The sequence below is a fragment of the Aeromonas sp. TECH754 genome (genome assembly GCF_056279295.1).
In genome coordinates this window covers 1209397-1264791 of the sequence record NZ_JBWBRA010000001.1, presented here as the reverse complement: position 1 = coordinate 1264791, position 55395 = coordinate 1209397, and the positions used below count along the sequence as shown (strand labels likewise).

Below are 55395 nucleotides of genomic sequence, written 5' to 3'. Positions count from 1 at the left end.
ACATCGACAAGTCCCGCCGCCTGCTGTGGCCGATCAAGCAAAAATACGGCAGCCAGATCTCCTGGGCCGACTTGCTGATCCTCGCCGGCAACGTCGCACTGGAATCCATGGGGTTTCGCACCTTCGGCTTCGGCGGCGGCCGTGCCGATGTCTGGGAGCCGGATCAGGACGTGAATTGGGGGGATGAGATCGCCTGGCTCGGGGTCGACCCCGATCGCGTCAAGGGAGACCGCGAGCTTACGGCACCCTTTGGGGCCACCCACATGGGCCTGATCTACGTCAACCCGGAAGGCCCCAACGCCAGCGGCGACTACATGGAGGCGGCCAAGGACATCCGCTCCACCTTCGGTCGCATGGCCATGAACGACGAAGAGACCGTCGCCCTCATTGCCGGTGGCCACACCTTCGGCAAGGCCCACGGCGCCGCGCCGGAATCCCACAAGGGACCCGAGCCGGAAGCCGCGCCGCTGGAGGCCCAGGGCCTCGGCTGGATCAGCGACTACGGCAGCGGCCACGGCAAGGACACCGTCTCCAGCGGCATCGAGGTCACCTGGACCAAGACCCCGGCGCTGTGGAGCAACAACTTCTTCGAGAACCTGTTCAAGTTCGAATGGGAGCTGACCCAGTCGCCGGCCGGTGCCAAGCAGTGGATCGCCAAGGATGCCCCCGAGATCATCCCGGATGCCCATATCCCCGGCAAGTTCCACAAGCCGACCATGCTGACCACCGACCTGACCCTGCGCTTTGACCCCGAGTTCGGCAAGATCTCCCGCCACTTCTACGAAGATCCGCAAGCCTTCGCCGATGCCTTCGCCCGCGCCTGGTTCAAGCTGACCCACCGCGACATGGGCCCGGTGGCCCGCTATCTCGGCCCGGAAGTGCCAAAAGAGGAGCTGATCTGGCAAGACCCCATCCCCGCCGTCAATCACGAGCTGGTGGGTGACAAAGAGGTAGCGGTGCTCAAGGAGCAGATCCTCGGGGCTTCCCTGTCCGTTGCCGAACTGGTCTCCACCGCCTGGGCATCGGCCGCCAGCTTCCGTGGCTCCGACAAACGCGGCGGCGCCAACGGTGCCCGCATTCGCCTCGCCCCGCAAAAGGATTGGGCAGTCAACCAGCCGGACCAGCTGGCCAAGGTGCTCAAGACGCTGGCAGGCATCCAGCAGGCATTCAACGCCTCGGCCACCGGTGGCAAGCGGGTGTCGCTCGCCGATCTGATCGTGCTGGCCGGTGGGGTTGGTGTCGAGCAGGCCGCCAAGAAGGCGGGCGTCAATGTGACAGTGCCCTTCGCACCGGGCCGCATGGACGCCTCCCAGGCGCAGACCGATGTCGAGGCCTTCGCCGTGCTCGAGCCTCTCGCCGATGGTTTCCGCAACTATCTGAAAGGGGATTATGCCGAGCTGTCGGAGGCCATGCTGATCGACAAGGCGCAGTTGCTGACCCTGAGCGCCCCCGAGCTGACGGTGCTGGTCGGCGGCATGCGCATGCTGGGCACCAACACGGGGGCGACCGCCCACGGGGTGCTCACCACCAAGCCCGGCGCACTCTCCAACGACTTCTTCGTCAATCTGCTCGACATGAGCACCGAGTGGAAGCCGGTGGCGGGCGTCAAGGGGCTGTACGAAGGGGTGGATCGCAAGAGCGGCAAGACCAAATGGACCGGTACCCGCGTCGATCTGGTGTTCGGTTCGAACTCCCAGCTGCGGGCACTGGCCGAGGTCTACGCGAGTACGGATGCAAAAGAGAAGTTCGTGAAGGACTTCGTGGCGAGCTGGACCAAGGTGATGAACCTGGATCGCTTCGATCTGGCCTGATCCTGAAGCTGTGTTGACCGGCGCCCCGGTCCTGGCGGCTGGCCCCTTGGGCCAACCCCAGGATCGGGGCGCTTCTTCATGTATCCGATCTGCTGCACTTGTTGACGACAGCTCTTCTCATGCATTCCCTCTTGAGACGCCACCTCCCCACCACCCGCAAAGTCGACCCACATCACCAGGCGGCTTCCCACCAGCCCTTTCCCATTGCAAAGCCCCTCCTTCTTTTACACTGCCTTGGCCATAAAAACCGTCATCATCCCATGCAGGAACAATGGAAGTCGGTATGGACAGGATGTTTTATGTCACCTCACCACATATTTGGCTGCCAGATCAGAGCATCTCACCATTGCTGGCGATGACCTGGCGATACCAGTCGACGCTGCGCGTCCTGGTGCACTCGAAGCTGCCGTCATCGTTTTTATCCACGTGGATAAAGCCGTAGCGCTTGCTGTATTCACCTGTGGTGAAGGAGACGCAGTCCAGACATCCCCAGGGGGTATAGCCCATGACGTCCACCCCGTCTTCAACGATGGCGAGCTTCATCTGCTCGATATGGGCGCGCAAGTAGGCGATGCGGTAGTCATCGTCTATCTCCCCTCTCTCGTCTTTCTGATCCCGCGCGCCGAAGCCGTTCTCGACGATGAACAGCGGCTTCTCGTAGCGGCCATGGAGCAGGTTCAGGGTATAACGCAGCCCGACCGGGTCGATTTGCCAACCCCGCTCGGACGCCTGCACATGGGGGTGCGGCAGGCAGCCCTCAAAGCCGGACAGGGCGGTACCCGTGCCGGCGCCATGGGCACACACCGCGTTGCTCATGTAGTAGCTGAGCCCGATATCATCGGCGCAGCCCGCCCGCAGGATGTCTTCGTCCCCCGCGTCCATGACGATGTGATAGCCCTTGCGCTGCCACTCCTTGCGGATATAGGCGGGGTAATGGCCGCGCATGTGCACGTCCCCGAACAGGAAGCGCTCCATCAGGCCGCTTGGGGGGGATCTTGGGCTGGTATTGTAAGCGCATCATCAGAGGAGAGCAGTTGCTGACGCAAGCGAGTCAGCTCCGGCGCGATCAAGTCGCGAAAGCAGGTTTTTGACGGATGGGTATCGACATTCAGGATAGGGGCAGGATAAGTGGCAAGCCTGCTCATCAGCAGCCTGATACCGTGGGCTGCGACCAGATTGCGTAGCGTGGCTTCACTGCGATCTTTGGTGAGCAGGGAGACTCTGATTTCTTGGGGGCAGCCCAACAGGCGGAGGGATTGGGGGAACGGCATGATAGTGACACCTTGTAGTGACACTGGCATTTTCGCTTCTCCTGAAACGAAAAAACCCCATGAAATTCATGGGGTTTTTTCACAACCAATTTGGCGGTGAGGGAGGGATTCGAACCCTCGATACGTTGCCGTATACACACTTTCCAGGCGTGCTCCTTCAGCCACTCGGACACCTCACCAAATTTTCGACTGCGGTTTAACGTGTTCAATCGCCACGGGGCTCGCTGCGCTATCGCGCCGGAACGGGGCGTAATTTAGGGGAAAGCCCCGCCTGCGTCAACGGCTTTTTTGGCTGCTGCGCACCGTTCGCACAGATAACGCACAGTTCGAATGCGAGATCAGTGCACAGACTCCGGCGCGACCTGAATTTCCGGCAGATTGAGGAAGCCCAGCCGCTCGCATTCGCTCACCACTTCGTGGGTCGCCGCCGTGGTGCTCTCGACGAACAGCAAGAACTGCTCCACGGTGAGCCCCGCCTTGGTGAAGACGGTGTGACCGACGATGAGGCGCGGCAGGTTGTCGTCGATGATGTCGAGGAACACCTTGAGAGACGGATATTGCATATTGAGGCGACCCAGCTCGGCCATCAGCGGCAGCAGCGATGAGGGCCGCACCTCCAGCTCGGATGAAAACAGCAGCCCTTCTTCTTCGACAAAGATCCGGCTCTCCTGAATGCTGTCGACCGACTGCAGGGAGACCATGTGGATGCCGTGGCACTGGTCGCACACATAGTGCTCGATCCGGGCCTGTTGCAACCAACGCATTATCATTTCAGAGCTGGGGATATTCATCATTTTCACGACACGATAAGGATCAAGGGGCGCAGTCTAAACCAATTTGCCGGCAACCAAAAGTGCGCAGGCGGGATCCGCCTTCGTCTCGCTTCTTTTTGGCAAGCGCTGTGCATATACTCAGCCATTCTCGCTCTCAAGCCGCCTCCACAGAAGGCCCGATGACCATCCAAGAAAAATACCGCCTGCACCTGAAATCCCTCTCGGATGAGCTGCTGACCCTGCAAAAACCCATCCGCATCCTGGATGCCATCAAGTGGCCGCGCCACCTGCAAGCCGAATTTCTGGCCAAGGGCGGGCGCGAGCTGCCCGCCATCGGCGCCGACTTCTACCAGTCCCTCCCCCTGGGGTTCGATCCACGCAACAAATACCTGGAGCTCAAGGAGCTGCGGGACAGGATCCGGCGCCGGCTCGGCCCCCAGGACGATCTGGGCCGGATCCTGCAAGAGACGGTGGATCAATACATGGTGGTGATCGAGATGTTGCGTCAGCGCGGGCAGCCGGACTTCCAGCGCTACAGCCAGCTGCTGTACGGCTCGGCCAGCGATCACCTGCGCGGGGATCGCAAGACGTTAAAGGAGCTGGGCGCCCGCTTGTGCGACATCTTCTCCCTGCCCGGCGCCCGCCATCTGGTGCGCCCCTACCCCAAGGAGTTTGAAGGGGCGGCGGCGGTCGCCAAGCTGCAGGGCAAGCTGTCGAGCTACTTCAGCGACGGCACGGTGCAGGTCAAGCTGAGCGATGGTATCGTCTCTGACGCCGCCGCCGGTGGGGATTACATCAAGCTCAGCTCCCACGCCCGCTTCTCGGAGCTGGACTTGCAGGTGCTGGAGGTGCATGAGGGCTGGGTCCACGTGGGCACCACCCTGAACGGTCGCCAGCAATCCTACGCCACCTGGCTCGGGGCCGGCTCGCCGCGCATCACCGCCTGCCAGGAGGGGCTGGCGGTGCTCATCGAGACGCTGACCTTCAGCTCCTTCCCGGATCGGGCCAAGCGTATCTCGGATCGGGTGATGGCCATCGACATGGCGGAGCGCGGCGCCGATTTTATCGAGGTGTTCCGCCACTTCGCCCAGCAAGGTGCCAGCGAGCACGACGCCTACAAGATCACCCAGCGGGTATTTCGCGGCGGCATGGTGCAGGGGGGCGCCTGCTTCACCAAGGATCTCTCCTACGTGAAGGGCTATGTGGAGACGGTCAACTTCATCCGCAGCGCCGTGCTGGAGGGCGTACCGGAGATCCTGCCCATGCTGTTCGTCGGCAAGGTGACCCTTGACGACATCCCGGTGCTCTATCAGCACTATCTGGAGGGGCTGATCGACGCGCCGCGCTACCTGCCCCCCATGTTCCGGGATCTGACCGGCCTCTACGTCTGGTTCGGCTTCGCCTCCGGCATGTCGCTGGTGGACATAGGCCGGGTACAGCAGCATTTTCGCCAGCTGTTCCAGCGCCTGCCGGTGGCCGACCCCATCATAGCGCCGGTGGACATCGAGATAGACTGAGCCGCTCGCGGCCAGGTGAGCCAAAAAAAGGGCGCCATCACGGCGCCCTTGTTGATCTTGTTTCGTCGGTTACTTGAAGGCCCGGCCGTCCAGGTAGTGTTTGCGGCAGAGGGACACATAGCGATCGTTGCCGCCGATCTCCACCTGCTCGCCATCGCGCATCACCTGCCCTGCCTCGTTGACCCGGGAGTTCATGTGTGCCTTGTTGCCGCACCAGCAGATGCTTTTGAGCTCTTCGAACTTGTCGGCCAGGCAGAGCAGATGGTAGGAGCCGGGAAACAGCTCGCCGCGAAAATCGGTCTTGAGGCCATAGGCGATGACCGGGATCTTGAGTTCATCGACGATGCGGGCCAACTGGTAGACCTGCTCGCGGGTCAGAAACTGCGCCTCGTCGACGATGAACACGTCGATATGCTTCTCGCCGTGGCGCGCCTTGACCATCTCGAACAGATCGCAGCCGTCACTGAACACCTCCACCTTCAGCTCCAGACCGACTCTGGCACTGATCACCCCGGTCCCGAAACGATCGTCGATGACGGGCGTCATGGCCAGCGGGTACATGCCACGCTCCAGATAGTTGAAGTGTGCCTGAATGAGCTGGGTCGACTTGCCCGAGTTCATGGTGGCAAATTTGTAGTGCAGTGAAGCCATGATGCTGTTCCGATACTGAATTTATGGGGCGCATGCTAACCAAAGCCCTCGCCAAAACCAAGGGGCCCGTGGGCCCCTTGTGTTATTTATGCGGGCGCCAGCGCGCGATGCTGTCTGGACTTGCGCAGATGATAGCCGGAGAAGATCACGAACCAGAGTCCGCTGACCGTGAAGCCCGCCAGCACAGAGTGCATCAGCCCCATCACCAGATAACCGAGGGCTGCCCCGAAGGCGATGGCCAGCGCATAGGGCAGCTGGGTCATCACGTGATCGATGTGGTGGCAACCGGCACCGGTGGCCGACAGGATACTGGTGCTGGAGATGGGCGAGCTGTGGTCACCGAACACCGAGCCCGCCAGTACGGCGGCCAGCATCGGCAGCATCAGGCTGATGTCGCTGGCGGCGGCCATGTCGCCGGCCAGTGGCAGCATGATGCCGAAGGTACCCCAGCTGGTGCCGGTGGCGAACGCCATGGCGCAGGAGAGGATGAACACCACCGCCGGCAGCACCTCGATGGGCAGGTTGCCGTTGGCCATGGAGGCCAGATACTTGCCGGTCTCCACGTCACGTACCACGGCACCTATGGTCCAGGCGAACAGCAATATGTTGATGGCGGGCAGCATGGCCATGATCCCTTGCGGGGCGGCCTTCATCCAGTTCTTCGCACCCAGCTTGAGGCGCATGGCCAGACCGATGGAGACCACCAGGCTGCACAGGGCGCCGTAGACCAGGGAGGAGCCGACGTTGGTGTTCTCGAATGACCCGAGCACGCTGAATGGCAGGCCTTTGCCTTCCAGCACGGCGGCGCCGGAGTCAATCATGAAGTAGACGGTCGCCAGGGTCAGGGTCAGGATCGGCAGCACCATGTCGATCATGCCACCGTTGCTCTCCTCCGGGGATTCCATGTCCAGCCCGATGGGGCGGCCCTTGGACTCATCCCACAGTTTGCCTTCCAGCGCCCACTGCTCGTGCTGGCGCATGGAGCCGATATCGAGCTGGAACGCGATCACCACCAGCACCATGATCAGGGTGAACACGGCGTAGAGGTTCATCGGGATCATCTCGACGAAGGCGGAGATGGGGCTCTGATCGGTCAGGCCGTGGGCCGCCATGATGCCCCCCACCAGGGCGATGATATAGGCACCCCAGGAGGAGATGGGCATCAGCACGCAGACCGGCGCGGCGGTGGAGTCCAGCAGATAGGCCAGCTTGGCGCGGGAGATCTGGAAGCGATCGGTCACCGGACGACAGATGGCGCCGACCGACAGGCTGTGGAAGAAGTCATCGATGAAGAAGGCAAACACCATCATGCCGGTGAGGGCCTTGGCGCCCTTGCGGGTCTTGGCGCGGCGCTCGGCCCACTCGGCAAAGGCACGAGTGGCACCGGAGACGCTCATCAGGCTGATGAGGCCGCCCAGCAGCAACATGAACAGGATCATGTTGACGTTGTCGCGATTGAACGCGCCATCGACCCAGACGATCTTGAGCACGGTATTGAGCATGTAATGCAGGGAGTCGAGCGGCGAAAACTGGTTGAGCAGCAGGCTGCCGGCAACGATGCCCACCCCGAGCGACACCAGGACGCGACGGGTGATGATCGCCAGGGCGACGGCCAACAAGGGGGGAATGACTGACCAACCGGAGTCGGCGTAGTGAACGATGTCCATGATCTCTTTGCACCTAAAGACAACAGGTGGAGATCTACCGAGAGGATAAAGAAACAAAACCCATGGGGAGGTAATACTCCTCAGCCCCTTCAGGTAGCGCTCCATAGTGGATGACTATGGCAGTCCTGCACCTGTTCGATGCAGAACCAGCAACCCGGTATGATGGCCTGGTCACTTCGGCGCCGACTCCTTTCCCCGAACATCGCAGGCATCACCCTCCGCTCGGATACTCATAGGCAGCGCGCCTCTACTTAAAGGTATTCGGGGCACATTTTATCGGGACACGGTGTGATAGCAAGTTTTTTGATTAAATTTCAATACTTGTATGGCAGCTGAACGGGAAATGGTAGTCAATTGGTGCAATAAAATTGATATGGACGATATTTTCATCTAGCCAGAACTCATTCGGAAATGAAGGTTGTCAAATAGTCGATATATATCGCCCCACTCCATATTCGCCAAGCTTAATTTATCTATCGAATTAATTAATTCGCGATACTTGACTTGATGGCAAGCCACCCTATAAATTATCCAAAAGCCATTCCATCTTCTTAATATTTTGCTCGCGTGGTAGCCAATATGAACGAATTTTTGAAAGTCCTGCTGAATATCCGCAGCCTGCGTGCTGCCTGTCGTGAGTTGACCCTGGAGCAACTGGAAGAGGGTCTGGAAAAATTCACCGCCATCGTCACCGAACGCCAGCAGGATGAATCTGCCGATCGTCAGGCCCGTGAAGAACACCAGAAGAAAATTGCCGAATATGCCGAAATGCTGAAGGCCGCCGGTATTGACCCGGCCGAATTGGTGGGCACCGTTGCCACCGACTCTCCCAAGGCCAGCAAAGGCAAGCGTGCTCCCCGTCCCGCCAAATATCGTTATCTGGATGATGGCGTGGAAAAGACCTGGACCGGCCAGGGTCGCATGCCCTCCACCATTGCCAAGGCCGTGGCCGAAGGTAAATCCGTGGAAGAGTTTGCCATCTGATCCAGCAGGATGAATGAATAAGGCATTGCTCAATAAAAAACCTCGCCAGGCGAGGTTTTTTATTATTGCTGACAATGCTCTTCAGCCCCGATCGGCGGCCTTGACCCAGAGCACTTCGGGGGTGTTGGTGCACACCAGCAGGTATCTCGCCACCGTGAAGAACCAGTCACTCAGCCGGTTCAGATAGGGCAAGATAGCAGGATTGACCTGCTCGACGCGGCTGAGGCCCAACAGCTGCCGTTCGCAGCGACGGGTCAGAGTGCGCACCACATGAGCCTGCGCCGCCGCCCTGGAACCACTGGGCAAGATGAAATTACGCAGCACCGGCAAGCGGGCGCTATAGGCATCAATTTGCTGTTCGAGTCGCAGCGTCCAGCCTTCATTGACTTGCCACAAGGCCGTATTTTGTGCCTCGCTGGAAAAGGCGAGCTCGCCTCCCAAGTCAAACAACTCCTGCTGCAGCAATATCAGCTCGGCCAATAGCATCGTCTCCTGCGCCGGTATTTCGGCAATAAGCAGACCTATCTGGGAATTTAACTCGTCGATGGCACCATAGGTCTTGACTCGCCTGTCATCCTTGGCAAGCTGACTGCCATCGGCCAGTCGGGTGAGCCCCTTGTCGCCCTGCCGGGTATATATTCTCATACTGACATCCTGTTAATAATGGGAATAATCATGGACTCGAGTCCGTTGAGTTTTATCTCGTACGCCAGTGCCAATGTTTGACCCAGTGTACCGGCGGGAAAACCGCTGCGCGCCATCCACACCAGATAGGGCTCGGGAATATCGATGATGCGTCGTCCCCGATATTTTCCGTAAGGCATCTTGCCCGCCAGGCTGAGCAATACCCGCTCGTCCGATAGAGAGTCCATCTTAATCGATATTCAGATATTTGTGGGTCTGGATGGAGAGCCGCCAATTACGGGCGATACAGGTCGCCATGGCGAGCTCGGTGGCTCTGGGCTTCTGGCTGATGGGCTGCAGCGCGATGATCACGTCTTCACGCAAGGTGGCGGTTGCCAACAGGGCGTCAAGCTCCTCGATATGGCGCTCGGTGGCCACCGGATGCTTGATCTCGTTGGCGCGCGCGAGGGCAGATACCAGCACCGGCAGACCTCCCTTCATCCCGATCTTGGGGGAGACGGTGACCCAGGTGCTGTCGTGAGTCTTGATCTCGCTGGTACCACTGGTCTCGATCTGCACCTGATAGCCCGCCGCCAACAGGGCAGATGACAGCTCCTGCAGATCGTAGAGGCAGGGCTCGCCACCGGTTAACACCACGTGGCGCGCCTGGTAACCCAGGGTCTCGAAGCTGGCCAGGATATCGCGGGTGCTCATCTTGCTCCAGCCATCGGACTCGTTGGATCGATCGAGCACCTCCTGGCTGCCTACCTCACGGGACGGATCCACCACCCAGGTATGGCGGGTGTCGCACCAGGGACAGCCCACCGGGCAGCCTTGCAGGCGAACGAAGATGGCGGGCACGCCGGTGAAGACGCCCTCCCCCTGGATGGTCTGGAAGATCTCGTTGATTGGGTAGTGCATGCTGGTCACGACTGGTTGCAAAAGGCGCGGATTATACCCCAAACAGGGGCAAGACGCAGGCTCAGCGTCCGTTTTTCTCGCCCAACCCGGTTTTCCCGTGCAGCCGGGCCATGACGCCAACCCTGTCGGCCAGATACTGGTTCAACCCGCGACTGCGCAGCTCGCAGGCGGGACAGGTGCCACAACCATCTCCCTGAATGCCGTTGTAACAGGTGAGCGTCTGCTGGCGCACGGTATCGAGCTGGCCATGGTGATCCGCCAGCGCCCAGGTTTCGGCCTTGTCGAGCCACATCAGCGGCGTCTCGAAACGCAGGCCGCGATCCAACCCCAGCGACACCGCCTGGTTGAGCGCCTTGACGAACTCGTCGCGGCAATCCGGGTAACCGGAGAAGTCGGTCTCGCACACCCCGGTGATCACCGCCTCGGCACCGACCTGATAGGCATAGATGGCAGCCAGGGTCAGGAACAGGATGTTGCGACCGGGCACGAAAGTATTGGGCAGGCCGTTGTCTTGCAGTTCACCGCTGACCGGGATCTCGTCGCGGGTCAGGGCCGAGATGGCCAGCTCACCCAGCATGGTCACGTCCATCACCTTGTGAGCCTTGAGGCCAAACTGGCTGGCCAGACGGCAAGCGGTGTCGATCTCCTCCCGGTGACGCTGGCCGTAGTCGAAGGTGATGGCGTGCACTTCGTCATACTGCGCCAGTGCCTGTACCAGACAGGTGGTGCTGTCCTGACCTCCACTGAATACCACGACGGCTTTTTTCACGTTGTTCACTCCTCTCTCGATTCTAAATACAGGGTTCTGAAAATGCACGTTTAAGTACGGCGACCCTGGGCAAAGTCATGCCACTGCTGGTTCAAATGGGTAAACAGGCTCATCAGCGGGGCGAAGCGTTCGGGCTCTCCCTCCCACTGGGATAACAGATGGTAGCCCGCCTCCAGGGTCGACAGCGCCTCGGGAAACGGCTTCTTGCGAATGGAGTATTGCCCCGGGATGGCGCCAAGCTTGATCCGTGGCAGCCGCAGCAGGGCCGGGTTGCTGTGCAACATGCGATACGCCTTGCGCCAGGTGCCATCGAGCAGGATAAAGTGCAGGTTGCGGGCAGCGTCGACTTGTTGAGTGCACCTGCGGACCTCATCAAGCGTCAGGGCATGATCGTCCGGCCACAGCAGATAGCAGGCGACTCCGGGATCAACCAACAGGGCATTGAGCCCTGCATCTTTGGCAAAATCCTCCCCCACATGGATGCGGGCATCGGTGAGAGAGGCGGCCAGCAGGGCAGCCGTCCCCTTGGGGTGGCCCACCTCGCTCGGATGCTGCAGGATATGGAGCGGCGCGAGGTGCGGCACCCGCTCGATATAATCACACAGACAGGCTTTGAGGGCACGGGTGCAGCGTGTACAGTAGCGGCTCTCTTTGTCGCTGGGCTGTTTCATGTTGTCAGAAAAATCGGGTCTGATCTGGGTCATCACACTGTCGCTCATCACTGCCTTGCTCTTCTTCACCGTACCGAACCACCTGCTCTCCTTCGAACGCACCCTGATCGCCCAGGGCGAAGGGTGGCGCATCATAACAGGCAATCTGGCCCACACCAATCTATGGCACCTGCTGCTCAATCTGAGTGGTCTGGCGGTGCTCTACAGCCTGTTTCGTGAATATCTCACCGGTTGGCGCCTGCCCGTGCTGCTGCTCCTGCTGAGCACGGCGGTCGGTCTCGGCATCTGGTGGTGGTGTCCGCAGACCCAGTGGTACATGGGGCTGTCCGGTGCCTTGCATGGCCTGTTCGTGTGGGGCGCGGTGCAGGATATCCGCCATCGCCGCCACTCCGGCTGGCTGATGCTGCTGGGCATCGTCATCAAGCTCGGGCTGGATTTTTACAGCGCGGGAGAGAGCCCGGTGGCCGCACTGATCGGCGCCAGGGTGCACATCGAATCACACTTCATCGGCTCGGTGGCTGGCCTGTTGCTCGGCCTCTTGCCCCTCAGCCTGGGGACTCAGCCCCTCAAGTCTTGAGGTCGATAAGGAAGTAAAATGAAACAGGCCGGATCTGGATCCGGCCTGTTGCATGTGGGCGACACGAACTAGCCATTGAGCTCGGCATTGATGCTGCTCAGCATGGCCGCCGGATCGGCGGCCTGGGTGATGGGACGGCCGATCACCAGGTAGTCGGCCCCCGCCTCCACCGCCGCCCGCGGCGTCATCACCCGGCGCTGATCCCCTGCCGCCGCACCGGTCGGACGAATGCCCGGCGTGACCAGCTTGAAATCGGCCCCAAGCAGGGTCTTGAGCTCATGGGCCTCCTCGGCGGAGCAGACCACTCCATCCAGCCCCGCGTCCTTGGTCAGCTTGGCCAACCGGATCACCTGTTCGGCCGGGCCGACGCTGAGCCCGAGCGGCGCCATGTCGGACTGCTCCATGCTGGTCAGCACGGTCACGGCGATCAGCAGGGGGGCCTTGTCACCATAGGGCGCAAGCGCCTCTTTGGCAGCCTGCATCATGCGCACTCCACCGCTGGCGTGCACGTTGACCATCCAGACCCCGAGCTCGGCGCTGGCTGCCACCGCCTTGGCAACGGTATTGGGAATGTCGTGAAACTTCAGATCTAGGAAGACGTCGAATCCCCTGGCCACCAGCTGGCGCACGAATTGGGGGCCAAACAGGGTGAACATCTCCTTGCCCACCTTGAGGCGACACTGGGCCGGAGAAATCTGCTCGATGAAGGCGAAGGCATCGGCCTCGTGCTGATAATCGAGCGCAACCAGTACTTTGGGATCTTGCATGTCACTTCCTATGGGTTGGTATTGTGCGGCCTGCCCAGCTTCGCCTGCTGGCACCCGGTCGAGCCCGCGAGATCGGGCATCCCGGCTCATGGGTGGCTATTCGCCGTCCAGGCCACGAATGGGTTTGATGGTGCCCCACTGCCGGCAGGAGGGACACTGCCAGAACAGCGAGTGGGTGGCAAAGCCACACTGACGACACTTGTGAGTCGATTTGATCTTGATCTGCTCGCCCACCAGCTGCTGCAACAGCTCCAGGCTCTCCTTGGCGGGGCCCTCCTCGGCACTGGCAAGCTGGAAACCGACCAGCTGGTAGAAGCCCTTCATCGAGGGATGGCGCCGCAGCTGACGCAGCACCAGGGCGCGCGCCTGACTCAGGCCATCGCGCTCCTCCACCAGATTGGCCAGCGCCAGGGTCACGCTGACACCGGCATGATCCTCCACCGCCTTCTCCAGCAGCGGGATCAGTTCCTGGCTACGTCCCATCTGCTGATAGCAGACCAGCAGTTTTGGCATGGCTTCGGAAGCAAAATCCATGTCCTGTTCGAACACCCTCAGCAAGTCCTTGCTGGCCTCCTCGAACTTGCCCTCCTCCATGGTGAGTTCGGCCAGTCGCAGGCTGGCGCGAGCACAGGCAGGATTGACGCTGAGCGCCCGCTTCAGACGGGTACGCCCTGCGGCCAGATCCCCGTCACGCAGGGCACTCTCGGCTTGTTCGCAATAGAAATGGGAGATGGGATCGGCCAGCTTCTTGCCTTGGAACTTCTGTAGCCGCACGGCAACCTCGATGGCCTTGTCCCAGTCACGCAACTGCTGATGGATGATCAGCAGCTGGGTCAACGCCGTCTCCTCGAAGTCACTGTCGTCGCACAGTTCATTCCAGATGGCCTCCGCCCGGTCCAGCAACCCGGCGGCGAGGAAATCGCGGGCCAACTCCTGCAGCGCAAGTTGGCGCTGTTCCCGGGTCAGCTGGCGACTGACCAGGTTCTGGTGGATCTTGATGGCGCGATCGACTTCGCCACGCTGGCGAAACAGGTTGCCGAGGGAGAGGTGCGTTTCGATGGTGTCGCTGTCGACTTCCAGCAGTTGGATGAAGAGATCCACCGCCTTGTCCGATTCATCAGACAGCAAATAGTTGAGGCCCGCCACGTACTGGCGGGAAAACTGGTTACTCTGTTGCTGGGTGTCCTGGCGAACACTCCTGCGTCCCATGTACCAACCATAACCAGCGGCAATTGGCAACAGCAGGAAAAGCAGTTCAAGCATCGAGGGACATTATTCCTTGGCAGCCGACCGGGCCAGCTCCAACTCGCGGGATTGACGACGCATGGTGCGACTGAGGGTGCGATTTTGCAGCTTGAGGCGCAGGAAGAGCAGACCGAAAACCAACCATCCCAGCAAGAATCCGCCGGCGAAGAAGAATCCCAGCAGCATGGAGAGCGAGAACTCACCTTGCGCTATCAGGTAATTGAACTGCACCTGCTGGCCGTTTTGTGAGCCGATGGCGAGGGTCAGCACAAACACCAGCACCAATGGGATAAGGGCCAAGATACGCTTCATAAGAGCTCCCTGTCTGTAGCTAATGAGAGACCGATTATCCTTAAAATCACCGGCAGACTCTAGAGCGAATGGGAAAAGACTTTGATAAACCCGACAATTGGCGTAACCAATGTCGCAAAAATAAAAAAGGCATACCCAAGTATGCCATTTTCTGCATTATTCGATAATGTTCACGCGCTCGCGTAACTCTTTACCCGGCTTGAAGTGAGGGACATATTTCCCGGTCAGTTCAACCTTGTCCCCGGTCTTGGGGTTGCGACCCACACGGGGGGCACGATAGTGCAGTGAAAAACTTCCAAATCCTCGGATTTCAATCCTGTCGCCGTTTTGCAAGGTCGATGCCATCTGCTCAAGGATCTCCTTGATGGCGGCTTCGACATCTTTGGCCGGCATATGCATGCGGTTGGCAGCCAATTTTTCGATGAGATCTGATTTGGTCATAAAGTTAAATCTCCTTCCCCGATCACATGCAATATTCATTTTGCCAAGATAAAAAAGGGCGGCGTAAAGCCGCCCTTTTCTTGCATCAAGGATTACTCACCCTTGGCGGCTTTGAACGCTTCCATCATGGCATTGCTGAACACAACTTCTTCTTGTTGGTTCAGGCTATCGATAGCAACACGCTCGTCAGCTTCGTCCTTAGCACGGACAGACAGGCTTACGGTGCGGTTCTTACGATCAACGCCCATGAATTTAGCTTCAACTTCGTCACCAACAGACAGCACCAGAGTGGCGTCTTCTACGCGGTCACGAGCAGCGTCGGAGGCACGCAGGTAGCCTTCCACGCCATCAGCCAGTTCGATCACGGCACCCTTGGCATCAACCTCGGTAACCTTACCCTTCACGATAGCACCTTTCTTGTTATCAGACAGGTACTTATTGAACGGGTCTTCTTCGATCTGCTTGACACCCAGGGAGATGCGCTCGCGCTCCGGGTCCACTTGCAGAACAACGGCTTCGATCTCGTCGCCCTTCTTGAATTCACGCACGGCTTCTTCGCCCTGGTTGTTCCAGGAGATGTCAGACAGGTGAACCAGGCCGTCGATGCCGCCATCCAGACCGATGAAGATACCGAAGTCAGTGATGGACTTGATCTTGCCGGAAACACGGTCGCCCTTGGCGTGAGTTTCGGCAAACAGCTGCCACGGGTTGGATTTGCACTGCTTCAGACCCAGGGAGATACGACGACGTTCTTCGTCGATGTCCAGAACCATCACGTCAACCACGTCGCCAACGTTAACAACCTTGGACGGGTGGATGTTCTTGTTGGTCCAATCCATCTCGGATACGTGTACCAGGCCTTCCACACCTTCTTCGATTTCAACGAAGCAGCCGTAGTCGGTCAGGTTGGTCACGCGGCCAGACAGACGGGTGGTCTCCGGGTAACGCTTGGCGATAGCAACCCAGGGATCTTCGCCCAGCTGCTTCAGACCCAGGGATACACGGGTACGCTCGCGGTCGAACTTCAGAACCTTGACAGCAATCTCGTCGCCAACGTTGACGATTTCGGAAGGGTGCTTAACACGCTTCCACGCCATGTCGGTGATGTGCAGCAGGCCGTCAACACCGCCCAGATCTACGAATGCACCGTAGTCGGTCAGGTTCTTGACGATACCCTTAACTTCTTGACCTTCTTGCAGGTTGGCCAGCAGGCTTTCGCGCTCGGAGGTGTTCTCGGTTTCGATCACGGCACGACGGGAAACAACAACGTTGTTGCGCTTCTGGTCCAGCTTGATGACTTTGAACTCGAGTTCTTTGTTTTCCAGGTGAGCGGTGTCACGGATCGGACGCACGTCAACCAGGGAACCCGGCAGGAAGGCACGGATGCCGTTCAGTTCAACGGTGAAACCACCCTTGACCTTGCCGTTGATGATACCGATAACGGTAGCTTGCTCTTCGTATGCCTTCTCAAGCTGCAGCCAGGCTTCGTGGCGCTTGGCTTTTTCGCGGGACAGCTTGGTTTCGCCGAAACCATCTTCGATAGAGTCCAGAGCCACGTCAACGGTGTCGCCTACGTTGATTTCCAGCTCGCCCAGGGCGTTCTTGAACTCTTCAGCAGGGATGGCAGACTCGGATTTCAGACCGGCGTCAACCAGTACAAAACCGTTCTCGATAGCAACGACGGTACCCTTGACGATGGAACCTTGACGGGTTTCAACGGCGTTCAGGGACTCTTCAAAGAGTTGAGCAAAAGATTCGATCATTGTTTGTGTCACAAATGAAACATCCACTCGCAATCCGGCACAAGCGGGGTTGTTTTAAATTATCTGCGCCATCCATGGTGCAGACGACTGACATCAGCTTGCGCTGACATCACCAAGTTGTTGCTCTGCATAAGCGAGTACCGTCACCAGCACTTCGTCTATGGTCATCGACGTTGAGTCTACGACGAGCGCATCTTCCGCGGGTTTCAGGGGAGCAACGGCGCGATTTCTGTCGCGATCGTCACGTTCCCGAATCTCGGTTAAAAGACGCTCAAAGTTAACATCAAAGCCCTTATCTTGCAACTGCTTATAGCGGCGCTGCGCCCGCTCCTCCGCACTGGCGTCGAGGAAAATCTTCACCTCGGCCTCGGGGAAAACCACGGTACCCATGTCGCGGCCATCGGCGATGAGACCCGGTTGCTGGCGAAAAGCGCGCTGGCGACGCAGCAGGGCTTCGCGCACCCGGGGGAAGACCGCAATCTTGCTGGCGGCGTCACTCACTTCCTGGGAGCGGATGGTACGGGAGACATCCTCCCCTTCCAGCACCACCTTGACCTGATCGCCCTCGACCTGGAATTGCACATCGAGATTGGCGGCCAGGGGGACCAGCGCCGCCTCGGCGTCCAGCTCGACATCGTGGTGCAGGGCGGCCAGCGCCAATACCCGGTAGATGGCGCCGGAGTCGAGCAGGTGCCAACCCAGCTTCTGTGCCAACAGTTGGCACAAGGTGCCTTTGCCGGCACCGCTTGGGCCATCAATTGTCATCACGGGGGCCATCTGGGGCATAATTTTTCTCCTGCACACGCTGCATGTTGAGGGGTTGCACACATCCCTGCCGGGATGGGGTAATGGGCGCCGATTATACCCGAATGCACGGGGCCTGGCAGTTGTCCTGCCACAGATTTGCGCGGAAGTCGTCGCGATTGCGCCTATTATGACCAATCAGGCAAAGCATTCCTCACTGCAAGGTTTTGTTCTTATGGTTGTTATGGATGAGGCGCGCTAAACTAGCCGCCTTTTTTAAGCAGTTAGTAGTCAGGAGCAACCTATGAGCAGCATTAGCCTGGTGGCTAAATCCAAGTTGCCGACCCCCTGGGGCACCTTCACGCTGGTTGGCTTTCAGGAAACCGGTACAGGCAAGGATCACGCCGCACTGGTGATGGGCGATATCGCCGACGGAGAGCCCGTGCTGGGACGCATTCACTCCGAGTGTCTGACCGGAGACGCCCTGTTCAGCCTGCGTTGCGACTGCGGTTTCCAATTGCAGGCCGCCATGCAGAACATCGCCAAGGCCGGTCGCGGCGTCTTGCTGTATGTCCGTCAGGAAGGACGTGGCATCGGCCTGCTCAACAAGATCCGGGCCTATCACCTGCAGGATCAGGGGGCCGATACCGTCGAGGCCAACGTGGCGCTGGGCTTTGCCGCCGACATGCGCGATTACACCATCTGTGCCGATATGCTGAAGGCGCTGGAGGTCAAGAGCCTGCGCCTGATGACCAACAACCCGCGCAAGCTCAAGGCGATGGAGAGCTTCGGCATCCCGGTGGCCGAGCGCGTTCCCCTGCAGGAGGGGCGCAACCCCCACAATGAGTTCTACCTCTCCACCAAGGCGAACAAGCTGGATCACCTGCTCAAGAAGTAGGACGGCTATCCCGCATCGGTAAAAACGCCTCCCGCTGGAGGCGTTTTTATTGGAAAAGCGACATGCCAGCCAGCTAACCAGCAGAACTCGCTTACGAATCGGCCTGCGCCAGCAGGAAGTCCCGCAGCGCTCGATTGGCCATGGAGAGAGGGTCCCCGCGCCGCCAGGCCACGCAGAGATCGAGGAAGATCGGCGGCTCGAAAGGCACGCCGGTGAGGGCCGTCTCCTCGTCCAGCGCCATCCGCAGGAAGGTGGTCACCGCAAACCCCTGCCGCACCACCGCCTTGAGCAGCGGAATGAGGTTGCTCTCGAACGCGATGTTCGGCTCACAGCCGAGCCCCTGCGCCAGCACCTCCATGTGTTCGCGGTGATAGAAGCCGCGCCTGAACATGGCGAGCTCCTGGCCGAAGAACTGCGGCAGCGAAACGCTGGCGGCCTGGCGCAGCGGATGCTCCTCCCCCACCACCATCAGCATCTCTTCGCGCAGCAACTGGGCCCCCTCCAGCCCGGGGGGCAGATCGCTGGTGATGAGGATCGCCAAGTCCAGGCTACCATCCACCATGCGGCTGAGCAGCTCGCGGGTACCCGCCTCCTCCACCCGGATCTTGAGGCCGGGATAACGGTGCTTGAAGGCCATCAGGATCGGGGGGAAGTAGTAAGAACCCATCATGTAGGGAATGCCGATGCGCACCTCCCCTCGCTCCAGCCCCTTGAGCTCCGCCATCTCCGCCTCGGCCTGGTGCATCTGCAAGAGCAGCCGCTCGGCGTGGCGACAGAGCACCTCCCCCTCCGGGGTGAGCCGCACACTGCGGTCCTGTCGGTCGAACAGGCGCAGCTCGAGTTGTTGCTCCAGCTTGGCGATGGCCATGCTGACGGCCGGCTGTGCCACGTGCAGCGCATTGGCGGCCCTGGTGAAGGAGCCGGCGTCGCGCACCGCCAGCAAATAGGTCAGCTGCTTCAGGTCCATATCAATTTTATTTATGAGGTGGATAATATAAATATATTATATTTATATTCGGTGCCGCACTACTCTGCCAAAAAGTCGGCAGGACAACTCCATATGATCGAAGTAGGCAGTCGCGAGTGGATACGCGCCACCCTGGCCCTCAGCCTGGGTTCCTTCCTGGTGTTTCTCAATCTCTATCAGACCCACCCCCTGCTGCCCCTGCTGACAGAGGTGTTCTCCGTCAGCTCCCTGTCGGCCGGCTGGACCCTGGCGGGCTGCACCGCCGGACTCGCAGGTTCGCTGCTGATCTGCGCCAGGCTGGCGGATCGTTTCGGGCGCCGCCGGATCATGCTGTGGAGCCTGACCGGTGCCATCCTGCTCTCTCTGTGCATTCCGCTGATCAACCAGTTCGATCAGCTGGTGATGCTGCGCATCCTGCAAGGCGCCTTGCTGGCAGGTCTGCCCGCCACCGCCATCGCCTACATGGGGGAGGAGTTCAGCAAACGCGCCCTGCTCTCCGCCGTCGGGGTCTACATCGCGGCGAACTCCCTTGGCGGGGTCGCCGGCCGGGTGGTCGGTGGTCTGCTGGCGGGCTGGTTCGGGGACTGGCAGCACACCTTCCTCGGCATCGGCCTCATCAGCCTGGCCCTGCTGCCGCTGGTCATCTGGCTGCTGCCAGCGCAGACCCGCTTCGTGGCCGTGGTGGCGGCGCCTGGCCAACTGCGCCGCGCCATCGCCAGCCACCTCGGTAATCCGCTGCTGGTGGGGGCCTACCTCATCGGCGGCCTCAACTTCATGGTCTTCCTGAACCAATACAGCTATCTCACCTTCCTGCTGGCCAAGGCGCCGTTCTCCCTGCCGACCCAGTGGCTCGGCATGCTGTTTCTGACCTACCTCACCGGCACCGTCGCCTCCTCGTTAAGCGGCCGCTGCGCCAATCGCTGGGGTGCCCAGCGTCTGCTGCTGGCCGGGATCGCCCTGATGGCACTTGGCAGTCTGATCCTGCTGCAAGGCACCCTGACTGCCATCATCGGTGGCTTGCTTGTCTCAAGCTTCGGTTTCTTCCTCGCCCACGCCTGTGCCAGCGCCTGGGTGGGCCAGCATGTGGAACACAACCGGGCGCTGGCCTCGTCGCTCTATCTGGTGGGGTACTATCTGGGGGCCAGCCTGGGGGGGCTCTATCTGCATCCCTTCTGGGAGCGGGGTGGCCTCTGGGGATTGGTGCTCGGCATCGAGCTGGTGTTGGGCGTCACCGCCGCCTTGAGCCTCTGGCTCGGTCAACTAAAGGGACGCGCAGCGCGTCCCCTCTCCTGCCGCTCATCCTGATGATGCCTAAGCGCTACTGATGCCATCACGCGCAGGGGGAGACGAACATCGTCTCCCCCTGCTGTATGTCTTCACCGCCGTTTACTGCCCATCGTAGTAATTGACGGGGACCGGCACCACGGCACCGGTTCGCAGCTCCTCGTCGATCACCTCGTCCAGGGTGCGCAGGTGGAATTTCACCTGGCCCGATGGCAGCATCAGTCCCACATCCGGATTGCGGCCATCATCGATGTTGCCGGTCTTGAACGGCAGCTCGGAATGCGCGGCCACCAGGGCATGCAGGGACGGCACCACCAGCTCGATATGTTCAAGCCCCGCCTGATGGGCGCGACCCGGTTTGGGGGCGGCCAGCTCGATGCAGGGCACGCATCCCCCTTGCCAGCAGACCGGCTGGTGCAGCCGATAGGTGGCGATGGGACGACCACCGATCATCCCCTCCACCAGCAAGACCCCGTGGCGCGCGAGCACCTCTCTCAATGCGAGGTACTCGGGCAGGCTGGCGGCGCGATAACAGAGGTGATCCACCTGCGGGGCGGCGTGCTCCTCCATCAGGGCATTCAATTCGGCCAGCAGTTGGCAAACAAAGGGGGCCATGGGCCCCAGCGTGGTATCCAGTGGATGAGACATGATCACCATTTCTTCTTGGGTTGGAACAGGACATCCAGCTCGTCCGTTTCTTTGTCCTTGAGGTGTTGCAGCTCTTTCTCGCTGTGTTGCTGCAGGTGCTCTTCCAGCTGGCGCATCCCCTGGCGCATGTCTTCTTCCCGCGCCAGCAGGTAGGGATCCTTGTCGGAGACGCTGGCCAGGGCACCCAGCCCCTTGGTAAAGAGCTGACGGCAGGTGCCGTATTGCCCCTGGATCTGGGCATCCATGGCCCGCTTGACCAGGTTGGCGATGTTGATCTTGAGCTGCATCAGCTCGAGGCGGCGATCCTCCTGGGCGAAGCCATGGGGATCTATCTTGCCCTTGTTGTGTTCGACCCGCAGCACGGCGCGCATCTTCTTGGCCAGCTGCAGCATCTGGATCGCCTGGCGATCGGACTCCGGGGTCTTGAAGTGCCCCTCATCCTGGCTGCTGTAGTTCTCCTGCACGTTCTTGATCTGGGTCTGGACGTCGGCGATACGCTGCTTGATCTGATGGCCGGGCATCACCAGCGCGATGGCGCGATAGGCATCCAGGATCCTGTGCTGCAACAGCAGCACCATGTTCTTGGAAAAAGGCACCAGGTTGACGTTCAGCAGCACCTCTTCGGTCTCGTCCGCCACGGCCTTGTGGCGTGCGATGGCCTGACGCTTGTCGGCTTCGGCCTTCTGCTTATATTGCTGCACCACGTTATAGGCGATGACCAGAAACAGGAGTGCGCCAATCGACAGCAATATCAAGGTTAAAATCATAGGGTGTACAAACTCCTGTCCCAATCCAATTGCGTGATCCTACAACAGCTTACCCGCATAAGGTAGCGCGCAGTTTGGCCTTGCCTCACAACAATGCCAGCGGGTCTCGCGGCGGGTAGCGGCGTGCCCCCGTCCCTGATCCATATCGCCCTCGCCCCCCATTACTTGAGGCAAAACCCCTTGGAATGCAGGAATCCCAGCATGAAGGGGCGCGCTTCCTTGCCGAGAATGGCCTTGATCTGCCCGCTCCAGGTCTGCTGCTTGTTGTTGCCGCTGCGCGCCAGGTAGTAGTCCTGGATCTGCTGGTCGTATTGTGCCAACAGGTCGCGATCCAGGGTGTCCGGATAGCGATTCTCGTGCACCACCAGAGCGCGAGGCAGGCGCGGCTTCTGCTCGGGCTGCTGGGCGGGATGACCCAGACAGAGACCGAACAGCGGTATCACCAGATGGGGCAGCCCGACAGCCTCGCTCACCGCCGCCACATTGTTGCGAATGCCGCCGATGTAGACCCCGCCCAGCCCCAGGGATTGCGCCGCCAGCAAGGCATTCTGGGCCATCAGGGCGCCGTCGATGGCACCGATCAGCAACTGCTCCGCGTAGCCGGTCTGGGCGTCTTCCACTATCTGGCTGTGGCGCTGGTAGTCGGCACAAAACAGCAGGAACTCCGCCGCCTCGGCCACGTAGGCCTGATGGCCGGCGAGCTCGGCCAGGGTGACACGCAGTGTCTTGTCCGTCACCCGGATGATGCTGTTGGCCTGCAGGAAGCTGGAACTCGAGGCGCACTGGGCGGCGCTCAGGATCTGATCGAGCTGCAACGCCGTGAGGGGCTCGGGGGTGAATTGACGAATGGAGCGATGGGAAAGGATGAGATCGATGGTCGGGTTCATGGGGCCTCCGGGAAGAAGGCCACACTGTACCCAAAAAAAGCGAGGGGCCCAAGGCCCCTCGTCACCCTCAGGGGGCAGGATACACATACGGCGCCTGCAACCCGAGGGGGAAGCCCAGCGCCCAGTACAGCAGCAGGAAGCAGGTCCAACTCACCAGGAAGGCCAGGGAGTAAGGCAGCATCATGGAGACCAGGGTGCCGATCCCGGTGCTCTTCACATACTGCTGGCAATAGACCACCACCAGCGGGAAGAACACCATCAGCGGGGTGATGATGTTGGAGGAGGAATCCCCCACCCGGTAGGCCGCCTGGGTCAGCTCGGGGGAGATCCCCACCGCCATCAGCATGGGCACCAGGATGGGGCTGATCAGCGCCCATTTGGCGGAGGCCGAACCCACCACCAGGTTGACGGTGGCGGTGAGCAGGATCATGCCGACTATGGTCACCTCCCCCGGCAGCGCCAGGGCATGCAACACCTCGGCGCCGGACAGCGCCAGCAGGGTGCCCAGGTTGGAGTCACCGAAGGCCTTGATGAAGAGCGCGCAGAAGAAGGCCATCACCATGTAGGAACCCATCTTGTTCATGGTGGCCGACATGGCGTCGATCACGTCCTTGCCGCTCTTGAAGTTGCCCGCCACGAAGCCATAGACGATGCCGGGCAGGATGAACAGCAGGAAGATGAGCGGCACGATGGACTTCATCACCGGGGCGGCGAAGGTGGTGAGCGAGCCATCCGCGGCCCGCATCGGCGAGTCAGCCGGTGACAGGGCCAGCCCCAGCAGCACGATGGCCGCCAGCATGGCGAATCCGGCCCAGTTGAAGGCCCGGCTCTCGCGAGCGCTGTAGCGCCCCATCTCGTCGGCACTTTCCAGCTCCTCATTGAGGGGGATGTGCTTGAGGCGCGGCTCCACCACCTTCTCGGTGACGAACCAGCCCACGCAGATGATCAGCAGGGAGGAGGCACCGGTGAAGAAGATGTTGCACAGGGTGTTGACCATGTAGTCGGGGTCGAGCAGCTGGGCCGCCGACTGGGTAAAACCCTGCAGCAGGGCGTCCCCGCCCGAGGGCAGGAAGTTGGCGGCGAAACCACCGGACACCCCGGCGAAGGCGGCGGCGATCCCCGCCAGCGGATGACGTCCGGCGGCATGGAAGATGATGCCACCGATGGGGATGACCAGCACGTAACCCGCATCCGCCGCGGTGTGGCTGACGATGGCCACCAGGATCAGCATGGGGGTCAGGAAACGGGCGGGAGTGACCTTCAGCAGCTTCTTCAGACCGGTGTTGATGAAGCCGGACTGCTCGGCGACACCGACCCCGAGCATGGCCACCAGCACGATGCCGAGGGGGGCGAAGCTGGTGAAGGTGGTGACCATGCTGGCGAGGAACTCGGCAAGGCCGGCCCCGGTCAGCAGGTTGTTGACCACCACCGCCTCCCCGGTGCGGGGGTTGACCAGGTCAAAGGAGAACTGGGAGAGGATCCAGGAGCCGACCCAGACGATCAGCAGGGCGTAGAGGAATAACATGGCGGGATCCGGCAGCTTGTTGCCCGCCTTCTCTACCCCGTTTAAAAAGCGATTCAACCAGCCCTTGGCGGGGGTGGCGGGACGCTCGTTGGTAGTAGCCTGACTCATTATGGTAATACTCCATAACCAAGGAATGAGCGCGCATACTAGCTATAACATCTAATGAATCCCATAACCTGAGACAATAATTCGATTAATTACGTTTAATTTGGCATGTCACGCTTCAAAAACGCGACATGCCGCACATTATCTGCGGCAGGGTCAGCCGCTCACCAGCGGATAATGCCCCACCTTGCAGTGGATCCCGAAACCCGTTTCCGCCACTTCGGCCGGGGTCATGGGAGTGCTGAACAGGAACCCCTGGAAGACGTGACAACCCTGGGCGCGCAGGGCCGCCAGCTCATGTTCATCCTCCACCCCTTCCGCCAGGATCCCGAGCCCGAGGCTGGTGGCCATGGCGACGGTGGCCCGGATCACCGGCAGGTTCAGGCCGACCACGAAGGAGCGATCCAGCTTGATGGTGTCGATGGGCAGCCGGTTGAGGTAGGCCAGGGAAGAGTAGCCGGTACCAAAGTCATCGATGGCTATTTTGATCCCCTGCTCGCTCAGGGCGTCGAGGATCTCGATGCAGCCCTTCATGTCCAGCATCAGCACGGTTTCCGTCAGCTCCAGGGTCAGCAGGCTGGCCTCGACCCCAAACTCCTTGAGCTGCTGCGCCACCAGCTCCGGCAGGGCTGAGGAGAGCTGGAAGCCGGACAGGTTGACCGACACCGGCACCCGCACCTGCCACTGGCGCTGCCAGGCCCCCATCTGGGACAGCGCGGTGGAGAGCACCCAGCTCCCCACCTCGCGAATGAGCCCCATCTCCTCGGCCAGCGGGATGAATTCCGCCGGCGAGACGTGACCCAGCACCGGGTTGTACCAGCGCAACAGGGCCTCGAAGCCGATCAGTTTGCCCTGCGCCACGTCCACCTGGGGCTGATAACGCAGGCTCAGCTCGCCCCGACCGATGGCCTTGGCGAGAAACTGTTTCAGGGTCAGCTTGCGGTGCAGGGTCTGTTGCATGCTGGGGGTGAAGCGCTGCCAGCGCAGGCGGCCCATCTGCTTGGCCTGGTACATGGCCATGTCGGCACGGGTAATGAGGTTGTCGCCATCGTCCGCATCGTCCGGGTAGATGGCGATGCCGATGCTGCCGCCGATGGTGACCTCGGGCACGCCGCTCAACTGCAGCGGCTTGGTCATCTGGGAGAGCATGAGATCCGCCACCTCCTGCGCTCGGTCGCTGGAGCTGCTAAGCGGTACCAGGGCGGTGAACTCGTCCCCGCCGAGGCGCGCCAGCTCGACGTCTCGCGGGCAGATCTGCTTGAGCCGCCCGGCCACCCGCTCCAGCAGGCGATCTCCCGCCTTGTGGCCGTAGTTGTCGTTGACCAGCTTGAAGTTGTCGAGATCCATGAACACCAGGGCGAAGCGCCCCCCCAGACCGCAATAAGCCTCGAGGGATTTCATCAGGCCGTAGCGGTTGAGCAGACCGGTGAGGGAGTCGTGCCAGGCCAGGTGGCGGTGCTCGAGCTCCTCGAGCTTGCGATCCGTGATGTCACGCATGGTGAGCAGGATCCGCGCCCCTTGCTGAATGTGGCGAAACTGGTATTGGAACCAGCGCATTCCCTTTAGAGTCCGGCACTCCCCCTCGGCGACCACCTCGTCGAGGCGGGACAGGCGCCGGTAGAAGGCCTCGTCACCGCCCGAGAAGATCTGGGTCAGCTGGGTGGTGCCCTCCCCGAAGCACATGTCGAAGTGGTAGTTGCCGCTCTCGAGCCGCCCCTCGTTGTCGAACAGGCAGGCCAGGGTGTCACCGGTGGCGAGGGAGGACTCCTGATAGAGGGTGTCGGCATCGATCACCGCCTCCGTCATCATCATCAGCCGTCCGTCGATCTGGATCCCGGAGAGTCGCAGGTAGACCTGCTTTTTCACCCCTTTCGGGGAGAGGGTCCACCACTCGTTGTAGCTGCGCCCCTGCTGGAAGTCGCCGAGATAGCGCTGCAGCAGCAGGTCGATGGCGGCGGCCATGTCGGCCGAGAAGTCGCGGGATTGCAGTTCGGCCAGGGAGCTCGACTCCCACAACCCGAGGGCGGGGCCATTGGCCCAGTAGATGTGATGACGCTGGATGTCATAGACCCAGATGGGCGTATGGAGGACATCCATCCCATGGAGCAGGCGTTCGTCTAGCGTATTCATGTAAGGTGATGATTCATGCTGAGAGCTCATAGCAAAAACCAGCCACGGCAGGTTCCCGAACGATCCCCCATGCTGGTACAAAATCTGATCCGACCCATAATCTGGAAACATGCACACGAAAAGGGGCAGACATCATATGAAAACGCTACATGTGATCCCCATGGTCAGAAGAAATGGACTCACACTGATATTGTTGGGCATGGTTATAACCATTGCTATGATTTTTATACTTTTTTTCGTCCCCGAACAACTATTAATCCCCGCCATATCCACCCTCTTGGTCGGCCTGCTGACAGTTCTTGTCGGGGGGCTGAAGCTGGGTGAGCCTCATTTTAGCCTCTCTCTGTGTCAGGATTGCCTGCAATATCACCACAAGTACGGTGGCTGGATCCTGAAATGGAGAAATATTCAACGTATTGACCAACCGCGTATTCATTTGGGATGGGATTTGGTGGCCTTGCCCTACGTCGGATTGAAGATAAAAGATTACGACGATTTTTTGACGCTGATCACACCCAGACTGGCCGTGCGCCTGCTGACCGAGCAGCGCGCCGTGCTGCTGCAGGCGATGGAAAGTGAAGGCCCCGCTTGTCCCGCCGGTGGCTGCGGCTCGGGGCTCCTGGGGGAAGGTCTGCTGGAGGAGAGCCGCTTTCGCTCTGCGTCCGGTCAGCGCTACGAGGGAGTGATCGCCATGCTGGGCAACCGCATGGTCAGGCTGCGGGAACTGCTGGGGTATGATCTGCTGGTACCGGACAACAGCCTTGATCGGCCCCCTGCCGATTTCGTCCATTTGCTGAACCAATACCAGCGCGAGTCGAATCTAATCCAGATCAATTAAACGCCGGATTGCGCTTGCCAAGCCCGGCGACTCTTCATAAGGTCTCCGGCTTGTTACAAACACCCCCTAAGCCGCTCATGAAGTACATCGAAGAGTTCTATCTGTTCGTCAAGGTGGTGCAAGAGGGCGGTTTCTCCCACGCCGCAGCCGCGCTGGGCATGCCGACCGGCACCATCAGTCGACGCATCTCCCAACTGGAGGAGCAGCTCGGCTGTAGCCTGCTGCACAGATCCACCCGCAAGCTCCGCCTCACCGATGAAGGACTGCGCTATTACGAGCGTCTCTGTACCCCGCTCGCCGAGATAGAGCAGGCCACCGGCGAGATCCAGGGCCAGGAACGCGACATCAGCGGTCTGATCCGCCTCGCCGCCCCCATCGCCCTCTCCAATACCATCCTTGTCGACATGCTGGCCGACTTCGGTCTGCGCTATCCCCAGGTGCAATTTGACATCAGCCAGACCAACGATCACGCCCCCCTCAGTGATCAGGACAGGGACCTGGTGTTCTTCAACGGCGAGCTGCCCCAGTCGCTGCCCAACGCCCTCTGTCTTGGCCACATCCAGTACGGTCTGTTTGCCTCCCCCCTCTATCTGGAGAAGATGGGCACACCCGCTCACCCGGCTCAGCTGGAAGAGCACGATCTCATCCATTGCTGGCCACACCAGCACTGGCAGTTGACAGGGCGGGACGATCCGGGGGAACAGACGGTGCAGATCAAGCGGGTGCCCCGTCTCAACGTCAACCAGACCCAGGCCGCCGTGCGCGCCGCCAGGCGTCACCTCGGTATCGTCAACGCCCCGCTGCACTATGTGCACCCCTTCTTGCAAGACGAGCAACTGGTGGCTGTCCTGCCGGACTGGCAGTCGGGCCGGCGCCCTTTCTACATGTTGCTCTGCCAGCCCCAGTTCACCCCGCTGCGTGTTAAGATGTTCGCCGAATTCGTCGAAAAATATTCCGCGCGCTACCGCAGTCATCAACGGGACGATCAATTTTTACCGGCGATGCCCCTGCCCATTGCATCTGACGATTGATGACGCACACTTAGCGCAATGCTCGTTGCACAGGCCGCTAACACTATGAATGTATTGATATGTGATGACTCGGGGTTCGCTCGCAAACAACTGGCCCGCGCCCTGCCTGCCGACTGGCATGTCACCCTGCATCAGGCCGCCGACGGTCTGGAAGGGGTAGAGCAGATCCTGATGGGGCACGGGGATCTGATCTTTCTGGACTTGACCATGCCAGAAATGGATGGCTATGGCGTGCTGGAGACCCTGCAGCGGGAGGGATTGCGCAACAAGGTGATCGTGGTCTCCGGCGACATCCAGCCAGAAGCCTACCAGCGCGTGATGGCGCTGGGGGCGCTGGACTTCATCAAGAAACCCGCCGCCCCCGAGACCCTGCGCGCCCTCCTTCGCCAGCACGGCCTGTGGCAGACCGCCACCCCGGCGATGGTCGCGGCGGCTCCGGCGCTCAGCCCGCAGCCGGTGCAGAACGCCATCTCGTTCACCCCGGAGCTGCGGGATGTCTACCAGGAGCTCGCCAACGTCGCCATGGGCCAGGCCGCCGATCTGCTTGCCCGCCTGCTCGACGCCTTCGTGCTGCTGCCCATCCCCAACGTCAATGTGCTGGAGGTTTCCGAGCTGCACATGGCGCTCTCGGCCGCCGCCGAGTCAGATACCCTCTCCGCCGTCTGCCAGGGCTTCATCGGCGCCGGTATCGCCGGCGAGGCCCTGCTGTTGTTCCACGACGCCAGCTTTCAGGATCTGGCCCGACTGATGAACCACCAGGGCGAGCTGGATCACAACGCCGAGCTGGAGCTGCTGATGGATACCGCCAACGTGCTGATCGGTGCCTTCCTGCGCGGCTACGCCACCCAGCTCGACACCCCCTTCAGCCAGGGGCATCCGGTGGTGCTCGGCCAGCACAGATCCATTCAGGATCTGATCCACACCAATCAGAGCCGCTGGCGCCGCACCCTGGCCATCGAGATCAACTACCGGATCCAGGGTCATGCGGTGCAGTGCGATCTGTTGCTGCTGTTCACCGAAGATTCCATCGCCACCATGAACAACAAAATCATGCACATGCTCTAGCGGTGCATTGACGATGAGATCGCTAATATCCATAACAACATCATGCGCATACCCCGGGAGTGACCATGGAAATCCGTGAATTTCATTGGCTGATGAACATAGTCCAGAATCTGGACGTGGGGCTGGTGGTGCTCGACAAGGGCTACAGGGTGCAGGTGTGGAACGGCTTCATGGAGAGCCACAGCGGCCGGCTGGCCGGTGCGGTGCGGGATCAGGTGCTGTTTGACCTCTTCCCCGACGTGGACAGAGCCTGGCTCGAGCGCAAGGCCAACATGGTGTTCAAGCTCAACAACCGAGCCTTCAGCACCTGGGAGCAGCGCCCCTACCTGTTGCGTTTCTCCAACTATCGCCCCATCACGGGCTCGGCACCGCACATGTACCAGAACCTGACCCTGGTGCCGCTGGCCGACTTCGGCGGCGAGGTCACCCATCTGGCCATCATGATCTACGATGCCACCGACGAGGCCATGCTGATCATGGATCAGCGTCAGGGCTGATCCATGATCAGCAGGAATAGAGAACCAAGAAGGGCGCCATCGGCGCCCTTCTTGTCATTGCATTGATCGGTCTGGTTGATCTGCGACACCGCCATCAGGCGCTCAGGTACTCGGTGAAGGCATCGATCACCTCGTCGATGTCGTCATCGGTGATCTGCAGGTGGGTCACCAGCCGCAGCTCGCCATAGCCGGAGAAGAGGATGCCGCGCTCCTTCATGAAGGCCAGCAGCGGGGCCGACTCTTCCTTGCTCAAACGCAGGAACACCATGTTGGTCTGCACCTCGGCCAGATCCAGCTCGATGCCGGGCAAGGCGGCCAACCCCTCGGCCAATCGTCTGGCACGGCGGTGATCGTCTGCCAGCCTGGCCACGTGCTGATCCAGGGCGAACAGCGCGGCCTGGGCCAGGCTCCCCGCCTGGCGCATGCCACCGCCCAGCATCTTGCGCAGTCGCCTGGCGCGGGCGATGAAGTCACGGGCGCCCACCAGCAGGGAGCCTACCGGCGCGCCCAATCCCTTGGAGAGGCAGATGGAGACGCTGTCGAAGGGGGCGGCGATGGTCTGCACCGTCTCGCCGCTCGCCACCACCGCATTGAACAGCCGGGCACCGTCCAGATGCAGTTGCAGACCCCGGCTGTCGACGAAGATCCGCATCTCGCGCAGATAGCTCAGGGGCAGCACCTTGCCGTTGTGGGTATTCTCGAGGCAGACCAGTCGGGTCTGGGCGAAGTGGGCATCATCGGGGGCCAGGCTGGCCTGCACGTCCGTCAGCGCCAGGGAACCATCGGCCTGTATGGGAACCGGTTGCAGGGCCACCGAGCCCAGCACGGCGCTGCCTTGCGCCTCGTAGCGATAGATGTGGGAGGCGACGCCGAGCACGGCCCCTTCGCCGCGCTGGCAGTGGCTCATCATCGCCAGCAGGTTGGACATGGTGCCCGATGGCACGAACAGGGCGGCCTCCTTGCCCAGCAACTCGGCACCGCGCCGCTCCAGCGCGTTGATGCTGGGATCCTCCCCATAGACATCGTCGCCGACCTCGGCGTGCAGCATGCTCTGGCGCATGGCTTCCGTGGGCTGGGTCACGGTATCACTTCGTAAATCGATGTAGCGCATGGTCATCCTCCTGAATGCAGGGGGATGACAGTAACCAGCCAGCAGGGAGCTGGCAAGGGATGGGACGCGGTAATGTGAGCCCGATGCTCACCAGGGCAGCGGCCGGCCCTGCAAGTCCAGGAAGCTGCCGGACTGGGCCGGTGTCAGGCGCGCGATGAGGTCAAGCAGCTGCGGGGCCACCAGAGCCGGATCCTGCAACTGCGCCGGATCCAGCTCGTGCAGGAAGGGTTGCTGCATGGGGGTATTCATCAGCCCGGGGTGCACTGTGATGACCCCGGCCCCGGGGAAGCGTCCGGCCCACTCCAGAGCCAGGATCCGGGCCCCCATGTTGAGGGCGGCCTTGCTCATCCGATAGCTGTAGCGGCTGGCCGCCCCCTGGCCGCCTGTCTCTGAAGCACCCAGGCTGCCCGCCAGATCGGAGAGGGTGCAGAGCCACAGGCGGGACGTCGTATCCATGAGCCGGCTCAGGCTGGAGCCAAGGGCCAGGTGGGGCCAGGCATTGACCTGCAGGCTCTCGCAGAGCCACTGGGGATCGACCTCCTCCACCCGCCGCTCCGGCATGTGGTTGAGATCAGACAGCAGGCCTATGGTGTTGATCACCACGCTCGGCAGGCTGACGCCATCATAGAGGGTGAACAGCGCCTCGAAGGAGAGCGGGTCCACCTCCTGCAGCGGAAAGTAGCAGGCCGGATCCAGCCCCTTTGGCGACTGCCTGCCCGCCAGCAACCACTCCTCGCCACGGGCGGCCAGCTCATGCGCCAGCGCCGTGCCCAACCCGCCACTGCCCAGGATCAGATAGCCCATCTCCATGTCCTTGGATTTGCCCTTTGCTTAAGCTTAAGAGGGTATCAGAAGAATGCGCGGCCGTGTCCGCCCCGTCCCGAGGACTCAGGCTTCTGCCAGATGGCGACCAAACTCCCTCGCCCGCGCCAGATCCAGAAAACCGTCCGCCTGCTTGTGACTGCGCAAGAACTGGTAGTAAGCGAGCAGGATCACCAGTTGCGGCTCGCCCGGCAATGCCTGCTCGGGCAGACGTTCCTGCAGCAGCACGCCCGCCGCGGCCAGCGCCTCCCTGTCCACTACTTCGGCCTGCCGATAGAGATAGCCGCAACCGGTGGCGAGCCACTCCAGGGAACAGTTGGCTCCCATGGCGATCTGGTTCGCCTTGCCAAGGCCGGGCTCCGCCCCTTTCAGGTACTTGCGGAGCAGCGCCTCACTCAGCCCGACCTTGCGGGCAAAGGCACTGACGCTGCCCTCCCCGATCAGGCTCTGCAGCCTGCCGGCAAATCCGTCCATAACACTCTCTCCATATTTTATCTGGCCTTGGCACTCTGTTCAGAACCAAAGTTCGAATTCACGAGGGGCGCATTATTGCCTTGTCCGCCGGAAGAGACCAAGATGCTGGCAGCATTTATTCTGCCTTTATTCGCTATCCGCCAAGGAGTCACCATGTCTGTATCCCGCTTAGCCTTGCATCCCGAGGGCCCGACCTTCTCCCGCCTCATCATGGGTTACTGGCGCCTGATGGAATGGCAGCTCTCCCCCACCGCCCTGCTGGACCTGATGAAGTACCACCTGGATCTGGGGGTGACCACCATCGATCACGCCGACATCTATGGCGGCTATCAGTGCGAGGAGGCATTCGGCCAGGCCCTGCGCCTCGAGCCTTCCTTGCGTGAACGCATGGAGATCGTCAGCAAGTGCGGCATCGCCCTCACCGCCAAGCCCGAGCATGCCCTCAACCACTACAACACCGGCAAGGCCCACATCGTCGCCAGTGCCGAGGCCTCCTTGCAAAAGCTCGGCACCGATCATCTGGATCTGCTGCTGATCCACCGTCCGGATCCGTTGATGGACGCCGACGAGGTGGCCGATGCTTTCATCAGCCTCAAACAGGCGGGCAAGATCAAACACGCAGGGGTCTCCAACTTCAGCGCCCACCAATTCGAGCTGCTGCAGTCCCGCTTGCCCTTCCCGCTGGTCACCAACCAGCTGGAGATCTCGCCGCTGAACCAAGGCGCGACGCTGGATGGCACGCTCGACCAGTGTCAGCAACTGCGCATCAAGCCCATGGCCTGGTCCTGCCTCGGCGGCGGCCGCTTGTTCAACGATCCCGCCTATGGCTCACTGCGCGCCGAGCTCGAACAGATCCGCCAGGAAGTGGGTGCCGAGCAGATCGAGCAGGTGGTCTACGCCTGGGTGATGATGCTGCCGAGCCAGCCGCTGCCACTCATTGGCTCCGGCAAGCGGGAGCGGATCGCCGCCGCCGTGGCCGCCGAATCCATCCAGCTCAATCGCCAGCAGTGGTTCCGCATCCGCAAGGCCGCGCTCGGTTACGACGTGCCCTGATCCCGCCCATATCGGACCCGATAAAAACAAAAACGGCATGGAGTGATCCATGCCGTTTTCCGTTATCGAGACGATTCAACGGTGGCGCTGGGGGCGACCACGAGGTGCATCTGTCTTCGGTTTGGCCTGATTGACTGTGATGGTGCGGCCACCTATTTCGGTGCCATGTAGCCCGGCGATGGCCTTCTCGGCATCCCCATTGACCGGCATTTCAATGAAGCCAAATCCCTTGGACTGACCGGTATCGCGATCGATGATGATATCGACCTTCTCTACCTCTCCAAATTGGCTGAACACGGTTGTCAGTTCGTCGGCCGTCATCCGGTACGACAGATTACCTACGTAAATCTTCATGCCATCCACTCTCGATTCAAGGTGCCTTGTCTATGCATCCACCAGCATAGAAGTAAGGGCACAACCCCCATGCCGGACCTGCCACGACAGCATGCCGTGGCACTCCCCACCCCGTAGCCCAAGCTGTTGATCTCTTGGACGATCGGAGCAGAAAAGATCATTTCGAATCAGAGGCAGTATCTGAGCTTTGTGGCAAATTGTCGAGAAAATAGTCAGTCTGGGGCGGTTGCAACGTGCTCAGGATCCCGGCAAGGGCACGCCGACCGTGCCAGGCCCGCTTAAAGCCGAAGCGGTAGATACCGGGCGCCACCTCGTGGGTCGCCTCCAGGGTCAGACCCAGCAAGGCGGTGGCATCGGAGAGGGCCTGGGGATCGAGCCGCAGATCCAGGCTGAACGCGAGCCACTGACCGTCGTGACCTATCTGGCGCGTCCGCTCGATGCCGACCAGCGCCACTCTGGAGAGGGCCAGCGCCTTGTCGCTGCCGCCGTTGAGCAGATAGAGGTGACTGTCATCCCAGGCGAGTTCGGCCAGCCGCCAGCGCTGCCAGTTGCGCGGCAGGAGCATCATCAGCAGTACTATGCCGCCAAATACCAGCCCGACCCAAGGCAGCAGTCCCATCTCGGGATACCCCAGCCCAATCGCGGCCACGACAGTCCCCAGGCTCGCCAGCAACAGGCTGATCATGACCCCGTAGAAGCGCACCACCGGCGGCATCAACCAGCGGATCCCCGCCTGCGACGCCAGTTCACTGACTCTCATCTCAACCTCCTCAACATGGACTCGGGCAGCCGGGCTGCGGCTGCGGCTGCGGCTGCGATGCCGCGCATTGTGCGCGAGCCCGCCCCCTCCTGGCAACCCGCGCGGCAGGACGGATGACGGGCGCTCGGGCTTGTTGATATGATGGGAATCATCCAAGCCACTCTTAAGTCCACTTGACGTGGCACCATTGCCGGAAACCCTATGCTTGCCACCAGCCTGCTGTTCATGACCAGCGCCCTCTACGCCGAAGCCATCGGTGGCTACTCGGCCGGTTGCCTGAAAAATGCCGTGGCCCTGCCGCTGTCGGGACCCGGTTATCAGGTGATTCGCAGCAAGCGCCTGCGCTACTACGGCCATCCCGAACTCATCCATTACCTGCAAGGGCTGGCGAACCGCACCAAACTGGCTGGCATGCCGGATCTCTACATCGCCGATCTGGCCATGTCACGAGGCGGTCCTTTCAGCTCCGGCCATCGCAGCCACCAGACCGGGCTCGACGCCGACATCTGGTTTCGAATGGCTGACAGGCCCATCAGCAAATGGGAGCAGGATGCCCCCAAGGAGTGGGCGTTGATCGATGAGCCCAGCTACCGGGTGTTGCCGGGTCGCTTCGGGCCGCAGCAGCTGGCACTGCTGAGGCTCGCCGCCAGCCAGCCCGAGGTGGCGCGCATCTTCATCAACCCCGTGCTCAAGGCCGAGGTGTGCAAACGGGCGGGGGATGAGTCCTGGGTGGCCAAGCTGCGTCCCTGGGTCGGCCACTTCAGCCATTTCCATGTCAGGTTGCGCTGCCCTGCCGGCAGCCCGGATTGCCAGCCTCAGGCGCCGATCCCGCCCGGCAATGGCTGCGGTGCCGAGCTGGCCTCCTGGCTCAAGGACAAACCCCAGTTGCCCAAGGTGTCGATGAGCTACCAACCCCCGACCCTACCCGGTCGTTGTGGCGGCTGACCACAAGCTGGTATGGTGTCAGCGCCGAATTAAATACATCCAATGGAGACAACGAGATGGCCACTTCTTTCTGGCACAAGACCACCCAGAGCCTGATGATGTTGACCCTGCTGCTGGGGCTGACCGGATGCGGTATGAACAACATCCCGACCCTGGATGAGCAGGTCAAGGCGAGCTGGGGCCAGGTCGAGAACCAGTACCAGCGCCGTGCCGATCTCATCCCCAATCTGGTGGCCACCGTCAAGGGCTATGCCAGCCACGAGCAGGAGACCCTCAAGGCGGTGACCGATGCCCGTGCCCGGGTCGGCAGCGTACAGCTGAGCGACCCTTCCCAGCTCAAGGAATTTGAAACGGCCCAGAACCAGCTCTCCAGCGCCCTCTCCCGGTTGATGGTGGTGGTCGAGCGCTATCCAGAACTCAAGGCCGATCAGCAATTTCTCACCCTGCAGGCCCAGCTGGAAGGCACCGAGAACCGTATCGCCGTGGCCCGCCGCGACTACATAGAGGCGGTGCGTCTGTTCAATACCGAGATCCGCACCTTCCCGGGCGTCATCTGGTCCAAGCTGCTCTACTCGGATCTGACCGCCAAGCCCAGCTTCAGCGCCAAACCCGGCACCGATGAGGCGCCCAAGGTCAGCTTCCAATGAGTTGGATGCTCCGCGTACTGCTGCCCTGCCTGCTGCTGTGGACGGCGGCCCTGCATGCCGCCCCGGATTTCCCTGCCCTGAGCGGGCGGGTAGTGGACCAGGCAAACCTGATGTCCCGCAAGCAGGCCCATCAACTGACCCAGCAGCTGGCGGCCTTCGAGAAACGCAGCGGCGTTCAGCTGGTAGTGGTATCCATCGATACGCTGGCCGGCGATACCATCGAAGAGTACGGCTACCAGCTCGGTCGCCACTGGGGCATAGGCCAGAAGGACAAAAACAACGGCGTGCTGCTGCTGATCGCCCAGAATGAGCGCAAGGTGCGCATCGAGGTGGGTTATGGGCTGGAAGGCGCCCTGCCCGACGCCATCGCCGCCAACATCATCCAGACCCGGATCCTGCCCGCCTTCAAGCGTGGTGACATGGTGGCCGGCATCGTCGCCGGCAGTCAAGGCATCATGCAGGCCCTCGGCGGTGAGTACAAACCGACGGACGTCGCCACGCACGACAAGGGTGGCGGCCCCTGGCTGTTTATCCTGGTGGTGGTTGCCATGCTCATTTTGCACAACCTGCGAGGCGGTGGCGGAGGTGGTCCCGGCGGCCGTCGCCGGGCCGCCTATCTGGCTGGCGGCTTCGGCGCCGGACGCACCGGCGGTGGTTTCGGTGGTGGTGGTTTCAGCGGCGGTGGCGGCAGTTTTGGCGGCGGTGGTGCCTCCGGTGGTTGGTAATCAGGGATCAAGAGACAACATAATGATTTCAAAACAGTTCTATCACACTCTCCAGGCCCGGGTACGACAAGCCGAGTTAGCCACGGACGCCGAGCTGGTCACCGTACTGGCCCCGGCCAGCGACGGTTATCGCTACATCCCGACCCTCTGGGCGGCGCTGCTGGCCATGCTCACCCCCCTGCTGGTATTCCAGCTCGGTTTCTGGCTCGGCTGGTACGAGATCCTGCTGGTGCAGTGGTCGGTCTGGTTGCTGCTCAGCCTCTTGTTCCACTGGACCCCCATCAAGATGCGGCTGATCCCGAAGAAGGTTCGCCAGCACCGGGCGTCCCTGATGGCGCGTCTGCAGTTTGTCGAGCAGGGTCTGCATCGCACCCGGGACAGGCTCGGGGTGTTGATCTTCGTCTCGGTGGCCGAACACTATGTGGAGATCCTGGTGGATGACGGCATCGCCCAGCACATCGACAACGGCCAGTGGCAGGAGATCATCGACGACTTCGTGGTGCGGGTGCGCAACAAGGAGGTCGAGCAGGGTTTCCTCGAATGTGTCGAGCGTACCAGCGACATCCTGACCGACGCCTTCCCGGCCACCCGGGATCAGAACGAATTGCCAGACAGCCTGATCATCTTGGGCAAGCCCTGACAGGTTTAAAAACCGCCATTCTGCTCAAGGGATAGACACTCGATAAAGATTATGAAAAATAAGGGGAAAAGTAATTGACCCAGCATCCGCTTTCCCCTAAATTACGCCCCGTTCCAGCGCAACTGCGCAGCGAACTCCGTGGCGATTGAACACGTTAAACCGCAGTCAAAAATTTGGTGAGGTGTCCGAGTGGCTGAAGGAGCACGCCTGGAAAGTGTGTATACGGCAACGTATCGAGGGTTCGAATCCCTCCCTCACCGCCAAACAGTAAACCCCTGCTTTCGAGCGGGGGTTTTTCTTTATGAGTCAAAAACTTCCTGATTTCATAGCGATTTTGTGATCAACCCATCCACCCCAACACTTCCGAGGTGGTACAAAAAGGTGATACAAAATGAGGTCTATGAGCAACCTTTCCCAAGACCATCATGGCACGTGGTACGCCCGTGTCGTCGTCCCTGAGACCATCCGCCTTGTGATCAACAAGACGGAGCTTCGTCGATCTCTGAAGACCAAGAACAAGCAAGAAGCTACTCGGGCCGCCTTAACTGTTCTGGATGAGCTACACCGCCTGCTGGAGGCCGCCAAGATGGATCTGGTGGTGCAGCCTCTCGACCTCTCCAACGCAGCTGACCGTTGGTACGACGCGATGGTTGAGCGTCTCGACGACCCAGATGTTTATGGCAGCTTCATCCATCGGGTGTGGGATGGTGACGATTTGGTTTGGGATGACCACACCGATACCCTCACTACGCTGATGGCTGAACTGGAGCGGACACCCGATGCCAAACGGATGGATCGCTTCCTCACGTGGATGGCCCCTTACATCGACGAAGCCTTCCAAGTCTCAGGGCTTCGCCTATATGTCGGTTCGGCCAACTACCAGGCTTTCGCTCGGCGGCTTGCGGATAAGTTCCTGCAACTGTCGGCTGCCGTCCTGCAAAACACCCGCATCAACGCCATACAGAAACGCATCGGCCAGCCGGAGATCCCCCTTGTACCTACCGGGGCCACCACAACCCCACTCATTGGCACACGTGGGTTACGTCTGTCAGCTCTGTTTGAACGCTACAAGGCCACCGTCCGGCGACGAGAACCGAAGAAAGCAGAAGGCCGCATCCTTGAGTATCAGGTCGCCGTTGATCGGTTCATCGAGTTGCTGGGTGATAAGGAGATCGAGGAGATAACGAAACGGAATGTTGCCGAGTTCCGCAACCTGATGGAGCAACTGCCAGCTCGTCCCAAACAGGACGTTTCGGCTATGCCGTTACGCCAGCAGATTGCCCATGCCCAAGAGCACAGCTTGCCTTCTCTATCAGCCGCCACCGTCAAGAAGTTGGGGCGTGCCCTGTCTGCTGTGTTAGGGCTTGCGGTTGAAGATGGACTGTTGGAGTACAACCCGGCTCACGGACTCAAGTATGCAGAGACGGCGGTCAACCCGCTGGCCGAACCGGAACGCCCGTACACCACTACCGAGCTGGCGACCCTGTTTGGTTCCCCCTTGTTTGCTGGACGCACCCAGCATACCCGTTTCGGAGAGGCTCACTACTGGGTGCCGCTGATGCTCTACTACACGGGGGCTCGGGCCGAGGAAATTTGCCAGCTCTACGTGGCAGACTTGATGCAGCAGGATGATGTCTGGTTCTTCCGGGTGGCGGAGTTGCGGGAAGATCAGAGCGTGAAGAATCGCAGCAGTAACCGGGACATTCCGGTGCATCCCCATCTGTTGGCTTTGGGCCTGCTGGACTATGTTCGCACCTTACCTGCCGATGGCCGCCTGTTCCCCCAGTTACAGCCCTCTGGCCCCAAGCAGAACTACCATGTGCGGCTGGGAGTGTGGTGGCAGCGGCACTTGCGTGAAAAGCTCAACATCGTGCGGGAAGATATTCAGCCATTCCATAGCTTCCGGCACACCTTCATCACCTTGCTACGGACTGCCGAGGTTCGTGAGGACGTGCAGAACGCCATCACGGGTCACAGCCAACACGCTGAGAGGACGGCGACAGGGCGAAACTATGGGGCCTACACGTTGAGCCAGAAACTAGCAGCTGTTGAAGCTATCCCGCTGGCCCCTATCCCGGCTGATGCCGGATAAAAGGGAACAAAGAGGCCGTTGGAGGCTGCATTGAACGTGACAGAAATTTTTATCGGGCCTCCTGCACAAGGGCTTATTGATCCACGGGGAACGCTTACGCAGATACCTGGCTTCAATGGACGGTACGCCCAGTATGTCAGACGGGCAATCAGTAATATCCGGCAGGTGCAGGGGCTAGAACTGCCGGAAATTCCTGACCCGAATAACGGCTTGGGTACATGGACGCCCCTGCAAGCCTTGGCCGTGTTGACCTATGGCTCCAGCTCTCATCTGAATGGAGAGCTGATAGCGGAAATTGAACGGTTGACCGGACAATCGATACCACGAAAGGAAGGCCAGAGTCGCTATGAGGCTGCATTTTATGTGGAATACTTGGCCCCGCTGGTTGCTTACTTTCAAGTGCAGCAGCCGGGTTTGCGAATAGAAGAGTGCCCGCAGTTCGCTTGTGGCCCTTACCGGGTGGATTTTCGAGTGAATATGCAGTGGGTCGACCCGAACGGGAGATATTTCAATAGACCGACCCGGCAGGAGGTTTATCTGCTGGAGTTCGACGAGAAGTACCATCAGGAGCCAGTAAACCGCTTGGCAGATCAACAGCGTGATGGCTGCATCGAGCAGCAGACGGGCTGCAGACCGCTCAGGATTCGGCACGAGGAGCAAGAGCTGTGGGCTACCATCTGCCGGGCTCAGGGACGCATCCTGAGCGTTGAGGAGTACCTGCAAGGGCTGCTGGGGGCGATGACATGGCGGCAGGAAGGGCGGCATATCGACATCACGCGGGAGTCTGCACAGAGTGCTTATACCTGCGATCCTGCCGGGTATCTGCGTTATCCCGCCCAGCCCAGACGGGATTTAAAGCAGATTGCGGAGCGGCTTGGCTGGCGGTTGAGCCCCCCAAGGCACAGCGGGAATCGGGCCTATTACCGTCTGACCACACCTCAACCGATTTCCTGCTGACACATTTTTGGTCGATGTGTGCGGTCACATTGAGTCCCGCATACACATTTAAGAACGTGTTCAAGGGCTTTTTCGCGATTGTGTGTCAGTGTGTCGGCTGTGCCACCCCGTTTTATATACCCGTTTAGTGGTGGCTATTACTCCTTACCCATTTACTGCACCGAGTGGGGAGCCTACAAGCCACCCAGAGGAGAAAGATCAAGAAGGTAGTAACGATCCCGCCGTGCCAGATGCCCTGAAAAAACTATCCCAAGTCCCACCAGCATAAGGAAATCTGGTGGGCAACATTGAGACCCTACCCCGGTATAAGAGAGATGGGACACACCATAGGAGAACCCAATGGAAAACATCACATCTGCTAACCCGCTGTTCAAGGCTCTGGAGGCTGGTCTGCTTGCCGCCTTGGCTGTCCTCATCAAGGAGGGCATCCAAAAGATGCAGACCCAGCCTGAGCAACCGAAGGAGACGGACTCTCAATAGACCATGCCCGTGTGACAGACCGGAAGCCCCCCGGCAACCCCTGTCACACGGGTTAGTTTACGAGTTTTGACAGGTTTTTCTCATAGGGTCTTGAGCTTATTGGGAGGCCATCATGGCAATCATCGGGTATGCCCGTGTTTCGACCACGGGGCAATCGCTGGAGCAGCAGCTGACAGCACTGGCGGAGTGTGAAAAAGTTTTTCAGGAGAAGGTCAGCGGTAGCAAGACGGATAGGCCGCAACTACAGGCAATGCTCGAATTCGCCCGCTCTGGAGACGTGCTAAAAGTGACCAAGCTGGATCGTCTGGCCCGAAACACCCGCCACTTGCTGGAGATCACAGACCAGCTGCACGCCAAAGGGGTAACATTGCAGATCCAGAATCTGGGCATCGACACGGCCACTCCGACAGGCAAACTGATGCTGACCATGATCGGAGCCATCGCCACGTTCGAGCGGGAAATCATGCTGGAGCGTCAGGCGGAAGGGATTGCTTTGGCGAAGGTCAAAGGGGTCTACAAGGGCCGTAAGCCGACAGCTCGAGCAAAGCAAGCTGACATAATGAGACTTTTGAAACTAAAAGTGCCAAAAGCAGAAATCGCCCGGCAACTTGCTGTTAGCCTGTCGAGTATCCATCGGGTCATTCGGATGGAACATTCTGATTGAATCGACTTAATTTGGGGTTGTGAGCTCCACACCCCATTTTTAATAAGCATAAAAACCAATAAGATGCTGCATCTTCTGCTATACGGGCTCGTGAAATGCAACCAAAAATCATAAGAACTGAAGAAGAATTTTTAAACTTTGCCCTGAGCATATTGGATTCAAACGAAGAGATATCTAACTGTCCGAGTCTCAGGTTCCAAGGATGGCCGAAAGTAGACGTTCGTGTATCAGGAAAAAGATATCAGCAATCTCTACCCAGTGGTCTCTTGGCTGGTCTGCTGACATTCCAAGAAGAAGCCAAACGTGCTTACTGTCTAGCTAAGTATGGTACGATCAATCTTCAGAAACTGACGAACGATGATAAAGAGATCATCGGAGAACTGGTCTTCACTGTCTCAAAGGGCTCAACCAAGAGTGAAGGTGACGCTGATGTTTATCTATCGAGGTTTTGTGAGTTCATGGACTTGGTGCTGAAAGGCATGACAGGAAAAGAAAAGATCGCTGTTGTGACTGTATTGGCGATAGCCATTGGTGGTGGGTACATCGCTGATAGCTACTTCGAGAACGAGGCCAAGGTTGCTCTTGCCCAAGAAGAAACAAAGAGGTTGAGCACAGCCATGGAGCCAGCCAAAGCTTCCATAGAAGCCTTGCGTTTGATCGCCCTCACGCACGCGAAGGAGTCACTTGATAGTCGTGGTGATCAAATCCTAGAACGCCTCAGCAACGGATATTCTGAAGTTGTGAAATCAGTTCCCGATGCAGATGAATTGGAGTTTGGCGGCCATAAGTTCAGCAATCAACAGATACAAAAAATGGCTGAACCGGAGTTAACCGCTCGGGCATCAAAAGAGTACAGATCACAGTGTTTTATCAGTGGCTATAAGAAATACTCTCAACACTTAAGTGTCAGTGTACTCTGTGCTGATTTGAATCAGTCCTTTACGATTAAAGCTGATCGAATGACATTGAAAGAGGCTGAGCAATCAGCGATTCTCAAGGCTTTAGATGCTAGCCGTAGCATAGAGCTCTCTTTCTATGCAACGACAGTTAATGGCAACGTTGTATCAGCTAGACTTACAAACGTAACACTGAGCTAGTTTGGCGTTAAGTGGTACAAAGAAGTGGTACAGTAGCTGAGATTGAAAGCTGTTTTGTCGCAATGAAATCAGTGGGTTACCGTGGTGCGATGAGTATCGAGGGTTCGAATCCCTCCCTCACCGCCAAATTAGAAAAACCGACCTCAGGGTCGGTTTTTTGCTTTATGGGTCGGCTTTTTGTTTGTTGATAGCGTCACTCAGCACAATCACGACTCATCCGCCATCGAGGCATATCGCTCATTCCGGCGTTCGAACAACCCCTTTCTAGCAGTGACAATCCTTCAGCTTCACTGACGATCCCGCGATCATCCAGAACGCTTCATGCCGGCACCCTATCACTGGCATTTTAAGCGGCCCCCTTCTGGAATCGTGCCCCTTCCTCTTGCAGGCAAGGAAAGAGTTCCATTCAAAAATGGGTGGCTAGACGGCTTTTAAACTAGGCCGCGCTATGCCACCGACGCCCGAAAAGTTCCCCCCCATTATCCGGGTGGCGCATGAGCTGTTCCTCGGGCTCGAAACCGAAGCAGTGCATCATGTCCGTCAGGGAATGGCTGAGGCGCTCACCATTGCAGTCGGTGAAGGATCCATCGTGCCGCTGGATGAAATCGGGAGTCAGATTGTCTCCAACCGTACAGACGGGCCTGGTTTGGACGATGGTCTTCTGAAAACGGCTCTCAGAAACCTGCGTCGCAAAACCTATCAGCGGATGACGTTCGAGTATGGCTTTACCGTCATCAGTCAGGTCTACGATGACATAACCAAACTCATTTGCCTGGGCAGGAAAAAAATGGGTCTCTGGCATGTTCATACTCCTTTTATAATATGTCGCGACAATACTCGATAGAATACGCAACCGGCATAATCAGACCGTTCCATTAGCCTTAATTAGCAAGATATATTGTTCATATAGAGGAAACCGTGATTTCAGTCTAAAAGTTATCAAGGGGATTTTCAGACAAAGGCCAGCCTCACACCCGTTATACCTGCTTGGCTCCAAATCAATGGATGATGGCTTGCCATGCCCGGCGCTCTCGCGTGGGCGATCCGGCCTGGAGGCCTCCTGCCTATATTGCAACCCTACCTTGGCGCACTCTTCTGCAGCGCAGAACGGCCGGCTCTACCGCAGAGACTCGTCAAATAACGCGAAATTGACTGATGCCAAAGTCCAGCCATACCGCGTCCGGAGATTTCTGGCATTTCCTTCATTCATCTCTCGGGTAAGTGGCGCTTGGCAGGGCTTCTCTCCTGTGATGCTCATGGTTTTGTCATCCCGGCCGAAACAAGGGAGTCGCCACATTCGGTTATGCCTCTCGGATATTGCTCACCGATTGGATATCATTTTGAAAAACTGATAGTTAAGTGGATACACTAGCCACATTTTTCGCATAGGGACACGGACACATGAGTCTGATCGGTTTGCTGTTAGCCTTGGCAGCCATTTTGGGTGGCAACCTGATTGAGGGGGGGCACCCCAGCGCCCTGCTCGACTTGCCCGCCTTCCTCATCGTGATCGGGGGCACAGTGGGTGCCGCCCTGACGCAGTTTCCCTTCTCCGTGGTGGGCAAGACCTTGAAGCGCTTCAAGTGGCTCATCACCCCCCCTCGCCTCGACATGCTGGAGCAGGCCCAGTTGCTGGAGAACCTCGCGGGCAACGCGCGACGCAGCGGCATGCTGGCGCTGGAGGGCATGATCGATGACATCAAGGATCCCTTCCTGCAAAAAGGGGTGCAGATGATGGTCGACGGCTACGAGAAGACCAAGATCCACGAGGTGCTGGAAAACGAGATCGAATTCGAGCATGAAGATCTCGAGCAGACCGTCAAATTCTACGAAGCCATGGGCGGCTACTGCCCGACCATGGGGATCGTCGGCGCCGTGTTCGGCCTGATCCACGCCATGGGACTGCTGGATGCACCGGACAAGCTCGGTGGCGCCATCGCGGTGGCCTTCATTGCCACCATCTACGGGGTCGGCGCCGCCAACCTGATCTTCCTGCCGTTTGGCAACCGCTACAAAGGGTTCGCCCATCAGATCCGTCACTACAAGGAGATGACCCTGACCGGCATCCTCTGCATCGTGGATGGCGAGTCACAGCAGCGGCTGCAAGTGACCCTTGAACCCTACCTCGGAGGTCACGGTGGCCAAAAAGAAAAAGCCTGAGGCTCCGGAGAACCATGAACGCTGGCTGGTCTCCTATGCGGACTTCATGACTCTGTTGTTTGCCCTGTTCGTGGTGCTCTACTCCTTCGCCATGGCCAAGCAGTCGGAGACCCGGGTGCTGATCCAGGGCTTTATCGAATCTTTGGGTAAAATCGGCCTCATCTCCATGCCTGCCGGCTCTCCGGTGATGCAAGGTGGTACCGGGATCCTGGAGCCCGAGTCCAAGACAACCCCCGGCTCCTCCCAGAAAGAGCAGGTACTGGACACCCAGACGCCAGCTGCCGCGGCCGATCCCTTCAACGAGACCATAGGTGCCTCGGAGCAACCCAGCGCAACCCAGTCCTGGCCGCACAAGACCAAGGAGCAGGACTGGGCCGCCATCACCAAACAGAAGCTGGAGCAGCAGCTCAAGAGCCAGATTGAATCCAAGGAGCTGGAGGTCGAACAACTCGGCAGCCAGCTGGTGATCCGGATCGGTGAGAAGACCCTGTTCCCGGCGGATTCGGCCTTCCTCCAGCCCCAGTTCATCCCGCTGGTCAATAAAGTCTCCGATGTGCTGGCCAACATCCCGGGCATGGTGGTGGTGACCGGTCACACCGACAACTCGCAGGCGCCGGTGGAACTCTATCGCAACAACTGGGAGCTGTCGGTGCTGCGGGCGGCTACCATAGTTCACACCCTGCTCACCAACCCCAAACTGGACTCACGGCGAGTCGTCGCCCAGGGGGCGGCCGATACTCAACCCCGCTATCCCAACGACACGCCGGCCCACCGCCAGGCCAATCGGCGAGTGGAGATAGTGCTCTCCCAGGGCAAAGCGGCCGAGCAGGCCCTTCCCATCCTCACCCCCTGATGACAAGGCCCCGCAACGCGGGGTTTTTCACTTTTTCGATTAGTTTATTTTTCCAACGATCCAGTGATTTATCCCGAATCACAAAAGCGATTGAAAATGATTCTCAAATAGGAACCTTGACCCCGCTAGCAAAAACCGTTTTTCTTCCCTTTGATTAATAATTAATCCTTTGAAATGACATGTAAATCAGCATCCCCATGGCATAATACGTAACACCCTTGTTAACTCACGTGATTAATTCGGTTAGGGAAAACTCCTATGTTTGCTGATATTGCTGTCCAGCATTGGGCTTTTGCTGTCTATGTCGTTGGGGCCATCTGTATCTGCCTGACCATGATCGGCCTGGCATCCTTGTTGGGGGGGCGAGCTTACGGCCGAGCCAAGAACAAACCTTTCGAATCCGGCATCGACTCCGTCGGTAATGCTCGGCTGCGTTTCTCCGCCAAGTTTTATCTGGTCGCCATGTTCTTCGTCATCTTCGACGTCGAGGCACTCTACCTCTTCGCCTGGTCCGTTTCCGTTCGGGAAAGTGGCTGGGTTGGTTTTATTGAAGCCGCCATCTTTATCACTCTGCTGCTGGTGGGCCTCGTCTACCTGTGGCGTATCGGTGCACTCGACTGGGCACCGAAGAAACCTGTCCTGACTGACAAGAAGCCAGACTGAATTACTGATACTCCCTTTGAGGTTGCACCATGAAGTACACCCTGACCCGGATTGACCCGGATGCGCCCGTTGAGCGCTACCCGCAGGAACAGCGCCAAACCGTCGAGGATCCCCTGGCCCAGGAGGCCTCACGCGGCATCATGATCGGGCGCCTCGAAGAGGTGTTGCAAGACACAGTCAACTGGGGCCGCAAGAACTCCCTCTGGCCCTACAACTTCGGCATATCCTGCTGTTATGTGGAGATGTGTACCGCCTTCACCTCCCCCCATGACGTCGCCCGTTTCGGCGCCGAAGTCATCCGGGCCTCGCCTCGTCAGGCAGACTTCATGGTGATCGCAGGAACCCCCTTCATCAAGATGGCACCGGTCATCCAGCGTCTGTATGAGCAGTTGCTCGAACCCAAATGGGTCATTTCCATGGGCGCCTGTGCCAACTCGGGCGGCATGTACGACATCTACTCAGTGGTGCAGGGCGTGGACAAGTTCCTGCCGGTCGACGTCTATATTCCTGGCTGCCCGCCCCGCCCCGAAGCCTTCTTGCAGGCGCTGATGCTGCTGCAGGACTCCATCGGCAAGGAGCGCCGTCCCCTCTCCTGGGTGGCCGGCGATCAGGGAATTTACCGCCCGCAGATGCAGGCCGAGAAGGAACGCAAGCGCGGCGAACGGATCGACGTCACCAACCTGCGCACGCCGGATGAGATCTGATCATGAAACTGACTCGAGAATTCCCCAGTAACTACACCATGTCCCAGTGGCAGCCCTCCGATCACGGAGATGCCCAGGTGGTCGGCGAGCTGTTCGCCCACTTCGGTGCCGAGCGCTTCACCGTGCAGAGCACCCGCACCGGGGTGCCGGTCATCTGGCTCTCCCGCGAGCTGCTGCTGGACGTGATCGGCTTCTTGCGCAAGTTGCCCTCCCCCTTCGTGATGCTGTTTGATCTCAGCGCCACCGACGAGCGGATGCGCAGCCACCGCCACGGCCTGCCCGAGAGTGACTTCACCGTCTTCTATCACCTCATCTCCATCGACCGTAACGCCGATGTGATGTTGAAGGTGCCGCTCAAAGAGAGCGATCTGGCGCTGCCCACCATCAGCAATCACTTCCCCAACGCCAACTGGTACGAGCGGGAAGTCTGGGATCTGATGGGCATCACCTTCGATGGTCACCCCCATCTGACCCGCATCATGATGCCAAAGAGCTGGCAGGGTCACCCGCTGCGCAAGGATTATCCGGCGCGGGCGACCGAGTTCGATCCCTTCATGCTCGATGCGGTCAAGCAGGATCAGGAGCAGGACAACCTGCTGTTCAAGCCCGAAGAGTGGGGCATGAGCCGCGGCAACGAGAACGAGGACTACATGTTCTTGAACTTGGGGCCCAACCACCCCTCCGCCCACGGGGCCTTCCGTCTGGTGCTGCAGCTCGATGGTGAAGAGATCCGCAACTGCGTCCCCGACATCGGATACCACCACCGCGGTGCGGAGAAGATGGGCGAGCGCCAGTCCTGGCACAGCTACATCCCCTACACCGACCGGGTCGAGTACCTTGGCGGTTCGCTCAACAACATGCCTTACGTGCTGGCGGTCGAGAAGCTGGCGGGCATCAAGGTACCGCAACGGGTCGACATGATCCGGGTGCTGATGTCGGAGCTGTTCCGCATCCAGAGCCACCTGCTGTTCATCGGCACCTACATTCAGGACGTGGGCGCCATGACCCCCGTCTTCTTCACCTTTACCGACCGTCAGAAGATCTACACCATCATCGAAGCCATCACCGGCGCGCGCATGCACCCGGCTTGGTTCCGCATCGGTGGGGTGGCACACGATCTGCCGGTGGGCTGGGCTCGCCTCATCCAGGAGAACCTGCTGGACTGGCTGCCCAAACGGCTGATGGATTATGAAAAAGCCGCCATGCGCAACAGCATCTTGCGCGGCCGCAGCATCGGTGTCGCTGCCTACAACACCGAGCAGGCGCTGGCCTGGGGCACCACCGGCGGTGGCCTGCGCGCCACCGGCCTCAACTTCGACGTGCGCAAGTGGCGCCCTTACTCCGGCTACGACCAGTTCGAGTTCGAGGTGCCGGTGGGTGCCAACGGCGATGCCTACGACAGGGCCATGGTGCGCTTCGAGGAAATTCGCCAGAGCCTGCGCATCATCGAGCAGTGCGTGAAGAACATGCCGGAGGGGCCGTTCAAGGCGGATCACCCGCTCACCACGCCGCCGCCCAAAGAACGCACCCTGCAGGACATCGAAACCCTGATCACCCACTTCCTGCAAGTGTCCTGGGGCCCGGTCATGCCGGCCGCCGAGTCCTTCCAGATGATCGAGGCGAGCAAGGGGATCAACAGTTACTACCTGACCAGCGATGGCTCCACCATGAGCTACCGGACCCGGATCCGCACCCCGAGCTTCGCCCACCTGCAGCAGATCCCCTCGGTGATCCGCGGCCAGATGGTGTCGGATCTCATCGTCTACCTGGGCAGTATCGATTTCGTTATGTCGGATGTGGATCGTTAAGTCCCCGCCGCGCTCACACCCGAGCGCAACGGGACAAGAAGAATAAGCGACAGAAGGTTAAGTCATGAGCCAGCAATGTCAGTGCCAAAATACAGCGTCCCCAGCGGGACAGAGTGGGTGCCAGGGCAAGGGGGATGGACTGCTCCCGAAGGACGGCTTCGTCCTGAGCCAGGCCGAACGCGACGCCATCGAACATGAGAAACACCACTACGAAGATCCCCGTGCCGCCAGCATCGAAGCGCTCAAGATAGTGCAGCAGGGCCGCGGCTGGGTACCGGACGGTGCCATTCATGCCATCGCCGCCGAGCTCGGCATCCCCGCCAGCGACGTGGAAGGGGTCGCGACTTTCTATAGCCAAATCTTCCGCCAACCGGTCGGTCGTCACATCATTCGCGTCTGTGACAGCATGGTCTGCTACATCAACGGCCACGAGCAGTTGTTGGCCGGTTTGAAAGAGGTCATGGATCTCGGCCCCGGCCAGACCTCGGCCGACGGCCGCTTCACCCTGCTGCCGGTCTGCTGCCTAGGCAACTGCGACAAGGGGCCGGCGCTGATGATCGACGATGACACCTACGGCGGGCTCGATGCCATCAGCCTGCTCAAGACCCTGGAGGCCTACCCATGAGTCTTGCATCCCTTGGCACCGCCAACCGCATCGCCCGCGCCCCCGAGACCCATCCGCTCACCTGGCGGTTGCGTGACGACGGCCAGCCGGTCTGGCTGGACGAATACCAGAGCAAGCAGGGCTATGATGCAGCTCGCAAGGCACTGGGCCAGATGAGCCCTGACGAGATCGTCGGCACCGTCAAGGATGCCGGCCTCAAGGGTCGCGGCGGCGCCGGCTTCTCCACCGGTGTGAAGTGGGGGCTGATGCCCAAAGACGAGAGCATGAACATCCGTTACCTGCTCTGCAACGCCGACGAGATGGAGCCGAACACCTACAAGGATCGGCTGCTGATGGAGCAACTGCCCCATCTGCTGATCGAGGGGATGATCATCTCCGCCAAGGCCCTCAAGGCCTACCGTGGTTACATCTTCCTACGCGGCGAATACGTCGATGCCGCCATCAATCTGCGCCGCGCGGTGGAAGAAGCCAAGGCGGCCGGTCTGCTCGGCAAGAACATCCTGGGGTCGGGTTTTGACTTCGAGCTGTTCGTCCACACCGGCGCGGGGCGTTACATCTGCGGCGAAGAGACGGCGCTCATCAACTCCCTGGAAGGGCGCCGCGCCAACCCGCGCGCCAAGCCCCCCTTCCCCGCCGTCTCCGGCGTCTGGGGCAAGCCGACCTGCGTCAACAACGTCGAGACCCTGTGCAACGTGCCCGCCATCATCGGCAACGGTGTCGAATGGTACAAGGGACTGGCGCTGCCGGGATCCGAAGATCACGGCACCAAGCTGATGGGTTTCTCCGGCAAGGTCAACAACCCCGGGGTCTGGGAGCTGCCGTTTGGCATCACCGCCCGCGAGCTGTTTGAAAACTACGCCGGTGGCATGAAACCCGGCTATCGCCTGAAAGCCTGGCAACCGGGCGGCGCCGGCACCGGCTTCCTGCTGCCCGAGCACCTGGATGCCCAGATGTATGCCGGCGGCATCGGCAAGGTCGGTACCCGGATGGGCACCGGGCTCGCCATGGCGGTGGATGACAGCATCAACATGGTGGGACTCCTGCGCAACATGGAGGAGTTCTTCGCTCGCGAATCCTGTGGCTGGTGCACCCCCTGCCGCGACGGCCTGCCCTGGAGCGTCAAGCTGTTGCGCGCGCTGGAGCGGGGCGAGGGTCAGCAAGGAGATCTGGCCACGCTGGAACAGCTGGTCAGTTTCCTCGGCCCGGGCAAGACCTTCTGCGCCCATGCCCCTGGCGCCGTCGAACCCCTTGGCAGTGCCATGAAGTATTTCCGCGCCGAGTTCGAGGCCGGGATCAAGGCACCCCATGACAATCACAAGCTGTTCAAGGGTATCCAGCCCAATCTGCTGGGCGAACGCTGGTAAGACGCGATAGCGCGTTCGCAGCTGGTCCTCTGAACTAGCGCGAGCCAAAGATTTTATCTAATTGAAGTCAGGGAAGTTGTATGGCCACCATTCATGTAGACGGTAAAGAGTACGAGGTAGACGGGGCAGACAATCTGCTGCAAGCCTGTCTGTCCTTAGGGCTTGACGTCCCCTATTTTTGCTGGCATCCGGCGCTCGGTAGCGTCGGTGCCTGCCGCCAGTGTGCGGTCAAGCAATACCAGAATGCCGATGACAAGCGCGGCCGCCTGGTCATGTCCTGCATGACCCCCTCCACCGATGGCAGCTATATCTCCATCGAGGACGAAGAGGCGAAAGAGTTCCGCAAGACGGTGGTGGAGTGGCAGATGACCAACCACCCCCACGATTGCCCGGTGTGTGAAGAGGGTGGCGCCTGCCACCTGCAAGACATGACGGTGATGACCGGCCACAACAGCCGTCGCTACCGCTTCACCAAGCGCACCCACCAGAATCAGGATCTGGGCCCCTTCATCAATCACGAGATGAACCGCTGCATCGCCTGCTATCGCTGCGTCCGTTACTACAAGGACTACGCCGGCGGCGAGGATCTCGGTGTCTATGGCGCCCACGACAACGTCTATTTCGGCCGGGTCGAAGACGGTACCCTGGAGAGCGAGTTCTCCGGCAACCTGGTGGAGGTCTGCCCCACCGGCGTCTTCACCGACAAGACCCACTCCGAGCGTTACAACCGCAAGTGGGACATGCAGTTCGCCCCCAGCATCTGCCAAGGGTGCTCGGTCGGCTGCAACATCAGCCCGGGTGAGCGTTACGGCGAGCTGCGCCGCATCGAGAACCGCTACCATGGCGCCCTGAACCACTACTTCCTGTGCGATCGCGGCCGCTTCGGCTACGGTCACGTCAACCTGGCCGATCGTCCGCGCCAGCCGCTGCTCCATGACGGCAACGACAGACTCGCCATCACGGTGGACGGCGCCCTGAACCGCGCCGCCGATGCCCTGCGCACCGCCGCCGGCGTCATCGGCATCGGCTCACCGCGCGCCTCCCTGGAGAGCAACTTCGCCCTGCGCGAGCTGGTGGGCGCCGCCAACTTCTACAGCGGCGTCGAGCAAAGCGAGTGGGAATGCCTGCAGAAGATGCTGCAGATCCTGCAGCAGGGTGGCCTGCGCACCCCGAGCCTGCGGGACATGGAAGAGGCCGACGCCGTGCTGGTGCTCGGTGAAGACGTCACTCAGACTGCCGCCCGCATCGCCCTGGCCCTGCGCCAGGCGGTCAAGGGCAAGGGTCGCGAGATCGCCCGCAAGCTGAAGGTAGATCTGTGGCAGGTCGCCGCGGTGCAGACCCTGGCCCAGAACGAGCGCTACCCGTTGCTCATCACCAGCCTGGACAGCACCCGTCTGGACGACGTGTCGAGCGGCACTCTGCACGCTCCCCACGCAGATCAGGCGCGCCTCGGCTTCGCCATCGCCCATCTGCTCGATGGCTCGGCCCCTGCCCTAGCTGACTTGGCTCCCGAGCAGCAAGCCCTGGCCGAACGCTGGGCCGAGTTGCTTGGCAACGCCAAGAAGCCGCTCATCATCGCCGGCTCAGGTGCCCGCTCCCAGGCGCTGCTCGAGGCTGCCAGCAACATAGCCCGCGCCCTCAAGGGCCGTGGTCAGGCCGTGGATCTGGCGCTGGTGGCGCAAGAAGCCAACAGCCTGGGACTGGCCATGCTGGCCGGGACGGCCGCACCGCTGGAAGCCGCCCTCGAGCGCATCGAAGGGGAGGAGAAGCTCGCGCTGATCACTCTGGAGAACGATCTCTATCGCCGCTCCGCTCGCAGCCGCGTCGATGCCGCCATCGACCGCCTGCAACACCTGCTGGTCATCGATCACCAGGATACCGGCACCGCCCAGAAGGCGGGTCTGGTCTTGCCTGCCGCCAGCTTTGCCGAGGGTGATGGCACCCTGGTGAACATGGAAGGCCGTGCCCAGCGCTTCTTCCAGGTCTATGCCCCCGCCTTCTACAACGCCGACATTCAGGTGCGCGAGAGCTGGCGCTGGCTGGCCGCGCTGCAAGGCGCGCTGGACAGAAAACCGCTGCGCTGGAGCACCTTCGATGAGGTGAGCACGGCCTGCGCCGCCAGCGCCCCGCTGCTGGCTGCCATGCGCGAAGCCGCCCCCAACGCGGGTCTGCGCATCCGCGGCATGAAACTCGCCCGCGAGCCGCACCGCTACAGCGGTCGCACCTCCATGCTGGCGGATCAGGACGTGAGCGAACCCCGGGTCGCCCAGGATCCCGACTCGCCGTTCGCCTTCTCCATGGAAGGCTACGCCGGTGCCCGCCAACCGATGCAACAGGTGCCCTTCGCCTGGGCGCCGGGCTGGAACTCTCCGTCCGCCTGGAACAAGTTCCAGGACGAGGTGGGTGGCAACCTGCGTGCCGGGGATCCCGGTCGCCGTCTGCTGGAACCGGGTGAGGACAGCCTCGGCTGGTTCGACAGCATCCCGACGCCCTTCCAGGCCCAGGAGGCGCTGCAGGTGGTCAGTTACGATCAACTGTTCGGTGGCGAAGAGCTCTCCGCCAGGAGCCCGGTCATCCAGGCACGCATGAGCGAGCCCATGCTGGTGCTGAACCCGGCCGACGCCGCCCGTCTGGCCCTCAATGCCGGCAGCCTGATTGCCTTCTCCTGGGGCGGCCACCACTGGCGGCTGACCCTGCGCCTGAGCGACCAGCTGGCCAAGGGTCTGCTCGGCCTGCCGCTCGGTGCCAATGGCCTACCGACCGCGCTGCATCAGACCTATGTGAACAACTTGCAGGAGGCCATAGCATGAGCCACGTGCTGATCACCCTTTCTCAACGCGACAACCGGCAGGAGGTCAGCCGATGAGCGACTCGCTGATTGACCTGCTGCTGGAGGTGGGCAAGGCCCTGATCGTGCTGGTGGGGATCGTGGGGGCCGGCGCCTTCATGAGCTTCATCGAGCGGCGCCTGCTGGCGCTCTGGCAGGATCGCTACGGCCCCAACCGGGTAGGCCCCTTCGGCCTGCTGCAACTGGCGGCCGACATGATCAAGATGTTCTTCAAGGAGGACTGGATCCCGCCGTTCGCCGATCGCCGGATCTTCGTGCTGGCCCCCATCATCGCCTTCACCGCCTTTATTCTGGCGTTTGCGGTGGTGCCGATCACCCCCACCTGGGGCGTGGCGGATCTGAACGTAGGTCTGCTCTACATCCTGGCCATCGCGGGGCTCGCGGTCTACGCCGTGCTGTTCGCCGGCTGGTCGAGCAACAACAAGTACTCCCTGCTCGGCAGCCTGCGGGCCTCGGCCCAGACCCTCTCCTACGAGGTGTTCCTCGGTCTCTCCCTGATGGGGATAGTGATCCAGACCGGCAGCTTCAACCTGCGGGAGATCGTCGAGGCACAGGCCGGGCTCTGGAACGTGGTACCCCAGATCCTGGGTTTCATCACCTTCCTGTTTGCCGGCGTTGCCGTCACTCACCGCCACCCGTTCGATCAGCCGGAGGCCGAGCAGGAGCTCGCCGACGGCTATCACATCGAGTATGCGGGCATGAAGTGGGGTCTGTTCTTCGTGGGTGAGTACATCGGCATCGTGCTGATCTCCTCCCTCATCGTGACCCTGTTCTTCGGTGGCTGGCACGGTCCCTGGTTGCCGCCCTTCATCTGGTTCGCCCTGAAGACCGCCTGTTTCATGGTGTTCTTCATCCTGTTGCGGGCTTCCCTGCCTCGCCCGCGCTTCGACCAGGTGATGTCCTTTGGCTGGAAAGTCTGCCTGCCGCTTACCTTGCTCAACATGCTGGTAACCGGCGCCGTAGTGCTGATGAACGTGCAGTGAGGCACCTATGAAAATTATCAATATCATCAAGGGTGTAGGCACCCAACTGCGCAGTCTGGGGATGGTGTTCTCCCATGCCTGGCGGCCCCGCGAGACCCTGAGCTATCCGGAGCAGGCCGTCTATGCGGCGCCCCGTTTCCGTGGTCGCATCGTGCTGACCCGGGATCCCGATGGCGATGAACGCTGCGTGGCATGCAACCTGTGCGCCGTGGCCTGCCCGGTCGGCTGCATCTCGCTGCAAAAAGCGGAGCGGGACGATGGTCGCTGGTACCCGGAGTTCTTCCGCATCAACTTCTCCCGTTGCATCTTCTGCGGCCTGTGTGAGGAAGCCTGCCCCACCACCGCCATCCAGCTCACCCCGGATTTCGAGATGGGTGAGTATCGTCGCCAGGATCTGGTGTACGAGAAGGAAGATC

57 protein-coding genes, 2 tRNA genes, 1 pseudogene and 1 riboswitch (2 of these 61 cut by a window edge) are annotated in these 55395 nt (G+C 60.3%); of the genes and pseudogenes, 31 read left to right on the top strand and 29 right to left on the bottom strand.

Annotated features, from left to right (window positions below; all coding sequences use genetic code 11):
- Positions 1-1811, top strand: the 3' portion of a protein-coding gene (katG, locus tag ACZ9IL_RS05505) for a catalase/peroxidase HPI (protein ID WP_476002602.1). Its footprint begins 370 nt before the window's first position; the window shows 1811 of its 2181 coding nt (coding positions 371-2181); the start codon falls outside the window, past its left edge; the stop codon is at positions 1809-1811.
- Positions 1812-2141: 330 nt separating this feature from the next.
- On the opposite strand, the gene ACZ9IL_RS05500 is transcribed toward katG, so the two are convergent.
- From ACZ9IL_RS05500 to ACZ9IL_RS05485, 4 genes are all read right to left on the bottom strand, one after another.
- Positions 2142-2786, bottom strand: coding sequence for a family 1 glycosylhydrolase (locus ACZ9IL_RS05500; RefSeq protein ID WP_476002601.1), 645 nt, complete (start codon positions 2784-2786; stop codon positions 2142-2144).
- Positions 2786-3082, bottom strand: a complete 297-nt coding sequence (locus tag ACZ9IL_RS05495; RefSeq protein WP_476002600.1) for a hypothetical protein — start codon at positions 3080-3082, stop codon at positions 2786-2788. Before ACZ9IL_RS05495 ends, ACZ9IL_RS05500 begins: the two co-directional genes overlap by 1 nt.
- A 91-nt stretch (positions 3083-3173) precedes the next feature.
- Positions 3174-3261, bottom strand: a tRNA-Ser gene (locus ACZ9IL_RS05490).
- A 159-nt stretch (positions 3262-3420) separates the two neighbouring features.
- Positions 3421-3876: a type III secretion system chaperone family protein gene (locus ACZ9IL_RS05485; RefSeq protein ID WP_081965959.1), complete on the bottom strand. Its 456-nt coding sequence runs from the start codon at positions 3874-3876 to the stop codon at positions 3421-3423.
- A gap of 158 nt (positions 3877-4034) precedes the next feature.
- Here ACZ9IL_RS05485 and ACZ9IL_RS05480 point away from each other — a divergent pair, with 158 nt between their 5' ends.
- Positions 4035-5372, top strand: a complete 1338-nt coding sequence (locus ACZ9IL_RS05480) for a flavohemoglobin expression-modulating QEGLA motif protein (RefSeq protein ID WP_476002599.1) — start codon at positions 4035-4037, stop codon at positions 5370-5372.
- A 69-nt stretch (positions 5373-5441) separates the two neighbouring features.
- On the opposite strand, the gene ACZ9IL_RS05475 is transcribed toward ACZ9IL_RS05480, so the two are convergent.
- Positions 5442-6023 carry a thymidine kinase gene (locus ACZ9IL_RS05475; protein WP_476002598.1) on the bottom strand — a complete coding sequence of 194 codons (582 nt, stop codon included), beginning with the start codon at positions 6021-6023 and terminating at the stop codon, positions 5442-5444.
- 86 nt (positions 6024-6109) lie between these two features.
- Entirely contained in the window at positions 6110-7690 is a 1581-nt protein-coding gene (locus tag ACZ9IL_RS05470; RefSeq protein WP_476002597.1) for a Na+/H+ antiporter NhaC family protein, read from the bottom strand.
- A gap of 86 nt (positions 7691-7776) precedes the next feature.
- A riboswitch (Lysine riboswitch) is annotated at positions 7777-7948 on the bottom strand.
- Positions 7949-8269: 321 nt separating this feature from the next.
- Between ACZ9IL_RS05470 and ACZ9IL_RS05465 the strand changes: the two genes are divergently transcribed.
- A complete protein-coding gene (locus tag ACZ9IL_RS05465; protein ID WP_476002596.1) occupies positions 8270-8674 on the top strand; it encodes an H-NS family histone-like protein in 405 nt (134 codons plus the stop codon).
- A gap of 81 nt (positions 8675-8755) precedes the next feature.
- On the opposite strand, the gene ACZ9IL_RS05460 is transcribed toward ACZ9IL_RS05465, so the two are convergent.
- The 5 genes from ACZ9IL_RS05460 to ACZ9IL_RS05440 all read right to left on the bottom strand — a co-directional run bounded on the left by ACZ9IL_RS05460 (position 8756) and on the right by ACZ9IL_RS05440 (position 11692).
- Positions 8756-9319 carry a cob(I)yrinic acid a,c-diamide adenosyltransferase gene (locus tag ACZ9IL_RS05460; protein ID WP_476002595.1) on the bottom strand — a complete coding sequence of 188 codons (564 nt, stop codon included), beginning with the start codon at positions 9317-9319 and terminating at the stop codon, positions 8756-8758.
- The gene (locus ACZ9IL_RS05455) at positions 9316-9546 is read right to left on the bottom strand and encodes a DUF3820 family protein (protein ID WP_476002594.1); all 231 of its coding nucleotides are present in this window, start codon (positions 9544-9546) and stop codon (positions 9316-9318) included. The genes ACZ9IL_RS05460 and ACZ9IL_RS05455 overlap by 4 nt, the downstream gene beginning before the upstream one ends.
- A 1-nt stretch (position 9547) precedes the next feature.
- The gene (gene queE / locus ACZ9IL_RS05450) at positions 9548-10219 is read right to left on the bottom strand and encodes a 7-carboxy-7-deazaguanine synthase QueE (RefSeq protein ID WP_476002593.1); all 672 of its coding nucleotides are present in this window, start codon (positions 10217-10219) and stop codon (positions 9548-9550) included.
- Between the two features lie 61 nt (positions 10220-10280).
- On the bottom strand, positions 10281-10988 hold the full coding sequence (gene queC / locus ACZ9IL_RS05445) for a 7-cyano-7-deazaguanine synthase QueC (protein ID WP_476002592.1): 708 nt from the start codon (positions 10986-10988) through the stop codon (positions 10281-10283).
- A 50-nt stretch (positions 10989-11038) separates the two neighbouring features.
- On the bottom strand, positions 11039-11692 hold the full coding sequence (locus ACZ9IL_RS05440) for a tRNA-uridine aminocarboxypropyltransferase (RefSeq protein WP_476002591.1): 654 nt from the start codon (positions 11690-11692) through the stop codon (positions 11039-11041).
- On the opposite strand from ACZ9IL_RS05440, the gene rrtA reads away from it, so the two are divergent.
- Positions 11658-12236 carry a rhombosortase gene (gene rrtA, locus ACZ9IL_RS05435; RefSeq protein ID WP_476002590.1) on the top strand — a complete coding sequence of 193 codons (579 nt, stop codon included), beginning with the start codon at positions 11658-11660 and terminating at the stop codon, positions 12234-12236. The two genes, ACZ9IL_RS05440 and rrtA, sit on opposite strands and share 35 nt — an antisense overlap.
- Positions 12237-12304: 68 nt before the next feature.
- On the opposite strand, the gene pyrF is transcribed toward rrtA, so the two are convergent.
- The 6 genes from pyrF to cmk all read right to left on the bottom strand — a co-directional run bounded on the left by pyrF (position 12305) and on the right by cmk (position 17550).
- The gene (gene pyrF / locus ACZ9IL_RS05430) at positions 12305-13003 is read right to left on the bottom strand and encodes an orotidine-5'-phosphate decarboxylase (protein WP_476002589.1); all 699 of its coding nucleotides are present in this window, start codon (positions 13001-13003) and stop codon (positions 12305-12307) included.
- A 96-nt stretch (positions 13004-13099) separates the two neighbouring features.
- Positions 13100-14266, bottom strand: a complete 1167-nt coding sequence (lapB, locus tag ACZ9IL_RS05425; protein WP_476002588.1) for a lipopolysaccharide assembly protein LapB — start codon at positions 14264-14266, stop codon at positions 13100-13102.
- Positions 14267-14275: 9 nt separating this feature from the next.
- Positions 14276-14560 (bottom strand): LapA family protein, encoded by a 285-nt coding sequence (locus ACZ9IL_RS05420; RefSeq protein ID WP_476002587.1) that lies wholly within the window; start codon positions 14558-14560, stop codon positions 14276-14278.
- A gap of 156 nt (positions 14561-14716) precedes the next feature.
- Positions 14717-15001 carry an integration host factor subunit beta gene (gene ihfB / locus ACZ9IL_RS05415; protein ID WP_033129160.1) on the bottom strand — a complete coding sequence of 95 codons (285 nt, stop codon included), beginning with the start codon at positions 14999-15001 and terminating at the stop codon, positions 14717-14719.
- A gap of 92 nt (positions 15002-15093) precedes the next feature.
- Positions 15094-16764: a 30S ribosomal protein S1 gene (gene rpsA / locus ACZ9IL_RS05410; RefSeq protein ID WP_005327816.1), complete on the bottom strand. Its 1671-nt coding sequence runs from the start codon at positions 16762-16764 to the stop codon at positions 15094-15096.
- Positions 16765-16857: 93 nt separating this feature from the next.
- Positions 16858-17550, bottom strand: a complete 693-nt coding sequence (cmk, locus tag ACZ9IL_RS05405) for a (d)CMP kinase (protein ID WP_476002586.1) — start codon at positions 17548-17550, stop codon at positions 16858-16860.
- 262 nt (positions 17551-17812) lie between these two features.
- Here cmk and ribA point away from each other — a divergent pair, with 262 nt between their 5' ends.
- Positions 17813-18406 carry a GTP cyclohydrolase II gene (gene ribA / locus ACZ9IL_RS05400; RefSeq protein WP_042640802.1) on the top strand — a complete coding sequence of 198 codons (594 nt, stop codon included), beginning with the start codon at positions 17813-17815 and terminating at the stop codon, positions 18404-18406.
- Positions 18407-18497: 91 nt separating this feature from the next.
- Here the strand turns inward: ribA and ACZ9IL_RS05395 are convergent, their stop codons facing one another.
- Positions 18498-19373: a LysR family transcriptional regulator gene (locus tag ACZ9IL_RS05395; RefSeq protein WP_476002585.1), complete on the bottom strand. Its 876-nt coding sequence runs from the start codon at positions 19371-19373 to the stop codon at positions 18498-18500.
- A 93-nt stretch (positions 19374-19466) separates the two neighbouring features.
- On the opposite strand from ACZ9IL_RS05395, the gene ACZ9IL_RS05390 reads away from it, so the two are divergent.
- Positions 19467-20678 carry an MFS transporter gene (locus ACZ9IL_RS05390; protein ID WP_476002584.1) on the top strand — a complete coding sequence of 404 codons (1212 nt, stop codon included), beginning with the start codon at positions 19467-19469 and terminating at the stop codon, positions 20676-20678.
- Between the two features lie 81 nt (positions 20679-20759).
- Here ACZ9IL_RS05390 and ACZ9IL_RS05385 read toward each other — a convergent pair whose 3' ends face one another.
- The 5 genes from ACZ9IL_RS05385 to ACZ9IL_RS05365 all read right to left on the bottom strand — a co-directional run bounded on the left by ACZ9IL_RS05385 (position 20760) and on the right by ACZ9IL_RS05365 (position 26686).
- Complete coding sequence (locus ACZ9IL_RS05385) at positions 20760-21314, bottom strand: VOC family protein (protein WP_476002583.1); 555 nt, start codon at positions 21312-21314, stop codon at positions 20760-20762.
- A complete protein-coding gene (locus ACZ9IL_RS05380; RefSeq protein ID WP_476002582.1) occupies positions 21308-22072 on the bottom strand; it encodes a DNA repair protein in 765 nt (254 codons plus the stop codon). Before ACZ9IL_RS05380 ends, ACZ9IL_RS05385 begins: the two co-directional genes overlap by 7 nt.
- A 161-nt stretch (positions 22073-22233) precedes the next feature.
- Positions 22234-22959, bottom strand: a complete 726-nt coding sequence (gene nfsA, locus ACZ9IL_RS05375; protein ID WP_476002581.1) for an oxygen-insensitive NADPH nitroreductase — start codon at positions 22957-22959, stop codon at positions 22234-22236.
- A gap of 67 nt (positions 22960-23026) precedes the next feature.
- Positions 23027-24592 (bottom strand): AbgT family transporter, encoded by a 1566-nt coding sequence (locus ACZ9IL_RS05370; protein ID WP_476002580.1) that lies wholly within the window; start codon positions 24590-24592, stop codon positions 23027-23029.
- 153 nt (positions 24593-24745) lie between these two features.
- Positions 24746-26686, bottom strand: coding sequence for a putative bifunctional diguanylate cyclase/phosphodiesterase (locus ACZ9IL_RS05365; RefSeq protein ID WP_476005303.1), 1941 nt, complete (start codon positions 26684-26686; stop codon positions 24746-24748).
- 169 nt (positions 26687-26855) lie between these two features.
- Here ACZ9IL_RS05365 and ACZ9IL_RS05360 point away from each other — a divergent pair, with 169 nt between their 5' ends.
- The 4 genes and pseudogenes from ACZ9IL_RS05360 to ACZ9IL_RS05345 all read left to right on the top strand — a co-directional run bounded on the left by ACZ9IL_RS05360 (position 26856) and on the right by ACZ9IL_RS05345 (position 30150).
- Positions 26856-27557, top strand: coding sequence for a DUF2982 domain-containing protein (locus ACZ9IL_RS05360; protein WP_476002579.1), 702 nt, complete (start codon positions 26856-26858; stop codon positions 27555-27557).
- A 77-nt stretch (positions 27558-27634) separates the two neighbouring features.
- A pseudogene (locus tag ACZ9IL_RS05355) lies at positions 27635-28581 on the top strand (LysR family transcriptional regulator).
- A gap of 52 nt (positions 28582-28633) precedes the next feature.
- Positions 28634-29653 (top strand): response regulator, encoded by a 1020-nt coding sequence (locus tag ACZ9IL_RS05350; protein WP_476002578.1) that lies wholly within the window; start codon positions 28634-28636, stop codon positions 29651-29653.
- A 65-nt stretch (positions 29654-29718) separates the two neighbouring features.
- Positions 29719-30150, top strand: coding sequence for a PAS domain-containing protein (locus ACZ9IL_RS05345; RefSeq protein WP_476002577.1), 432 nt, complete (start codon positions 29719-29721; stop codon positions 30148-30150).
- 94 nt (positions 30151-30244) lie between these two features.
- On the opposite strand, the gene ltaE is transcribed toward ACZ9IL_RS05345, so the two are convergent.
- The 3 genes from ltaE to ACZ9IL_RS05330 all read right to left on the bottom strand — a co-directional run bounded on the left by ltaE (position 30245) and on the right by ACZ9IL_RS05330 (position 32557).
- On the bottom strand, positions 30245-31261 hold the full coding sequence (gene ltaE, locus ACZ9IL_RS05340) for a low-specificity L-threonine aldolase (protein WP_476002576.1): 1017 nt from the start codon (positions 31259-31261) through the stop codon (positions 30245-30247).
- Between the two features lie 87 nt (positions 31262-31348).
- Entirely contained in the window at positions 31349-32065 is a 717-nt protein-coding gene (locus tag ACZ9IL_RS05335; RefSeq protein ID WP_476002575.1) for a Rossmann-fold NAD(P)-binding domain-containing protein, read from the bottom strand.
- Between the two features lie 84 nt (positions 32066-32149).
- Complete coding sequence (locus ACZ9IL_RS05330; protein ID WP_476002574.1) at positions 32150-32557, bottom strand: XRE family transcriptional regulator; 408 nt, start codon at positions 32555-32557, stop codon at positions 32150-32152.
- Positions 32558-32710: 153 nt separating this feature from the next.
- Here ACZ9IL_RS05330 and ACZ9IL_RS05325 point away from each other — a divergent pair, with 153 nt between their 5' ends.
- Positions 32711-33610: an aldo/keto reductase gene (locus tag ACZ9IL_RS05325; protein ID WP_476002573.1), complete on the top strand. Its 900-nt coding sequence runs from the start codon at positions 32711-32713 to the stop codon at positions 33608-33610.
- Between the two features lie 75 nt (positions 33611-33685).
- On the opposite strand, the gene ACZ9IL_RS05320 is transcribed toward ACZ9IL_RS05325, so the two are convergent.
- Together ACZ9IL_RS05320 and ACZ9IL_RS05315 are read right to left on the bottom strand one after the other, a co-directional pair.
- Positions 33686-33964 (bottom strand): RNA recognition motif domain-containing protein, encoded by a 279-nt coding sequence (locus tag ACZ9IL_RS05320; RefSeq protein ID WP_082041515.1) that lies wholly within the window; start codon positions 33962-33964, stop codon positions 33686-33688.
- Positions 33965-34121: 157 nt separating this feature from the next.
- Positions 34122-34724: a hypothetical protein gene (locus ACZ9IL_RS05315; RefSeq protein WP_476002572.1), complete on the bottom strand. Its 603-nt coding sequence runs from the start codon at positions 34722-34724 to the stop codon at positions 34122-34124.
- A gap of 201 nt (positions 34725-34925) precedes the next feature.
- Between ACZ9IL_RS05315 and mepA the strand changes: the two genes are divergently transcribed.
- The 10 genes from mepA (at position 34926) to ACZ9IL_RS05265 (ending at position 42971) form a co-directional block, all read left to right on the top strand.
- Entirely contained in the window at positions 34926-35669 is a 744-nt protein-coding gene (mepA, locus tag ACZ9IL_RS05310; RefSeq protein ID WP_476002571.1) for a penicillin-insensitive murein endopeptidase, read from the top strand.
- Positions 35670-35725: 56 nt separating this feature from the next.
- The gene (locus ACZ9IL_RS05305; RefSeq protein ID WP_476002570.1) at positions 35726-36316 is read left to right on the top strand and encodes a LemA family protein; all 591 of its coding nucleotides are present in this window, start codon (positions 35726-35728) and stop codon (positions 36314-36316) included.
- On the top strand, positions 36313-37041 hold the full coding sequence (locus ACZ9IL_RS05300; protein WP_476002569.1) for a TPM domain-containing protein: 729 nt from the start codon (positions 36313-36315) through the stop codon (positions 37039-37041). The genes ACZ9IL_RS05305 and ACZ9IL_RS05300 overlap by 4 nt, the downstream gene beginning before the upstream one ends.
- A 22-nt stretch (positions 37042-37063) precedes the next feature.
- Entirely contained in the window at positions 37064-37681 is a 618-nt protein-coding gene (locus tag ACZ9IL_RS05295; RefSeq protein ID WP_476002568.1) for a TPM domain-containing protein, read from the top strand.
- 175 nt (positions 37682-37856) lie between these two features.
- A tRNA-Ser gene (locus ACZ9IL_RS05290) sits at positions 37857-37944 on the top strand.
- A gap of 137 nt (positions 37945-38081) precedes the next feature.
- Positions 38082-39773 (top strand): DUF6538 domain-containing protein, encoded by a 1692-nt coding sequence (locus tag ACZ9IL_RS05285; protein ID WP_476002567.1) that lies wholly within the window; start codon positions 38082-38084, stop codon positions 39771-39773.
- A gap of 30 nt (positions 39774-39803) precedes the next feature.
- The gene (locus tag ACZ9IL_RS05280) at positions 39804-40730 is read left to right on the top strand and encodes a hypothetical protein (protein WP_476002566.1); all 927 of its coding nucleotides are present in this window, start codon (positions 39804-39806) and stop codon (positions 40728-40730) included.
- A 339-nt stretch (positions 40731-41069) separates the two neighbouring features.
- On the top strand, positions 41070-41210 hold the full coding sequence (locus ACZ9IL_RS05275) for a hypothetical protein (RefSeq protein ID WP_476002565.1): 141 nt from the start codon (positions 41070-41072) through the stop codon (positions 41208-41210).
- Positions 41211-41322: 112 nt separating this feature from the next.
- Positions 41323-41874 (top strand): recombinase family protein, encoded by a 552-nt coding sequence (locus ACZ9IL_RS05270; protein WP_476002564.1) that lies wholly within the window; start codon positions 41323-41325, stop codon positions 41872-41874.
- Positions 41875-41969: 95 nt separating this feature from the next.
- Positions 41970-42971 (top strand): hypothetical protein, encoded by a 1002-nt coding sequence (locus ACZ9IL_RS05265; protein WP_476002563.1) that lies wholly within the window; start codon positions 41970-41972, stop codon positions 42969-42971.
- Between the two features lie 436 nt (positions 42972-43407).
- Here ACZ9IL_RS05265 and ACZ9IL_RS05260 read toward each other — a convergent pair whose 3' ends face one another.
- Positions 43408-43773: a hypothetical protein gene (locus ACZ9IL_RS05260; protein WP_476002562.1), complete on the bottom strand. Its 366-nt coding sequence runs from the start codon at positions 43771-43773 to the stop codon at positions 43408-43410.
- Positions 43774-44372: 599 nt separating this feature from the next.
- Here ACZ9IL_RS05260 and ACZ9IL_RS05255 point away from each other — a divergent pair.
- The 10 genes from ACZ9IL_RS05255 to nuoI all read left to right on the top strand — a co-directional run.
- Positions 44373-45131, top strand: coding sequence for a flagellar motor protein (locus ACZ9IL_RS05255; protein ID WP_033129137.1), 759 nt, complete (start codon positions 44373-44375; stop codon positions 45129-45131).
- The gene (locus ACZ9IL_RS05250) at positions 45109-45984 is read left to right on the top strand and encodes a flagellar motor protein MotB (RefSeq protein ID WP_476002561.1); all 876 of its coding nucleotides are present in this window, start codon (positions 45109-45111) and stop codon (positions 45982-45984) included. Before ACZ9IL_RS05255 ends, ACZ9IL_RS05250 begins: the two co-directional genes overlap by 23 nt.
- 258 nt (positions 45985-46242) lie before the next feature.
- Positions 46243-46647, top strand: coding sequence for an NADH-quinone oxidoreductase subunit A (locus ACZ9IL_RS05245; protein WP_476002560.1), 405 nt, complete (start codon positions 46243-46245; stop codon positions 46645-46647).
- Between the two features lie 29 nt (positions 46648-46676).
- Entirely contained in the window at positions 46677-47351 is a 675-nt protein-coding gene (locus ACZ9IL_RS05240; RefSeq protein ID WP_476002559.1) for a NuoB/complex I 20 kDa subunit family protein, read from the top strand.
- A 2-nt stretch (positions 47352-47353) separates the two neighbouring features.
- Positions 47354-49159 (top strand): NADH-quinone oxidoreductase subunit C/D, encoded by a 1806-nt coding sequence (gene nuoC / locus ACZ9IL_RS05235; protein ID WP_476002558.1) that lies wholly within the window; start codon positions 47354-47356, stop codon positions 49157-49159.
- Positions 49160-49223: 64 nt separating this feature from the next.
- Positions 49224-49784: an NADH-quinone oxidoreductase subunit NuoE gene (nuoE, locus tag ACZ9IL_RS05230; RefSeq protein ID WP_476002557.1), complete on the top strand. Its 561-nt coding sequence runs from the start codon at positions 49224-49226 to the stop codon at positions 49782-49784.
- Positions 49781-51148, top strand: coding sequence for an NADH-quinone oxidoreductase subunit NuoF (nuoF, locus tag ACZ9IL_RS05225; RefSeq protein ID WP_476002556.1), 1368 nt, complete (start codon positions 49781-49783; stop codon positions 51146-51148). Before nuoE ends, nuoF begins: the two co-directional genes overlap by 4 nt.
- An 80-nt stretch (positions 51149-51228) precedes the next feature.
- Positions 51229-53958 carry an NADH-quinone oxidoreductase subunit NuoG gene (nuoG, locus tag ACZ9IL_RS05220; RefSeq protein WP_476002555.1) on the top strand — a complete coding sequence of 910 codons (2730 nt, stop codon included), beginning with the start codon at positions 51229-51231 and terminating at the stop codon, positions 53956-53958.
- 52 nt (positions 53959-54010) lie between these two features.
- The gene (nuoH, locus tag ACZ9IL_RS05215) at positions 54011-54979 is read left to right on the top strand and encodes an NADH-quinone oxidoreductase subunit NuoH (protein ID WP_476002554.1); all 969 of its coding nucleotides are present in this window, start codon (positions 54011-54013) and stop codon (positions 54977-54979) included.
- 7 nt (positions 54980-54986) lie between these two features.
- Positions 54987-55395, top strand: the 5' portion of a protein-coding gene (gene nuoI / locus ACZ9IL_RS05210; protein ID WP_033129128.1) for an NADH-quinone oxidoreductase subunit NuoI. The gene runs 134 nt beyond the window's last position; only the first 409 of its 543 coding nucleotides appear in the window; the start codon lies at positions 54987-54989; the stop codon falls past the right edge of the window.

Coding starts and splice junctions, on each gene's coding strand:
- rpsA (WP_005327816.1), bottom strand. CDS start 16,764: ATGATCGAATCTTTTGCTCAACTCTTTGAAGAGTCCCTGAACGCCGTT.
- queE (WP_476002593.1), bottom strand. CDS start 10,219: ATGCACTACCCAATCAACGAGATCTTCCAGACCATCCAGGGGGAGGGC.
- ACZ9IL_RS05395 (WP_476002585.1), bottom strand. CDS start 19,373: ATGGACCTGAAGCAGCTGACCTATTTGCTGGCGGTGCGCGACGCCGGC.
- rrtA (WP_476002590.1), top strand. CDS start 11,658: ATGTTGTCAGAAAAATCGGGTCTGATCTGGGTCATCACACTGTCGCTC.
- ACZ9IL_RS05345 (WP_476002577.1), top strand. CDS start 29,719: ATGGAAATCCGTGAATTTCATTGGCTGATGAACATAGTCCAGAATCTG.
- nuoH (WP_476002554.1), top strand. CDS start 54,011: ATGAGCGACTCGCTGATTGACCTGCTGCTGGAGGTGGGCAAGGCCCTG.
- ACZ9IL_RS05260 (WP_476002562.1), bottom strand. CDS start 43,773: ATGCCAGAGACCCATTTTTTTCCTGCCCAGGCAAATGAGTTTGGTTAT.
- ACZ9IL_RS05380 (WP_476002582.1), bottom strand. CDS start 22,072: ATGATTTTAACCTTGATATTGCTGTCGATTGGCGCACTCCTGTTTCTG.
- ACZ9IL_RS05370 (WP_476002580.1), bottom strand. CDS start 24,592: ATGAGTCAGGCTACTACCAACGAGCGTCCCGCCACCCCCGCCAAGGGC.
- ACZ9IL_RS05350 (WP_476002578.1), top strand. CDS start 28,634: ATGAATGTATTGATATGTGATGACTCGGGGTTCGCTCGCAAACAACTG.
- ACZ9IL_RS05255 (WP_033129137.1), top strand. CDS start 44,373: ATGAGTCTGATCGGTTTGCTGTTAGCCTTGGCAGCCATTTTGGGTGGC.
- ACZ9IL_RS05485 (WP_081965959.1), bottom strand. CDS start 3,876: ATGATGAATATCCCCAGCTCTGAAATGATAATGCGTTGGTTGCAACAG.
- ACZ9IL_RS05265 (WP_476002563.1), top strand. CDS start 41,970: ATGCAACCAAAAATCATAAGAACTGAAGAAGAATTTTTAAACTTTGCC.
- ACZ9IL_RS05335 (WP_476002575.1), bottom strand. CDS start 32,065: ATGGGCTATCTGATCCTGGGCAGTGGCGGGTTGGGCACGGCGCTGGCG.
- ACZ9IL_RS05275 (WP_476002565.1), top strand. CDS start 41,070: ATGGAAAACATCACATCTGCTAACCCGCTGTTCAAGGCTCTGGAGGCT.
- ACZ9IL_RS05300 (WP_476002569.1), top strand. CDS start 36,313: ATGAGTTGGATGCTCCGCGTACTGCTGCCCTGCCTGCTGCTGTGGACG.
- ACZ9IL_RS05420 (WP_476002587.1), bottom strand. CDS start 14,560: ATGAAGCGTATCTTGGCCCTTATCCCATTGGTGCTGGTGTTTGTGCTG.
- ACZ9IL_RS05495 (WP_476002600.1), bottom strand. CDS start 3,082: ATGCCGTTCCCCCAATCCCTCCGCCTGTTGGGCTGCCCCCAAGAAATC.
- ACZ9IL_RS05465 (WP_476002596.1), top strand. CDS start 8,270: ATGAACGAATTTTTGAAAGTCCTGCTGAATATCCGCAGCCTGCGTGCT.
- ACZ9IL_RS05475 (WP_476002598.1), bottom strand. CDS start 6,023: ATGGCTTCACTGCACTACAAATTTGCCACCATGAACTCGGGCAAGTCG.
- lapB (WP_476002588.1), bottom strand. CDS start 14,266: ATGCTTGAACTGCTTTTCCTGCTGTTGCCAATTGCCGCTGGTTATGGT.
- ACZ9IL_RS05330 (WP_476002574.1), bottom strand. CDS start 32,557: ATGGACGGATTTGCCGGCAGGCTGCAGAGCCTGATCGGGGAGGGCAGC.
- ACZ9IL_RS05460 (WP_476002595.1), bottom strand. CDS start 9,319: ATGAGAATATATACCCGGCAGGGCGACAAGGGGCTCACCCGACTGGCC.
- nuoG (WP_476002555.1), top strand. CDS start 51,229: ATGGCCACCATTCATGTAGACGGTAAAGAGTACGAGGTAGACGGGGCA.
- nuoC (WP_476002558.1), top strand. CDS start 47,354: ATGAAACTGACTCGAGAATTCCCCAGTAACTACACCATGTCCCAGTGG.
- ACZ9IL_RS05315 (WP_476002572.1), bottom strand. CDS start 34,724: ATGAGAGTCAGTGAACTGGCGTCGCAGGCGGGGATCCGCTGGTTGATG.
- ACZ9IL_RS05470 (WP_476002597.1), bottom strand. CDS start 7,690: ATGGACATCGTTCACTACGCCGACTCCGGTTGGTCAGTCATTCCCCCC.
- ACZ9IL_RS05365 (WP_476005303.1), bottom strand. CDS start 26,686: ATGGATGTCCTCCATACGCCCATCTGGGTCTATGACATCCAGCGTCAT.
- ltaE (WP_476002576.1), bottom strand. CDS start 31,261: ATGCGCTACATCGATTTACGAAGTGATACCGTGACCCAGCCCACGGAA.
- ACZ9IL_RS05295 (WP_476002568.1), top strand. CDS start 37,064: ATGATTTCAAAACAGTTCTATCACACTCTCCAGGCCCGGGTACGACAA.
- ACZ9IL_RS05455 (WP_476002594.1), bottom strand. CDS start 9,546: ATGGACTCTCTATCGGACGAGCGGGTATTGCTCAGCCTGGCGGGCAAG.
- ACZ9IL_RS05440 (WP_476002591.1), bottom strand. CDS start 11,692: ATGACCCAGATCAGACCCGATTTTTCTGACAACATGAAACAGCCCAGC.
- cmk (WP_476002586.1), bottom strand. CDS start 17,550: ATGCCCCAGATGGCCCCCGTGATGACAATTGATGGCCCAAGCGGTGCC.
- ACZ9IL_RS05240 (WP_476002559.1), top strand. CDS start 46,677: ATGAAGTACACCCTGACCCGGATTGACCCGGATGCGCCCGTTGAGCGC.
- mepA (WP_476002571.1), top strand. CDS start 34,926: ATGCTTGCCACCAGCCTGCTGTTCATGACCAGCGCCCTCTACGCCGAA.
- ACZ9IL_RS05245 (WP_476002560.1), top strand. CDS start 46,243: ATGTTTGCTGATATTGCTGTCCAGCATTGGGCTTTTGCTGTCTATGTC.
- pyrF (WP_476002589.1), bottom strand. CDS start 13,003: ATGCAAGATCCCAAAGTACTGGTTGCGCTCGATTATCAGCACGAGGCC.
- ACZ9IL_RS05390 (WP_476002584.1), top strand. CDS start 19,467: ATGATCGAAGTAGGCAGTCGCGAGTGGATACGCGCCACCCTGGCCCTC.
- ACZ9IL_RS05360 (WP_476002579.1), top strand. CDS start 26,856: ATGAAAACGCTACATGTGATCCCCATGGTCAGAAGAAATGGACTCACA.
- ACZ9IL_RS05325 (WP_476002573.1), top strand. CDS start 32,711: ATGTCTGTATCCCGCTTAGCCTTGCATCCCGAGGGCCCGACCTTCTCC.
- ACZ9IL_RS05385 (WP_476002583.1), bottom strand. CDS start 21,314: ATGGTGATCATGTCTCATCCACTGGATACCACGCTGGGGCCCATGGCC.
- ACZ9IL_RS05480 (WP_476002599.1), top strand. CDS start 4,035: ATGACCATCCAAGAAAAATACCGCCTGCACCTGAAATCCCTCTCGGAT.
- ACZ9IL_RS05320 (WP_082041515.1), bottom strand. CDS start 33,964: ATGAAGATTTACGTAGGTAATCTGTCGTACCGGATGACGGCCGACGAA.
- ACZ9IL_RS05270 (WP_476002564.1), top strand. CDS start 41,323: ATGGCAATCATCGGGTATGCCCGTGTTTCGACCACGGGGCAATCGCTG.
- nuoE (WP_476002557.1), top strand. CDS start 49,224: ATGAGCCAGCAATGTCAGTGCCAAAATACAGCGTCCCCAGCGGGACAG.
- nfsA (WP_476002581.1), bottom strand. CDS start 22,959: ATGAACCCGACCATCGATCTCATCCTTTCCCATCGCTCCATTCGTCAA.
- nuoF (WP_476002556.1), top strand. CDS start 49,781: ATGAGTCTTGCATCCCTTGGCACCGCCAACCGCATCGCCCGCGCCCCC.
- ihfB (WP_033129160.1), bottom strand. CDS start 15,001: ATGACCAAATCAGATCTCATCGAAAAATTGGCTGCCAACCGCATGCAT.
- ribA (WP_042640802.1), top strand. CDS start 17,813: ATGAGCAGCATTAGCCTGGTGGCTAAATCCAAGTTGCCGACCCCCTGG.
- ACZ9IL_RS05500 (WP_476002601.1), bottom strand. CDS start 2,786: ATGGAGCGCTTCCTGTTCGGGGACGTGCACATGCGCGGCCATTACCCC.
- ACZ9IL_RS05285 (WP_476002567.1), top strand. CDS start 38,082: ATGAGCAACCTTTCCCAAGACCATCATGGCACGTGGTACGCCCGTGTC.
- ACZ9IL_RS05305 (WP_476002570.1), top strand. CDS start 35,726: ATGGCCACTTCTTTCTGGCACAAGACCACCCAGAGCCTGATGATGTTG.